Below are 51,377 nucleotides of genomic sequence, written 5' to 3'. Positions count from 1 at the left end.
GGGTGAAAATCATGCCGGAAATTCTACTTTTAAACGATGCTGTTTATTGGGGTAGGGTCAGTTAAAAATTAACTTCCATCTCTTTCACAGCCGTTGATTTCCTTTTGCATGCGGCAACTGGCTGCGAATTCTGCCGGGTTCGGTAGTTTAGTGCGCCGTGAGGCCGACACTCATTGTAGTCACGCCGCCAAGCTGAGATCCTGATCCGGGCCTCTGCCAGCTGGTAAACCAGTGGTCGTTCAAGCACTCATCGCGGAAACGGCCGTTGAAGCTTTCAATGTATGCATTCTGTGTCGGCTTGCCCGCTTCAATCAGCTTGAGTTGAACGCCATTCTGATACGCCCATTGATCCAGTGCCTTGCTGGTGAACTCCGGTCCGTCATCCAGGGATAGAATTTGAATTACTCTGTTTGACCAATCAACGCTTTAACTCCAAGACAAAAGAGCAAGCATCTCTCAACGGCGTATCTCTGATTGATCAGGATGGGCTTTCCCAGCTACTCGCGCGCCATTCCGTGACTTTTGCGAGCGTTGAAGGATTCCTTTTTTCTTCTTGGACTGATGCGGCCTCAGAGACAGCTATGGATTAAAGCGCTTAACATTCCAGCACGGATGCCCCTCCACCGTAGGAGGACATTTTGTGATGCCGGGAGCTCAGGGTTCAAAAATGCGATAGGTAACTCCCGAAATCAACTCATCCTTGATGAAATAAAGAATCTCATGGCGTAGAATCTCTCGCCCTCAATGCCATCTAAAATGGACGGAAAAATACATGGAGATAAAAAATGTGAAGTCGTGAAAGTAAGCAAACGAACTAGCGGTATTTAATGATGCTTGTTGAAAAATTATTAGAAGTATTGATCAGAAACACCGCTCAGTAATTACCTGTTGGCGAAGTTCAGCCGGACATGGAGGATTTGTTTTGCACAGTCGAATATGAATGACCCTAGGCCCGAAGCTGACCTGCGTGTTTAATGGCTTTCGAGGAAAGGGCATGGATGGAACGGATGAGCAAAGTGCAAACAACAGAGCAAATAACCGCGCTGATAATGGTATCACCGGCCGACCGCGAGTTTCTATTATTGTCCTGCGTGCAAATATTTCTTCTTTGGAATAATAGCGTGTCCTAGAAAGACTAAGCATGCCCAAATCTCGATCAACGCAGAACATGTCTTCACGCTCCGGTTCACATGCGGGTCGTGGATTCCGCTACCAGGACGCTGTCTCCGCCTGGTTAGCAATCAAATGCTGGAACAGTGACCTCGACTATGGAGGTGTCGTTCCTGAAGGTAGGGATGACGCGGAATTGCTCGGCATCAATGGCTCAGCATTCGTGCAAATTAAGTCTCGACGCAGCCACTTGGACCCCACACCTCGTCGCGACGTAACGGAATATATCAGGCAGCTCTGGACAAGAGCCGAACCTGTGTCTCCAAGCCAGCTGATCTTGATTCTAGAACGAGAGATCGCGGATGCGGCGATGCCACCTAATATCCTGCATCCGCTGCCAAATATCATATCTATCAAACGACTGGTCGCTGGTGATCGACTTGCGAAAGAGTGGCTTACAAAGACAAGTATTCTGATCGCGCCCTCCCCCTTGGAAAACAGCATTGACCTGCTTGTGGACAAGCTGGGGTGCGCACCTATCGCCGCGAGCGTCTACTTTGCAGCGATTGCAGATCGCATCGGTTGCCTTTCCGACGAGAACGGAACGCGTACCCCAAAAGACTTCTTATCGTTTTCTATATCGGACCTCCACCGGGAGATCGTGAGACTGGCTGAAACGATATCGATTGAGGATCTCCATGCTGCAATCAAGAGAGGATACTGCGAGCCCGTCGATTTTCTAACGCCATTTGATGATCCAAACTTCTATCTTGGTACTGACATCCAACCGGGACACGTAGCTGCGGGTCTGCTTGCCGAACGGCCTGAGGCAACGACGCGCGTACTGGAGGCCCTTGAACAACGCAGAGCGGCCCTCATTACCGGACCTTCCGGTTCCGGGAAGTCGGGACTAATGTGGCAAACTGCGCGGCAAAGCCGTCACACAATTCGGTGGTTCAGGATTAGGGACATCGCCACCGTTGAACATGTTACCGAGTTGCTTCGGCTTGTGTCCACGTTTAGAGCAACTGCACGTATGCCAATTGGATTCATCCTCGATGACGTCGGTCGGGCTCGCAGCAGCCTGTGGGATACCCTGGCTAGCGAGTGCTCAATAAAGGATAACGTTCTCATACTCGGGTCTCTACGCGAAGAAGATATGCTGCTTGTCGCCCGCCGAAGTCTCACCATCGAGATTAGGGAAAAACCGGACGAGTTGCTTGCAAAGCGAATCTGGGCAGAACTAGCTTCCAGCAAGCGAACCAAGTGGACTGGCTGGCGGGAACCGTGGGAATTATCCAGCGGGCTTCTCCTGGAGTACACGCACCTCCTGTCCCAAGGAGAAAGGCTCTCGCTCGTCCTTAGGGAACAAGTTGAGCGCCGTGTACGCGAGAAGCGAGACACCGAACTGGAAATCCTTCGGCTTGCCTCCGTTGCGGGTCGAACAGGGGCGATGCTTGATGTCGGCCTGCTTGGCGGGGTCCTTTCGCGAACTGAGAGCGAGGTTTCCGCAGCTTTATGGCGGCTCATCGACGAGCACCTGGTTTGCATGGTGCCGGCGGAAAATCGTATCTCAAGTCTGCACCAGATTCGGGCGAAAGCACTTGCAGAACTTCTTCACGAAACGCCCCTACCTACTATGGCGCAAACCGTCCGTCGAGCAATGGCCTTAGTTGCAGTAAGCGAAATTGAGGGGTTTGTAGCGCGCACAATCGCAATAAATTCCGACTTCGCCGACGCGATCATCTCCGGAGCCTCCGATATTGCAGCCAGAGATGGAAGCCTGGAACTTGTGGCCGCTATCTTAAGGGGACTGGATATCGGCAGTATCGGCAACACAGTGACACATTGGCTGGAGGCCGTCCAGCCGCTTAATCTCCCCAAAACACAGCTTACGATGGCTGCCACCTTTGCGGTCGGCAAAACCGCGGAATTCATGCCAGAACAATTGGGGACACATTTCAAGGCTGCCTCTCTCCTGCGAGAAGCGGCGCATCGGGAATATCGCTTGACACTTCTTAAGCGCCTCCTGAGACCGCTGCAACGGACGCTTCATCATTCGAGTACCGGAGCTCTAACAGAATTTTTGGCTGCTTGTATCGGAAGTGAATTTCCGGAGAAGCTGATAAAAACGCTAGAGCAGCGCGATGTCGGACTGCTGGAAATGCCACTAGCGAACGCAGTGACGCTCCTTGAAACGGCCGGTTCGCTCGCCCCGAAACTAGCAAGAAGTTGGGTTGAGAGAGTTGGCCAAGATGCGCTTCTGCAACGGCTTCAGTGTGAAATGCCCTGGATATCGACGGTCGTACTGAGACAGGAGCCCGAGGGCCTTGCTGCCTGCGCCGACATTTTCTACATTTCTGATCGGTTACAGCCCGATTTGCATGGTGCCGTGATCGAATTGTGTCGGACTCTGCTGGCCCTTGTCCCAACTGCTCGATTGATCATTTCCACTGCTATGGCACCAGACGGGAAACCTGCTGGACTGGGGGATTATGCCATCGCTCAAAAGCGCATACCGCGTGACAACCTTCTCGCCGACGTGTTGCCCACGCGGAATAAACGTTGGATTGCGGCGATAGCTCAGCAGATCGCGCCAACTGGGGTGAGCCAGTATCTCGGCGAAGCGATCCAACTCCTAAACGGCCTTGTCCCAGTTCTGGAGCAAACGCTGAACAGTATGTTGCGTGGTAAGGCCGATACCAAGCATCTTCAAGCACTGGGCGAGATCTACGATCGCTCTGGTAAACTTGTTCGGCCGCCAGATGCGGCGGTGGTCGAAGGTAGGGCCTCCGGCCTCAGGGTTGCCGACCTGCAAAGCGTTCTTAATTACTGCGCGGCAGATTTTTTACGTGATTTGCTCAATTTGCCAACCCAGGCTGCCGCAGCGTACTCTCGAATAACCGAAGTTCTCGTACGAGCTAATAGTGCAATTTACAATGAACCTTGGGATCTGCTGGGCGACGGTCGGCCACCCTCCCTTTCTCGGCTCCAGGAAATATTGGAACAGGCACGCTTGGTCGTCGGAGCGACCGGAGCCCGCCAAACGAAAGTGCATCTGCTGAACCTTAGGTTGGCGAAGTCCGTGAATCGAAACAGTGCGCTTCGATTGATTTCAGTAGGCGTCCAGCAGGAGATAGATCGAGTCACCCAACAACTGAATGCCGAAATCGAGCGGATCGTAGCGGCGGCTGGCTATCGTGCTCTGGCAGCTTGCCGACCCGAGCAAGCAATCACTGGCCCGTGGCCATACCTGGTGGTTAATGTTGTCGTTCTCCTAAATAATTTGGAGGAATGGTTGCCTACTTTGGAGGAAGTTGCTTTACCCCTTCTAAGAGGCCGCGGGCTTGGGCGAAGGCTTACCATCGTACCGGCTGCTTCCGGAGTACCCTTTCCGGATCAGGCAGTATCAGGCATTGATGTACTCCTACCGCTCCCTCTCACGGATATATCGTGGCTCGGCGAACTAGACCTTATACCCGCGGAAAGCCCGGTGAGCAAAACCTTCGATTCGCTCTCTGCCGCACTGTTTGAGAAATCTGCAATCTCTGCATTTACCTGTGCGACCGACAATCGTCCTCCCGCGGAATGTAAGGCACTTGCCAGCGCCAGTGCGGAGATCGATACAGAGACGGAGCGGCTCGCAGCACTGCTACCCACGGCGGAGTCAGTCATCCTGCGCCAAAAGATTGACTCGTTAAGCAGCGCCGGGCCCGAACTATCGGTCGATTACTGGCGACAGATGCATGGAGACGGCTTTTCTTCATTAGTCATGCAGCTGACGTCTCTCAAAATGACGGTACTGAGTGCTGCACAAGACTGTGCAGACGAGCACTGCATTTCCTTGCCTAATTGATCGCCACTCCGTTTTGTTGGCGCTGAAAGCAGTAATGCGCGTTGCCATCAGTGAACCTATATTTGATAACATCTCTTGCGATTAGTTGAGGGACGTCCCGGCAAAACTGGGATAGTTTGAAACTACAGCCGGCAGCTTCTCAAACCTCAAGCGGAGCTGATTGGTCCTCGAATCAACAATATTCAGAACGTGGTAGAGGAAAGGTAGAAATATGGTAGCAATGAAATAAAAAAGCGGTTAGGAAATTCCCTAACCGCTTTTTTTCTTGGGTCGTGAGCGGCTCGAGCGCTCGACCTACGGACCAAGAGTGCTTACATCGTAAACGATATTTTTGACTTGGCAATTTCCCGGTTTATCCAATCGCAAAGGATTTTGGGGGGTTTAAAGGTGGGTAGAAAAAATAACTGGGCCAAGACCACGTATTTACACCATATCTGGCGGAGCGGTGTCCTTCACATTTCATCTTCATGTGGTTGTATTTAACGGGTTTTTATTTAACCAGCCTCTTAGTTACCACGTTTGTTACCACGCTAGTGGCCTTTATACCCACCTTCATACATTAGTACGCGGTATTGCCGAGTGTCCGCCTCAGTCGACTTCAGGAGCTGGTACTCCATGCCGCTGGCCACCGCGATCTGCTGGGCGAAGTCCTTCTTGGCCTGCACCACGGCGTCCTCGATCTGGTTGTCGGCCTTCACCTCGACGATTACGTACTTCAGGCTACCGTCCGGCTCTTCCCGCTGGAAGATGAAGTCCGGGTAGTAGCTGCGCACGGTGCGCGAATCCGGGTCGATGTACTGGATGAAGAAGTCGGACTGGCCGTGGGTAAGCATGCCGGTGAAGTAAATCTTCTTCACGTGCTGCTCGCGCAGCAGATCCCAGAAAAGCCAGCTTTCCGAACTGGAGTCGAAGCAGTAGGTGTCGAGGTGGAAGCTCTTGGCGCGCTCATCGTCTTTGATCTGTACGTCGTTCATGCGGACGATCTTGTCCTTGGCCGCCGTCACTTCGTAGTAGCCGTTCGGCGGGAGCTTGATGAGATCGACCTCGTGTTCCTCGGTTTGCTGCGACTCGTCCAGATCGTAGAGCTGACGGAACAGGCGCGGGATGATCTCGTCGTAGAGCAGTTCGTTGAACTCGTTGGTCATAGCCACAAGTTCGTCGGTGCCTTCCTTTGTCGCGTCAAGTAGCTCCTCGACGTCGAGCGGGCTAAGATTGAGGTAGCGGGAAACTTCCGCCACCAGTGTCATCGGCGAGAACGCCCACTTTTCGCGGCGCGCTGTCAGGTCGAAGGTGCGGCTGCCCGATGCGCGTGCCGCATCGGCGGGGGTCAATCCTTCCTGTTGCGTCTCGATTAATCGGTACTTTTCGACGAGCGTGTTCCAAGCCTCACGATCGGCGCGCTCGGGCATTAGCTCCTGGCCCGGAACGGGTTGCTTCTCGCGCATCTGGTACTGCTTGCGCACGCGCACCAGCTTGATCTTGACCGGCGGCTCGACCACGCGCACTTCCACGCGCTCCTTGTCGCTACCCGTCTTCTGCAACTCGTCGGCGCTGATGCGGAAGTTCTGTTGCAGCTCGTCGTTCAGGGTGTTCAGGTTGTCATCCGAGAGGAAGACGTGGCCGGTGTGCTGGGCCTCGCCGATCGCGCGCAGGCAGCGCATCGTGGCTTGCAGCACGAATACCTTTGACTTCGGCTCGCGGAACAGGCCCACACCAAACAGCGAGCGGCAGTTCCAGCCCTCGCGACCCTTGTTGACCAGCAGGATGAACTGCTTCTCCGAGCCTTCGGTGTCGAGGCGGTTGAATTCGCGGATGTCGTCGTTGGTGGTCAACTTGTCGTCGCCGACGTTGACCAGGATGCGCGAGGGCGGGATGCCGTGCTTGAGCAGCGCACGCTCGACCGCCGGTTTCAGCTCGCCGGTCAATTCGTCGATGGTGGCGGCAAAAAAGGCCAGCTTGGGCAACAGGCCCTCCGGGCGAAGCTCACCCGATTCCTTCAGAAAACCCTCGACGGCGATATCCACGAACTCGTCGGTACGCGTGTTGGCGTAGCCGTGCAGCACTACCTTCTTGAGGTAGGCCTTTTCGATGGCCTCCTTCAGGCCGTAGGCATACACCACCTCGGGCAGTACCTCGCGTCCGACATAGGGCGTGCCAGTATAGTTGTAGCAGGCCACCACGCGGGTGCCTGCTGCGTTGAGGCTGCCCGCAAGGATGTCGATGGTAGTGCGCAGGCTGGTGTCGGTTTCCTTCGCGCCGATGCCCATGTCCTTGGCCAGCGCCTTGCCGAATGCGTGGTGAGCCTCGTCCACGTAGATGCCTAGCTGCTCTAGGCGGCGCAGCTTTTCGAAGCGCTGGTTGGTGGTCAGTTCGCCTTCCTCTTCCGGCTGGTCGAAGTTGTAGAGGTCGGCTGCGTCGGCATAGACACCGGCGGCCGGGAGCGTTTCGCCGGTCGCGCCGAAAAGTTTGTCAGCGGAAGTCTTTTCCTTGTGCTGGCGCTTGAGGATGATCTTCTGGGTGTTGGAGACGATGATGTTGAAGCGCGAGCGATCCAACGTGTCCAGCGAGGTGCCTGCCTCTTCGAGGTAGTGAAAGCGCAGGTGCGTGGTCAGGAAGTTGACGTACTCCGGCGGAACAACGCGGGTGCGGGTCAGCTCCTTGTAGTTCTGCCGGATCGCGCCTCGGTTGGCTTGGTAGAACTGCCACAGAAAGCGAAAGAAGGCAAAGTCCAGCGACGCGCCAGACGGGCTAGCAGCCTTGCCGCTGGCCTTGGTCGCTGCGCGTTTAGTTGCCATTGGCGACGCTCCCTTCCCACGATTCCGAGAGCAAGTCGGTGATCTTCACACGGATGGTGCCCGCATCGTCTGGCACTTTGTATACGCCCTTGACCAAATCGTCCTTGCCCGGAATGTCCACCAACGCCGGTTGCAATACAGCCCCGTCGTAGTTCCAGTCGATCAGGACGCTTTCGGCCAGCTCCTTCCAGTCCTCGACCGACTCTTTCTGTAGCGAGAGCTTCTGTAGCAGGTTCATCGGGTAGAACTTCTCGATGACCAGCTCACCCTTCTTGATGGACACCTTGGCCTGCGAATCGCGTTTGAACTCGAGATCAGACTTGTCACGCAGGATGTCCACCACTTCCACATCGATCTTGAAGGGCTTAGCAGCCAATACCAGTTGCGCGGCCAAGTCTAGCTCGTGGCCCATGCACACGAGGGAGACCTTCTCGACCGGGCGGTTTGGGTTTTCGTTTTGTCTGCGTTCCCACGCTTTGTAGTCGAAGCCCGCGATCAGCTCATTCAGGTCGGCCCGCGTGGTGATGCGGTTGACGGGCATGATCTTGACCATGCGGCCGTCCTTCTCGCCATCGAACACCGTGCTAAATTCTAGCTTCTGCACTTCCAGCGCCTCGATCAATAGATCTCTGGCCTGAATAGGATTCCGGAACACGTCGTAATGGTTGACGTTGTAGAGCTCGAAACCGGAAAAGATCTTGGCTTCTTCATCAAAAGACTTCTGACGTAACTCGTCAGCTATGCTGGTAAGGCGCTTGCTAGTCGTCTGAATAGCTCCGAGATTAATATCCGCCCCGATAAAGCGGCGCCCCGTTTTCATTGCTGAAGCTTGAGTTGTGCCTGACCCCATAAAGCAATCGAAAACCAGCCCGCTCGGCTCAGTGGCCATGGAGATAATTCGGTCAAGCAATGATTCTGGCTTCTGGGTGGGGTACCCATTTCGTTCCTTAGCCACTGGATTGACTGGATATACATCCAACCAAAGATCTTGAAGCTTTACACCTTCGACTTCATCAAGATACTGCTTGAACTGAATCCTCCCATCCGTTGACTCCGGGAAAATCAATCTTCCCATACGGTCGTACTCTTCCATTTTCTCTCGCGTCCATTTGTAACCATTTGAATGGGGGAAGTAACCCTTGTAGTCATAGTAAAGATTTGGTCTAGGTCCAGGATTCCCAGTTGGGATAGGAATATATTGACGCCCGTTCTCGTCTTTCCGCGCACGCTTAAGATAGTCTGCCTCGTGAGCGTGATATTGCATCTTGAAGTAGTAGTCGCTGGTTTTTGAGTACCAGTAGATAGTGTCATGCAGGGTACCGCAGCGACGTGATGCCAGACCTGTAGCGGTTGAGCGCTTCCAGATGATCTCATTTCGGAAATTGTCTTCGCCAAAGACTTCGCTAAGCAATGCGCGTAGAAGGAAATTCTTTGTGTCATCGCAATGCAAGAAAATGCTGCCTGTGGGAGAAAGCAGTTCTCGAAGCAATGTGACACGTTCATACATGAACTGTAAGTATTCGTCGTTCGTCCAAATATCCGAGTACTGCTTATCCTCAAAGGAGCTGTGTTCAGCAGTTCCCGCTTTCCCCATCAGGGAGATCTTTCGCTTAAAATCAGCCTTTGAGTCAAACGGAGGATCTATGTAGATCAGGTCGATCTTTCCCCTGAAATTTTTTAGCAGGTGGCTCATCACCTGAAGGTTGTCGCCCCAGAAAATCTTGTTGCGCCATCCATCCACCTCCTCCCCGTGAATTTCCTTCAACTGCGCCGGGTAATACTGGGTGGAGGCGAACGGGCGCTTGCCACGCCAGTTCAACATCGGATAGCCTTTGATTGGCTCAAACTCGTATTTTTCGATAGTGGTCGTGCCGCGATCGGGTGTAGCCAATTGCAGACTTTCGTGCAGAGGCGCGGTGGTTTTCGTCATCGTTCGTTCTTCCTGAATTTCCAATTCTTGTTGTCGCAATAGGCGCGCATGTCGCAGTTCTGGCACAGCTTGGCCGGGCGCGCTGAGATCTGGTAGTCCTGCCGTTCGATGCGCGCTATGATGTCGTCGAAGCGAGCTACGGTCTTGCCGATGGCACGGTCATCCTTGCTGAAGGAGACGTAGGGGTTCCCGCCGTCCTCGCCGGTGTAGTATAAATGCATTCGGCTGACTTTCTGGCCGGTGCGCTCCTCGACCAGATGAGCGTACACCTCCAACTGGTGCTGGTACTGCTGGAGGCGGCTGCGATCCTTCTCCATGTCCGGCTTCTTCTCGGACTTGAAGTCGACGATCTCGACCGTGTCGTGCTCGCCCCGAATGAGGTCAACGCTGCCTTTGAGAATGTACTGATCCTTGACCAGCGAAATCTCGACCTCGGCCTCCTTGATGCGATCCCAATTTCCGTTCTCACGCTCGTAGTAGCGCATCACGTGCAGCAACGCAGCCTGCTGCGAGCTGGGCGCGAGGTACACACGCTCCTTCTTGGAAAGCAGGGCGTAGTTGGCCGAAAACCAGCCTTTGATGACATCGAAGCTGATGCTGCCTTCCTCGCCGCGTAGGACAGTCTTGTGAATGTCCTCGATGGTTTGATGCACCAGCGTACCGAACAGCATCGGGCTTTCGCGGACGGGTGCGAACTCCAGCTCCTTGAAGAAGCGGTACTGCTCGGCGCAGTTTTCGAACACGGTGATGTGCGAGGTAAACGAGTATTCGCGCTTGAGGTTGATCTGCTTGACCGCCTCGTAGCTGAGCGCCGCGAGGTTAACGTCGCGCCAGCTTGGCAATTCATAGAACTGGCGCTCGAAGTACTTAGACGGCGATTTCCCCCGCCCCTGCTTTTCTTGCGCGGCCAGCACCAGCAGGTTCTGCGCACGGGAGAAAGCCGTATAGAACAGCCGCCAGAAGTCGAAGTTCTTGATATGGTCAAGCGGCTCGAAGCGTTCCTTCGAGAGGTAGCCGCCATCTTCCAGCAGCACGTCCAGTGCGCTGTATTGCTTACGCGGCACCGCCTCCAGCGAGCCGCAAACGACGACAGGGTATTCTAGGCCCTTAGACTGATGAATGGTGAGGAAAGAGACGCAGCCCTTGGGCGCGTACTCGGAATCGTCCTCATATTCTCCGATACCGCCATCCACCAGGAAGCGCAGAAACTGATTGAATAGGTCACGTAGGTTCTTTTCCAGGTACTCGAGGTTAAGCACGCTAACGAAATGCAGGTACTCGAACTTAGTCAGCAGTTTGGAGAAGGTACCAAGGTTACGTGCAGCGCGGCCCTTATCCACACCTTGCACGGCTTCCTCGGTGAGGAAGCGCGAGAATAGCGGAAACTGAAGAAGTTCGTAGAACAGTCCTGAAAAGGCGTAGTTTTCGTTCTGTACTAGTGTTAGGTGATGTTTCGCCTTGGTTCGTGACCAATCCAGCAGGGGCTTGTTCTCCGGCTTGCGTAGCTCGTCGGTGAAGGGCTTAAAACACTGATGGTCGTAGTAATCCCAGATCGGTAGGGTGACGCCTTCGGCCCACGCCCGCACCTTGGGGAACTGCGGGAATAGGAAGATCAGCGCGCCGATTATCAGGCGGATTTCCTCTCGCTCGAAGAACATGTTCGAGCGCGGCGCGAACACGGGCACGCCCTCGGCTTCGAGGAATCTCGCCAGCGCGACCACCTTGTCGTTCTTGACCGAGCGGAACAGGAAGGCGACCTGGTTCCAGTCCGACAGCTTGCCGGACGCTTTCAGGCCGTCGAGGAACGCCAGGACTTCGACGTGCCAGTTGATGGTTTCGTCCTTGTTGTCGGTGGCGGCCAGCCGCACCGCCGTGGGCACGTCGGGGAAGGCGTCCTCGCGCGGGACGATCTGCTTGGCGAAGCGGAAGACGCGGGTCCCATCGTCCCACGTCTGCTTACGCATCCACTCATTGTAGAAGCGGATGATGTCCGGGTGCGAACGGTAATTGACGGAGAGCGTAACGCGCTTGCACGCGCCCTCGTCGAACAGCGCGGGGAACTCCAGAATGTTGCGAATGGTAGCCCCGCGAAAGCGGTACAAGCCTTGGTCGTCGTCACCAACGACGCACAGATTGCGCTTCTTGCTCGCTAGTAGCAGGAGGATGCGCTCCTGAATGGTGTTGGTATCCTGGTACTCGTCGACCATCAGGTAGCTCAGGTTCTCGCGCAGTTGCGCCAGCACCTCGGGGCGCTTTTCCAACAGTTGCAGCGCCTCGTACTGGATGCCGGAGAAGTCGAGCGAGTTGTTCTCGTGCAGGAGCTCCTGATACTTGGCAAAGCACGCGGCTAACGCGCGAATCTCCACTTCGGGGGCTGACGCCAGCGTGGCGAGGTCGATGGCTTCCTCGCTGACCTTGTTGAGCCACTTGAGCAGGTTCTCAGACTGCGCCCAGCGGCCCGACTGGTCGTCGCCGATGACGAGCTGGGCATCAGGCAGTTCGTGGAAATCCTTAATGCGCTGGTACAGGAAGTATTGCTGGTCAAACTGGTCGAACAGCGTGAAGCTGCGTTTTAGCCGGGTGAACTCGCGGAAGTCCTCCAGGATGCGCAGGCAGATCGAGTGGAAGGTGCCGAGGTACATCTCGTTCAGGTTGAACTTGATACCAAACTCGCTCAGCCGGTTGGAGATGCGGGTGGTCAGCTCGCGCGCGGCCTTGTCAGTGAACGTGACGACGAACAGCGACTCGGGCGCGACGCCCTTATGCGTGATGAGATAGACGATGCGCTCGACCAGCGTGAATGTCTTGCCGGAGCCGGGGCCCGCTATGATCAGCACTGGGCCATCTGACGTCAGAATGGCTTCGAGTTGTTGTGGGTTCGCCTTGGTTTTGAGTGTAGTGTTGGTACCAGTCATTCCTCGTCTCAGTTGCGCTCCTCGTTCGCCGCCTGCTCGATACGAGACAATTCATGCATCCCACGTGCGCTTATCTGCCTTTAGATAACGTCACAACCTCATCAATCTTGAGATACATTGGTCTGCTCATTCACCTGACTCGCCTTTTTGGTCTCGGCGTTCGGTTGGTTTGGAGGTATAGATTGTCATACAATGTTGTGTTTGAGCAAACATAGTATCGGCAGCGACCCCTTGCGCCCCGAGCTGCAGCTCGTGAGGGACCCAAATCATAGAACAGGGAGGAGAAGGGGTGGCATCAAACTACGAGACGATATGTGAGGAGAACCAGCAGCGGTACGGGACTGACATCGGCCGTATCGGCCCGATGCTGCTAGCCGACCGTTACGACGATCGAACGCACTTCATCTTCGAGCTGCTTCAGAACGCGGAAGACGCGCTTAGTCGACGCGGTTCCTGGGACGGGTTCCGGCGGGTCACGTTCGATCTGACATCGAGTAGTTTGGCGCTGTCCCACTTCGGCAGGCCCTTCGATGAGGCCGACGTCCGCGGGGTTTGCGGCATCGCCGAGAGCACTAAGGACAAGTTTTCGATTGGCCGATTCGGCATTGGCTTCAAATCTGTCTACACGTTTACCGACCGCCCCGAGATTCACTCCGGCGAAGAGGATTTTGCAGTCGAGAACTACGTGCTGCCGAAGCGCGCAGAGCGCCGCCAGCGCGCGCCAGACGAAACGGTGATCATCTTGCCGCTTAAGTCGGAGGATGAAACGGCGCAGCAGGAGATTGCTGAGGGGTTCAAGCGGTTGGGGCCAAGCGCCTTGCTATTCTTGCGGCACATTGACGAGATCAACTGGAGCGTTGATGGAGGCGCGGCGGGCGTCTACCTGCGCAGCAGCCCGGACCTACTCGGCCCCCGGGTTCAGCGAATCACCGTAATTGGCCAGGAAAGCGGCGGGGAAGAAGAAGTTGACCAGAACTGGTCGGTTTTCTACCGCGACGTGTTCTCCGCCGATCAAGAAAAGGTCGGTCGCGTTGAGCTTGCCTTCTCGCTCCAGCCCATCAAAGACGCTCCGGGCCGTTGGTCGGTGCAGCCGGTGGCTGCATCGCCTTTGGTCGTGTTCTTCCCGACGGTGGTGTCGACCAACCTTGGTTTCCTAGTGCAAGGACCATACCGCACGACGCCCAGCCGAGACAACATTCCGCGCGGCGATCCGTGGAACCAGTATCTGGTCAAGGAGACGGCCAGCCTGTTGGTGGAAGCGATGCGATGGCTCCGGGACAATGGGATGTTGAACACGTCGGCGTTGCGATGCCTACCCCTCGACCGCGAGAAGTTTCCAGAGGGCTCGATGTTCGCGCCGCTCTTCGATGCCGTTTGCCAAGCGTTCATCGAGGAAGAACTCCTTCCTCGGTTCGACGGCGGATACATTGCCGCCTCCCATTCGAGACTGGCCAGAACACAAGAGCTGCGCGAGCTGTTCAGCTCGGAGCAGGTGGCTCAGTTGTTCGGCGTCGGGAAAGCTGCTTGGTTGACCAGCGACATCACGCCGGACCGCACCCCAGAAATCCGGCAGTACGTCATGCACGAGCTTGGTGTGACAGAGGTGACGCCAGAAGTCATCATCCCTCGGCTGACCCAAGCGTTCCTGGAGATCCAGCCGGACCACTGGATCGTGCGTTTGTATGAATTCCTCGGCGGCCAGCCTGCGCTGAAGCGCCGTCTGGACCCGGTTCCCTTGGTCAGGCTCAAGGACGGTCGCCACGTTCGCGCTCAGGCTAACGGCGAGCCGCAGGTTTTTCTTCCGAGCAACATCGAGACTGGATTCCTGACTGTGCGACGCTCAGTCTGCACCACCCACGAGGCCCGGATGTTCCTAACTTCGCTGGGCATCACGGAATCCGACCCGGTCGACGACGTAATCTTGAACGTCTTGCAGAAGTACCGGGGTGACTCGGTCGACGTCGATGACGACCAATATGCCGAAGACGTCGATCGCATCCTCGCTGCATTCACCACGGACTCCAAGACACAGCGGGAAAAGCTGCTGGCAGCTCTGCGCGAGACGACCGTCGTGAAGGTCGTCGACGCGGGGGACGGTACTGGCTATGTTTACATACCAGGAAATGTCTACATAGCAACAGATCGTCTGAAGCAGCTTTTTGCCGGCGTGCCAGACGTGATGATCGTCGACGACGCCTACGACTGCCTTCGAGGCGAAGACGTTCGAGATCTGCTCGTGGCTTGTGGCGCAAGCCGGTATCTAGACACTGAACCGATCCAGACAACGCTGAGTTCGCAAGATCGAGCACGAATCAGAAGAGAAGCAGGGTTGGAACGAGCAAGCTGGCAGAGCGAGCCAGAAGATTTCACCCTCCGTGGTTTGACACAGCTCCTTGCGCACATGCCCTCGCTATCCCTCGATGAGGCTGAGGCACGAGCTAGGCTGCTCTGGGACTCACTAGTTGACCTTGAGACGCGCGGGACCGGTGCCTTCTATGGGACCTACAGATGGGGCTATTCCCACGAGTCAAAGGCGGCCCGATTTGATGCAGCCTTCGTTCAACAGCTCAATGAGACGGTATGGATCCCAGATGCGAATGGTGAGCTTCGACCTCCTCGACTAGTGGTTTTCGACAGTCTGGGATGGAAGGCAAACTCCTTCCTGCTCACTAAGATCGAGTTCAAACCGCCGATCATCGACCAGCTCGCGAAAGAGGCAGGAATCGACCCGGCCGCGCTCGATCTGCTGCGAAAGCTTCGCATCACCAGCGTCGCCGACTTAACGTCGCTACTCGGCATCGCCGATCTGCCGCCCGAGATGGAAGACGAACCGGAGGTGGAGCCAGAACCTGATACACCGACCGACGACAACGTCTACGAGGGCGCGAAGGATTTGTACGGCGACGACATGCCGGACATTCCACGCAGGACGCTTGATTCGGACAGCGGCAACAACGTGACTGGAGGCGGTACAGGATGTGGCGGAGAAGACCGTAACGGCTCCGAAGGTGGGCCAGGCGGCAACAAAGGCACCGGAAGCTCACAACGCAGCTCTGGCGGGCCTAGCCACCGTGGTGGGAAGGAAGGCGGGACCAGTGGCGGCAGCCAAGGCAAGAGAACTCCCGCCCAAGCTGGAGGGCGCCCCTTCATCTCCTACTTAGGTACCCATCCAGACAACGAGGAGCCTGATCCGGATGGTCTTGATCAGGCAACGCGGATGAAAATTGAGGAGCTCGCTATTGCACAAATCATCAAGCTCGAACCGTCTCTGCATCGGACCCCGCATGGCAATCCGGGGTATGACTTGTATGAGAAGGATAGCGCCGGCAAAACTATCCGCTGGGTCGAAGTCAAGTCAATGACCAACACGCTTGCCGATCGTCCCGTGGGTCTTTCTCGCGCCCAATTCGATTGTGCCCATGAGCACGGAGCTGCTTATTGGCTGTACGTTGTCGAGCATGCAATCAACCCGGGACAAGCTAGAATCCTTCGAATCCAAGACCCTGTCGGGCATGCTCACACATTTACGTTTGACCGTGGCTGGACCGATATCGCTCAAATGGCACCGCCACCTTTGCGTGAAGGGGGGTAATGAATGAGTAACGTACGGCTGTTACCTCCCTTTTGCTCGACTACATCATCACTGTCGCTTCCGCATCCTACTGAAACATCTTGCTGTATCGTCTGTCAGTGGTCCTACCTTCCGTGTAAACGAAGTTCCACTCATCATCACCAAATTTTCTATAACCACTACAGAGTTAGTGGCTCCCCATAGATTACCTCCTCGCGAGTGGCTTCGCTTGCTACACAAAACGGTTGTTTTTCGGAAAGCCATAAAAACGGATGGGCTTGGCCCAATCCTGTTTAAAATCGACGCCCGGACGAAAGAGGCGTGCGAGAAAACCTTTCCAGAAAAAGTGTTATGCCCGCAACGCGACACGCCGGGGCTAAGGGCTGCGCTGTAACACATGCGCGAGGGGGATATCCTGGTGAACAGGAAGCTGGAACTTAATGCTGGATCCAATGAAGCAATTAATTGGGCGCTCTAGGATTTCGAGAATCAAGAGATCATATTGAATTGCTGCAGAAAATTTACATCAACCTCGGTAAGCGGAAAACCTGTCGTTTCTGGCGAGCTTGAACGGAGGTTAAAAATGAATAAAAATAATTTTTGCATTGCTCGTTTCACTATGCGGCAAAGGGAGGCCTTAAGCAATATCACGCGGTACTGCTGCTGTCAACCGAATTATGATTGGTGCCAATTATAAGATCAGCTGTTGGGTTTTCTTACACTTGACGGGAAAAGGAGAAGGGACGCGTTCATCATTGTCATGTTAGTACCTAATTTTTAAGAAACTTCTTACGCAAGGTACATCTTTTGCTTATTTTTTTGCATGGCTATGATGGTAAGAGGTAGCGTTCAAAGCGAAAGGGGGAACTGGCAGCACTGACTGGTGACAAGACACTTGCCGAACTAGCGCGATGGTTTGAAGCTCACCGCAACCAGATTACCGAGCCGAATACACACTGAAAAATACCAATTTGTGGCGGATTCAACAAGGGAGGTAATTATGGCAAACGTAACTACTCCAGACGATCTGGAAGACTATATCCCAATGCTGCGCAAATTGGATGTAGCGCGGCAGCGAAGCGCGCAGTTGAGGGATACTGGGATCGAATTCTTAATGGAACACCTGCAACCGGCTGAAGAAAGCGATCAGCCACCGGTTTTTGGGACCTGGCGGCATGAGTATTCTCTTGTTGTAAGGGCACTTCTCACCCGTCATGATCAGCCGTTCAGCAAACAGGAGGATGAGGAAAAGCGACTGAAGCTCATCAAAAGCGTGATAGACCAGTTGCAGAAGGACGAGAAGGGGACTTTAACGTTAGAAAAACTTGCGGAACACGAGTTATCGGTACTGGTTGCGGCGAGTGTTTTACGGGCCTTGGTTGCGCAGCCTGGCGTTGCTTTTTCCAAAACGGCGATGCTATGCTATTACTGGATCATCCGCGAGCTATATAGCGCAGATCGTACTGATTGGAACATCGGCGGCGCACGCGCCGCGCCCGGCAGTCTAGTGACCGCGTTCACTACTGGCGAGTGCGTACGTGCGCTCTTAAGTTTTGCCGACGCCCTGCGTAATACCGGCAATCTAATAGCAGAGGCAGGCGATTACATGGAGCGAACAACGCAGCTTGATGAGCTTAATAACAAATATTTCAATGATCATACCCCAGAGGCATTGAAAGAATGGGTGAAAGCGGAGAAAGAACAGTTATGCCTTGCGTATTTTATTAAATCCAGACAGCTATGCCGCTATCTGGTACTTACGCTTTGTCCTGATCGATCCAAAGAAACCTTGTCAACTGAAGAATATCGTCAACAATTTAAGCAGGAGTTGAACGATCAATTAAAAGAAACCACGGAAAACTTCGCCCAGGTGCTCCACGATATTGTTGCCTACCGTAAAAAAGAATATGGAAATGAAATAAGTCCAACATCCAAAGATGCCCTAGAGATATGTAAAAACACCCTCTCGATATGTGAAGAAAGGCTTTATGGCTCTGCGGAATCCAGCTCCCCTTCGTCGATCTCACTCAAGAGAAAGGCGGACGTAACCCGCTCAGCCTCCGCCCATCTAATTGCATTTCAGGCCGTGCAAGATGCAAGAAAGAGGGCCTTGGAGAAATTTCACTCGGTCGAGCAGTGTACGGCCCCAGAGGTTAAGGCATTCGCGAACGCATGCAAGGACATTAAGCAAGGATTCGACGAATCAGCGCGCCAAGTTGAGAAGCTGTTAATTCCATCGAGGATTTACCTCTCTTCCATACTCGATCGGGAGCTAGCGCTGGCATCCCTGGGCGAGAGCTGGGATTGGCAGCCCTCCGAACTTGCCTGCGCTGCGGCCTCCTATGGAAAATTGACCAAGGCGTGGGGAAAAGATGCCCGTTTTGACAGGGCGGTAAGTGACATCTCAAAAATGATTTCGAACCGTGGACAACTTGCCAATCTGCGTCATTTTCACCAAGGGCCCGATGGCCCGCGCCAAATGATGAGTAATGCCGCCGCTCTTCATGCCATAGCCCAACTATTGCACCACGCGTGCGACAGCAAAATCGACACTAGTCTGATCGATAACATGTTGCGCTTTTTTGAGGATACAAGCGCCAAGAAGGGTTGGGACTGGGAATACTCCCAGCCTCCGTTACAGGCTAACCTGAAGGCTACCGCACGGGCCATCATGGCATTGGCCAAAATCAACGAAATGCTCGACAAACGCATCAACCATATCATCCTCAAACATTTCTCGGTCAAGGAAAAAAACATAGGTTTAAGTGAAAACTTGACGCTGGACTCGCTGTTCTACCCGGATTATGGTCTACGCCTAGCTCCTGATGCCGATACTCTGAAAACCATGATCCCACAACGCCCCCCATGTATCGAGGAAAAGGATTGGCCGAAAAATGGAATCCAGCGGCTGGATTCCATAGCGATAACCTTGCAGCGGATGTGCGCCCATGTGTCGGGTGTGTCTTTACCCAAGCGAGAGCCGCTATGCTCTCTCGTCCTGCATGGTCCGGCCGGTACTGGCAAGACGACCTTAGTCGAGGCACTAGCGGTTAGCTGCGACGTGAAGCTCGTAGAAGTTACGCCCAGCGACCTTGTGAAGTATGGCGAGCAGGATATCGAGCAGAGGGCGCGGGCCGTGTTCGAAGCGTTGTCGATGCTGACCCGTACCGTGATTCTGTTCGATGAGTTCGATCCTGTTCTGAAACGGCGGAAGGTGGATCCCGAAAAGCAGCTGGATGTGTTTTCGTTTCTGACACCCGGGATGCTCCCCAAGCTGAAGAATTTGCATAACTGGACCGAAAAACGCTCTGTCGCGTATGTGCTAGTCACCAATCTCATCGGTACCCTCGACGAAGCGGCAGTGCGGAAAGGACGATTTGATGAACGGCTGGGTATCTACCCGCCAGATTTATTGTCCAGAACGGGGCGGTTTTTGGATCAAATCTATCCGGACTTTCAAAAAAGGTTGCCTTGGGTTGGCATCATTGAAATCATTAAGAAAACAGAAGGCAAGGGCATGACGACCCTAGGAAAACCGGGATGGTTCACTATCCCTGATTCTGAAAAAAAACGAGAGGAACTGAAAAAAAAACCGGGTACGCCATTCCATTTCCTACATTTAAAACAGGAGAATCCCGACGCAACCATAGGGGAACTCAGAGCAAAAGCAATACTTGAATGGCCGGAACCTGATGACGAGCTTAAAGGCATTCTCGGCGAAGGCCCGTCGGCTGTAAGGGAATGGTTGGAATGGACGTGGATTAATTTATGGGATGAACTACTTTCCGAGAATGCGAACGATGAAAACCTTCGCGACCTATTGAACGATCGGGATTCCTTAAACAAATTGCTGAAACATAAATTTGCTCAAAGGCTCAGCCTCAGCGACTAGAAAGCACAACAATTGCTCCGGGACACACTGCTGCACGTCAATAAGAAGACGCTGGCGTAGCCAATTGTTCCTCTTCGAGGGTTTTGCGCCGAGCCAAGACGTGCCCTGGTTGAAACAGGAATCCAGAAGAGAAAATACTGATCCGACCTAGAAATTCAGGACCACACTGAAAGTGAGTTTTTTGGCAAACTTGACCTTGAAAAGCCGTGTTTGCCATGAAGAATAAGCCATGTTCAATAAAACAGATCGGAGCGGGCATTTAAGCAGGCGGAGTGGGGATGCCGGTAGCGGACCTGATCTGGAAGGTGGGGATTTCGGAACAGACGTTCTACCGCTGAAAGAAGCAGGACGCGTACTGTCAAAAAAACTATGAAGCCTTTATGGATTACCTGCGAAACGGCTGGGAACCACCACAGCACTGCCTGGGCGGGCTCGTGCACCTCCCGAACTTGGCGTGTTGGTACCGCTGGCTTGGGAAGAACTGCCGGGGCTGACGAGTGCAGACCGCTGTAGGCCTTCAACATTCATGACCGGTTGGATAAAGGAAATGAGCGGTGGTCAGACTATGAAGCGGTGCGTGGGCATAGGCGCGTCCAAGACGCTGGCGAAGCTTGCCAATCATATTGCCAAGAAACAACCCGGGTTCAATGGGGTCTGCGACCTGGCGGCCATGCCGCTGGCAGAGACCGATGCATTGCTCTCTGGCAAAGAGGTCGGGGAAGTATGGGGTGTGGGCCGGCGCATAGGGTCGCAGTTGCACGGGGCGGGATCAGCACGGTCAAGGCCTTGCGCGATACGCCACCATGCTGGCTGCGCTCAAGATTCGGCGTGGTGATGGAGCGCACCGGCAACGAGTTGCGCGGGCTGTCATGCCTGCGCTGGAAGAAGTCGCCCCGCCCCGAAAACAGATCATTGCTTCCCGCTCATTCGGCCAGCCGGTCGGGGCCTTGCCACAACTGAGCGAGTCCGTCGCAGGCCACGCAAGCAGCGCTGCCGAAAAACTGCGCCGCCAGAACGGGGTGTGCAGCGCCATCCAGGTATTCTTTCAGACCAACCGCTTCCGGGAGCAGGGTCCCCGGTACAGCAACAGCATCGTTGTGCCCTTGCCCAACGAGAGTTCGGATACCCGCCTGCTGGTGCGCGCCGCCTTGTTTGGACTCAAGAGAATCTACCGCGCAGGCTACGCCTATAATAAGGCTGGGGTGATGCTCATCGATATCGGTGAGATACGGACAATGCAGGGCTCGTTGCTTGCCCAATATGGAACCGGCAATCGCTCCGATGGATTGATGAAAGCGATTGATGCCTTGAACCTGCGCTATGGCCGCAATACGGTATCGGTATTTTCCTCAGCCGCTCCAAAGCCCTGGGTGCGGCGGGAAAACATGTCGCCCTGCTACACGACAAGATGGAGCGATGTGCCCGTAGCTTATGCACACTAGTGCCTGTTCCTGTCACGACTAAGCAAGTGGGTTTATTTTGGCAGCGAACCTAATGGTGATAGGGGAACCATGAAAAAAAATGATCCGCCGCATGATCTTCGGCACGAGGAGATGTTGGATTTCTCCCGTCAAAACATGCTCAATTCACTTCAACTATTTTTCTCCCATACAAAATACTCGCTCACCCTGCTAACTACAATTCTGGCTGCCTCGCTGGCCATTGCCGCATTCTCGTTCGACAAGCTTCAGGGAGCGCCAGAAGCATCGAGGCTCGCGCTGGTCCTGGCAGCAATATTTCTTATACTCATGGGACCGGTATCATACATCACCTATCGACTTGTAGGCCGCTACTACCGACTGTATGTTTCCTTTTACGTCTATGCCGCGCGATTGCATGAGACGTACTCTTCTGCCATCGAGCACCCCTGGTTTGCCGACATACAGGATAAGCTTGGCGGCCCTGAGCATCAGCAGAAAAATCTTTTTAATAAAGAAGCAGTGTCACAGTTTATGGAGAATGAAATTACAAATGGAGGCCGCAATAGCTGGTATTTTTATCGCTGGCTAATTTTTATCCTCGGTGCATTCGGCACTATTGCAGGAAGCTTCATTTTAGGTTGGCTTCTTATCCGTCAATAGCCATTTACTACCCGGCCGCTACAGATAGGAGACACCGATGGTTTGATCCTTCTGGAACAACCTGGCCTACTCCCTCAGCGGAAAATGGAAAGCAGCCCACCTGCTCCAATAAGGGCGGGCGACAGAGATCAATTAAATTAAACCGATTTGGGTCCTGTTTCTTTTTAATGTCACCTGTTGGGGCTTCTCGTCCCTCTCGTTCTACTCCATCATGTGCTGCCGCGCCCGTTCCTGACCTCGCAAAACACTCCGTATTTCCCGCATTTGCTTCCGCCATCCACCTTTATATCCACGCTTGGCAGACTCGGCCTTACCTTCAGGAGTTTTCGGTCCGGTGGATTTTTCCCATGGTTTCCACTTCCTGATTAACTCGGCCCGTAAGCGCCGGTGTTCCGGTGTCCGTTCGTAGCTCATTGTCTTCCACTGATAGTTGGATTTGCCCGTTTTCGATTTCTCGCGTGTGCGAAGGTGAACCAACCCCATTATTGATCTGTTGTGGTCCAGTTGTTACGTTCGCTTGCTTGGCATAAACGATCGGAGGATTCTTTATCGTTGACAACGTTTCTAGTGTTGCCCTGCACTGATTCTGTGCTCGGAGCGCCATTCGCATGAAACCTTCAAATTGCGGAAGCTGTGCGGCTAAAAAAGCTTTTTCTGTCAGCCGCGCAAACAGACTTTGCAGCGCCGTAGCCTGATTCATCAGCATCGCCTCTGCTTGCGCCAGGTCCCCCCGATTCACCGCCTTTGCCTGGTGGCGCAACGTTTCCATCAAGGTGGGAACATCAATGCCTTTATCTACGCCTGAGTTTTGCTCGACACCGTTAATTACCCGGTACGCAGCAAGCTCTGGAGAGGTTGTGAACCTTGCGTACTTGCGCCCCCTTTCCTCCCCGGTTTTTCCATCTTCGCACTCCACTGCCTTTCGGGGATATCCCTCATAATTGGGAGGTGCGGCTGATTTTTTCCGTCTGCTTGCCATTACTTAGCCTCTCCTAGGTTAATCTGCACCATATCCAGCCAATGTTCTAGAAATCACCCCGGGTTTATCGTCCTTACCGACCGCATCGCCGGAAGCGGTACCAGTGCTAGGTTTGATCGCGGACGATATTGCAGTCGATAGGTGTTTATCCTCGCATTTATCGTCCTTCACGGACGATACATTTGAATTACCATCAGCGGGCAAATTCCCACCGATAGGTGGGTTGGACGGAGCGGACGATGCAGACGATGATTTCGCCTTATATTCCAGCGTCACTTGTTTGTCACCCTTTCGGCCCTTCTTGTGCCTGGTGACGCTGATACCCGCCTCCTCCAGCGTTGCCTGAAGCACATTCATTTGACGCGTAAGGTTATTTGCTTGGCGAGGCCACTTCTCAGGCCGGGGCCCGGGGGTAGCCCCATTGAGCAAGTTAAGCAATTCGCTCGCGGTACCTGTCCAGCGAACCTGTTTTTTAACGAAATTGAGAATGGCGGTTGCGACCGGATCAGCTTGCAGTACCTCTTCGGTCTGGCGCGAAGCGTGTTTCATAATGATGCTGAGCATTTTCTTGGAACCGATCCCCGCATATTCGGCATACGCACAAGCAATACGCGTAAAATCGGCCATCCGCGCCATCCTGCTAAGTTTGATGGTGGGGAGATGCCGTAACGTCCCTGCGATCGCGTCCAGCAGCGCTCCAAACAGCAGTGGCAAATCCGCATTGAACCTGGTCCAGAACGTGGTTTCGTCCATGCGCTTGTTGGCTGGAATACGCTCCAGCTCAATCAGGAGCAATCGATCGAGCAGATCGGGAGCATGAGTTGGGATGTTGATGCCTGTGATAATGATGGGCCGTTTGAAGGACAGGATCACGTCCGAATTGTCGGAATACAATTCGCGCTTGGTAAACGCTCCACCTGTAACCCCACGACAGAGCATATCTGCTGCCCATGTCTGAATGCTGGTCAGGTTATCAAAGCACGGCACGCCGTGATGATCGAGAATTTGTGCGAGGTCTGCGGGCGATTTCCCCAGATCAACCGACCCTGTCAGGCTTGGATCAACAAGGGCTTTGATGCATCGCGCCGTTGTCGTTTTGCTCGCGCCCTGCGGACCGTGGAAGGTGATGGCAGGCCGGGGCACGTTTGGGAATGCACAGGCGACCAACCATGCCTCCATCATGTACTGATCGTCTTTTGACCTGATTCTGAGGTGCTGGTGTATGTCCGATAGCTTCCTTCCGCCAACGGGATCAGGCAGCGCGTGTTGATGTGGGTATCGACGAAACATGATAGCCGGCTTATCCACTATTTCCCATCCGGCAGCACTTACCTTTATCGCCCGCCAGCGTTTGTCCGCGAGGTCGATGTATATCTCGCCATCACGCATGGCGAAGCGGTTGGATAATTCCAGCTGAGGGTTGTCATATGCCGCCATTGCCTCAAGAACGGACAGTGCCGTTGATAAGGCTTCATTGTTTGCCGCTCGCTTCGTTGTTTTGTAGAAAGTGCCCGCAAGCCAGCGGCGGAACTCCTTCCGGCGAAGCCCCAAGGTAAGCCTCACCTGGTTGTCGGTCACAACCGCATACCCGTCACCGCGTTCGTCATGGAAAAACTCGCAGTGCCTCACCGCGAGCTCAATCAGCGCATTTGCAGTTGATTTATCCTCCTTGCCATCTTTTTTAGTTTGGCTGTCTGCATTGTTCTTACCACTCGCGCCGTGCTCATAACGCGGAATCAGTGTGGCAACCTGATTGTTCTGCCACTTCAAGGTGTCATTTAGCATCGCTAATCCCTCCAGCAGCCAATGCCTCGTGTATGCGGGTGACGGCCAGCATCAGACGATTGTGATCGGTATCGGAGAGGGGGCCTGCTAGCCGCGTCGTGGCTGCCACTGCGACTACAAGCGCCTCGAATGCAATGCAGCGTAGTATGTCAGCAGCAGCAAAGGGTCGTCGTTCCGGTCTTCCCTTGCCACCCTGGATCTCACCTGCTGGAAAAAGATCAGTTAGCTGCAATCCAACAGAACTGACGATCTCGTGAGCAGCACAACCGGCAAAGCAATGCAGCAAAACGCGTCCATCATCAAGTTCACGCAGAGCCAGTGAAGGGTTGCGATCATCGTGTGCCGGGCATGCGGCCAGCCAGCGGCCCGACCCGGTACGTTTGACTTTATTGAGCAATGACAGCAAATGATGAATACTCACGATTGCGCCCCACCTGCCATTTTGCGGCTTTGCTCGATACAACGTGCCTGCCATTCCGCTATTGATTGTTCTGTCCATGCTACAGATCGAGCACCGATGGAAATGGGGGCGGGAAATTCTCCACGACGAATCGCTTCGTATATCCAGCTGCGAGAGCGACCTGAAAGGGCTATTACCTTGGGAAGTCGAAGAAAGTAACGCAGTTGTTCAGCCATGATTTGTCCTAACGAACAAGCCCGGTGCTCCGCATGTTACTGGCCTTGTCCGTACAGTTGAGGAATGCAGCGGAGCATTCCCGCAACTTTTTACATGCCGTGAAGTTGCCGTATGGTTAGTAACGGCAAGAGATCAAGGATAGGTGCGGGTCGGGCTGAATTGCCGTGTTGCAGCTACGGCAATTAGCTACGGCAATTTACGGCAACTGAATGAGGGATTATTCGTCAGACTGAAAAAAAGCGGTGGCTGCCTCGTCACAGCCGGGGAATCTCCTTAGGGCGGCTGCAGCGGCGTCCGAGCTTAGCCCCTCGTGACCCTTTTCATGCCGATCCAACAGCCATGCAGCAATTTGATCAGGCCGCCACGACGACCCTCCAGGCCCCTTCCTACCTTCACCGACGCGGCATCCTGCCAAACCGTTGCGGTTTGCTTCGCGCATCTTATCCTTCCACCATTCGGTGTTTTCGTCTGGATCACATTTGACTTTGAAGTACTGGATTATCTTGCGAGCAATGGCAGGTTGGCAGGAATTGGTCGGAACGCGATGTTGCGCGTTATTGTCCACAGGGTTACAAGGGTTTAACTGGCGTTGTTTTACAAATTTTTCAAATTCTATAAGTACTTCCCTACGAACAACCAAGGTGCTGTCCTTTGGCAATCGTCTTGCCGGATAAAAGCTATCTTCCTCAGACAGCGCTTTCATCGTTTGAAGAATCTGCTTTCTCTCTTTTTTGTGCGAATCCAGTAATTTCTCGGCCTCTTCCTCGGGAATATCAGCAGCAGCTATTTGTTGCTTCAATTCCCTGTGTTCTTGATCCCAAACGGACGAATATTCTTTGACACTGAATTGTTCCTGTAGTTGACATAGCCCGCCGTCAGGTCCTTCAACCACCGCGCCTTCGATCGCCGCTAAATTGAGATTGGGGCCGCCGGTCAGCTGTTGATATCGCTCCTCGACATCAATCATTTCACCACCAATCATCGGCAAATCCCACAGTCCGATAATAGTTTTAACCTTTCCAACAAATTTGACATAACGCTCATCATCCAGCTTCAGATTTCTAATCTTGAAGAACGGTTGCCCCTCCGCTTCTTCAGGCACATCGGCAAGGAATCTGGCGGCTGTAGGGGGTAGCATCTGCCATTTCAACTCACTCGGTAACACCCCGGCTGTTATAGACGCTTCAATTTGGGAATGAGGGAATTGAATAATTTCACCGCGTTTTACTGTCGCGAAATTTGGAAACCGAACCGATAACTTTAAATGGCCGTCGAGGGCAAATCTCAGTATATCCGCCGTTCTCACAGTGGCACCTATAACAGAGGAAAGATGGTTCGCTGCCTGCTCAAGCGGCAGCCATTCATTCAATGAAAAAATTGGCGAAGGTTTCATATCTTCCATGTCCCCCATCATAATAACGTGGCAACTTCAGATAGGATTTTAGACTGGTAAAAATAGGATGTCACCATATTTTCATAAAGTAAGTGCTTGTATACGAAAACGTATTACGTTTTTTAATACGTTTTCGTATAATGCATTTAAATCCAGTCCAGACTAGCAGAAGGATGTTGTTTATATAGAAAGGTAGAGCCAGGGGTAGGATCGCGGAAAGCCGATTTCGCCAAGAAGCTGGGCTAATACTATCGTTGACACTAGCCGTAATGCCCGGCGCGATCTCTGAATAAAGCGTCCCCAAGATAAAGAGTGGAAGCTTGCGGATGAATGCCGGGAAGCCGAGGAGGGGGCGGCAACAGAAGCTTTTTCACGAACTGGACGACGAGTTTGGAAAGTCGCCAACCGAGCGGCCACAGCAATAAACTTGCGCCCTCAGGTGCGGTACGCGCGGCGCTATATCCCGCTGCTTGTTGATCAGCGACTGAATCGGTTCGGCGAGAAGAAGCATGACAGCTATGATTGCGTGCTTCTGTATTTCAGCCGTACCAGCATTCGGCAATCGAAAGCATTCGGACGGACGCCGGTACGAAAGCTAGCTGGAGTGTCTCGCCGGTACGAGGTTGAAAGAAGTCACGATGGATACGTTCTCACCATCGGGCATCGCATCCGAGGGATTCAACGGAGATGAGCACATGCCCGAAATGGCAAAGAATAGGAAAGAACTGGTTTTCAGTGGGTTTGCTAATCTAACCGAAATTGGATCGCTACGCCGACGATATCAAATTGCAATGCGCAGAGGCGACAATGGCGGGGAGCTGGAAAGCTCTGGAGCCTTACGACAGGAGGGTTCCCGTACTATGACGTGTCCTTTGCTCCTGAGAGCCGATCTCACGACTCACTCTCAATAGAAACGAAATGTGCCAATTATGCAAGATGGCGGTGCAGCGGAATTACGTTGCCCCCCGCTTCCACTGACTCCAAATACTCCGCCCAGTACTGCATCATGCGCTTGCGCTCGGGCAAGTATTCCGCCCTGTTATAAGCACCTCTAATCTCATTTCGTTCGCAGTGCGCAAGCTGTCGCTCGATGACATCTCGGTTGAAGCCGGCTTCATTGAGAATGGTAGAGGCCACTGCGCGGAAACCGTGTCCGGTCATCTTGCCTTTGTATCCCAGACGGTAAAGGGCGAACAGCATCGTATTATTACTGATGGGCTTGTCTCGGTTACGACCAGGAAACACCAAGCGGCTGCTACCAGATATGTTCTTTAGTTCGGTGAGAATGAAAACCGCCTGCTTTGATAATGGCACAACATGCTCCGCTTTCATCTTCATGCGCCCGGCGGGGATAATCCACAAGGCGTTGTTTAGATCAAACTCTGCCCAATCCGCACCTATCAGTTCGTTGGTACGAACAAAAGTTTGTGCCAGCAGTTGCAGGGCAAGGCGTGTTTGTTTATCGCCGGTTTCGTCATACTTCGCTATCGCGCGTAACAGTTCCGGCAGTTCCTCTTGCCGAACGGCCGCTTGGTGTTTTTTCTTGTGCGGTGTTAGTGCACCTCGGAGGTCGGTGGATAAATCGCGCCTACAGCGGCCAGTCGCAATGCCATAGCGGAATACCTGCCCACAAACCTGTAACACACGGTGAGCAAGGTCGTATGCGCCACGCTCTTCTATCTTTTGGAGGGCTTGGAGCAGTTCGGGCGCTTCAATCTGGTCAATGGGACGCTTACCGAGGATTGGGAAGATATTGTTTTCCAGGCGACGTTTTACATCGCTGGCGTGGTGGGGCACCCATGTGTGCAGTTGCTTGCCGTACCACTCTCGGGCAACAGCTTCAAATGAGTTTTCAGCGGCAAGCTTTTTCCGGAGATTCGCGGCTTTACGCTCGGCGGAGGGATCAAGGTCATCTTGCAGTTGCTTGCGTACTTCGTCGCGCTTTTTCCGCGCATCGCTCAGGCTAGCTCTTGGATAAACTCCAAGGGAAAGGGACTTTTCCTTGCCGGCCTGCCAGTAGCGCATCCGCCAATACTTGCGGCCATCCAAGTAAACCCACAAATAAAGACCATCACCATCTGAGAGCTTGCGGACGCTCGCTCCATTGCTATTGGCGTTCTTGCATTCCGCAGCGGATAGTAGATTCGTAGGCATCGTGGTAACTTTTCACCGTGGTAAATTTGCTACCACGTAAATTACCACGGTTTAAGGCTGGACTCAACAGGACGTTACGATACTACTCAGGATGATAAACAAGGAATTCTATTTGTTTTTGCTAGATTTACTGGATGTCACCGGACGGAGCAGGAAGTTGAATTGGCGGAAGCGGTGAGATTCGAACTCACGGAAGGGTTACCCCTTCGCTAGTTTTCAAGACTAGTGCCTTAAACCGCTCGGCCACGCTTCCGTATCAGTCGGATTTTAGCATAACCCCAATTTTATTCGCTGCCGAGACGAGCGGTTGCGAATAAGTTACAAGCCAGTTATCGCTGGGGAATAGATTGAGTTTATAAGAACTTATTTGTGATGCTGCAATATTTAAAACTGGGCCAGGGAGCGATTGTGTGGTAGAAGCGACGAGTCAGGCCGCTTTGGATGCAGCCATAATTAAGCAAGAACAAGAGACCATGAGGCTGTTTTATTGCAAGAATTGAGGTCAAGACCCTCATGCCGCTACTTTAACAGCCAGCTTGGATGCTTAAACTTGTGGCAAGAGGGCGAGATGACGGTTCTTGCTTACTTCGTATATTGCAGCTTCCTGCCGTGGCGATCCGTCACGATTGCTGCACGACCCTGTGTGATTAGACTGTCGAACTTGGCGAGCAGCTTCTCCAGTGGCGCCGTGGCACGCCGGCTCCTCATTCGCTGGGCTGTAAGCGAAGTTGCCGAAGCGCTGATGGCAATAGACTCCATAAAGCTTCGGTAAAGTAAATTGTCGGGCGCGCTTCCTTGAAACGACCACGCCAGCTTTCCAGTGCCGCCCATCTGCACCAGATCGTAGAACCAGTATGCGCACGCGTTATGTCCCGTTGCTTCGTCTCGGGCGCAAAGATGGGTAGTGGCCTCAGCCCATTGGCTGGTATTATCGAGCTTGAAGCTGAGATGGAAATCGTACTTGAAACCGTATGTCTGCGCCAGGTTGAAGACGCGCATTGTCCCTCCATAGGTGTTTCGCACTCCAAGCGCGCCACTCGCCGCGTCTTCGAGCAGCTTGACTTGAACTGTTACTTTCGTTCCGGCCGTTTGCGTGGTCGCAAAGGTCCCGAAAATTGTTGTGGTGGGAGTCGGCATGGTGAACGATCCTGGTGGATAGGACAAACAAATGCCATTTTGCTAAAGTGGAGTGTATGTAGTCAAGCTTTGGCACCCAAACAACCTACTTTTGACAAAACTTAGTCGAATTCAGGTTAGAGGGAGTCATGCGAATGTAAGCAATTATTCGCTCACCCGGCAATATGTTGTACGGGTTCTTACTCAAATGTTGGTTACCATGAGCCGATCGAAGAATTGTCGTGTAATCGTTAGGTCAGACTCGATTGATTCTTCCGCACACGATCGACAAGTTTGCCAATCGAGTCTGAATCTAGTGAAACTCGGGGAGCTTAAAGGCTCTCCGGTCTTCGGATGACTGACATCGGCCCTGCCTTTGGCAGATTTTCAGTTTCCCATCAGGAAAACTACCAGAAAGCTGAAAATGAGAGTCCAAAGTATTACTCTCAGTATAACCAGCCCGGGCCTGAAGCCGCCCCCGGGTTGCTTTTTCTCGTCGTCAGTCATTTCTCACCTCCTGCCAAGGTTAGTGCTGCTAATACGGTTCTGCGTAATTCGATGGTGGATACTGCCTCCGCCAACTAATATCCAAATATGTAGTTCCGATGACGCTTGTTCTTTCCTCTATCTTCCAGCCCCGCAGTTCTTGCCGGATTAATTAAGCGGGTTGATTTTAGCAAGCAGCGCAGCAGTCGCGGTTACCGAGTCGCTAACGCGGCCTGCCAAAAACCTGTGTCCAGAAGATAATGGTGTCGCTTTTCGGGTTAGCTGCGTAAGCAGCGCCCATTTCAGTAAAACTCCCGTTCATGATGTTAGCGCAATGGCCGCTGCTTGATAACCAGCCGTTGACCACCTGCTCGGGCTCGGCCTTGCCCGCAGCCACGTTCTCCCCAATGCTTCGCCACACATAGCCTTCATCGCTCGCGCGCGTTGCCACCGTGCTGCCATCGCTGCCCGTATGTCCGAAACGGTCGTGTTCAGCCATGTCACGGCTGTGTGCCAGAGCGGCGGCTCCCAGTTTTGCGCTCCAATGCAGGGGCGAAGCCGCTTTATAGTACGTATTGCCGCAAGCCCGCGCCTTGGCACGTGCGGTATTCACCAAGTTCAATACCTGCCGTCCCGCTTGCTGCCAATCCCCGAGATCGGGGCTTATTAGCGGCTGCGCAAAAACAATTTGCCATTCCCGGTCCTGCTGCGACACACCGCCTACCGAGTAACGTCGACTCAGCAACACGCGACAGTTGAGTTGGGCAGCGAAGCGCATTGCCTCGGCCGCGTCCGACGGACCGGACAACGTTATTGCTTCGGCACCCGCTGCCAGAAAGCCTACTGCACGCATTGCCTCCTTCAATTGCCGAGCGGATCCCACCTGCAACCGGGCAAGGCTCATGCTGGGAGCCAGCGGTGGCAGAGGTTCTTCCTGGGCACCTTCGCAACGTGGAGGATCAGCCCGGTACGCATTTATCAGGTTGAGCAGTTCTCGGCTCGACTCAGCCTGTACAGTGAGGGGCAGCAACGCGCAAGCAAATACGATGATAGAAAGAACATAATTTGCCTTCATACGAGGGAACTCCACCTTTAGTGTTCTCCTCACGAGGTCGGCTACAAGTGTTTCACAGCTTCAATGGAAACTCTGATGCGGATGGTACGTGCTTCTATGCTGTTGAATCATCAAGAGCAGTTGCTTGATTGGCCTGGAAATAAAATGGCCCGGTAGCAATACGCTGCCGGGCCATCAGTCGCTGTTCAGCCTCAACTCATCACCAAGGCCCCCAAGCCAGCGACAAGCACAAGAATATATGTACTCCAAAACACTAAAAAGTCGTTCATGGCGCACCTCCTTGCAGGTTACGGCATTATTCTCATCCTTTCTTTTTGTTTATTCTGTGCGAAATACCGCATAAGAATGCAATGGGGTCTTTGTTGTTCCCCACTTAATCATCTGGCTCTCATATTCGTGCGCTTTGGACTTATCAATAGTTCGATGAGCAATGAAAATGCATGGTAGAGAACAGCCATGACTTTAGATTCTGCTGCCCCTGGCACTCGGCTATTCCCGTCCTTCAGTCAAATCAGGCTTAAGTTCAGCCCCCCAATTGACGCTCCCATTGTACTAACAAGAAAAAAAGATGATCATAGCTACCCGTTACGCGAAAAGAGAATAAGGAGAAAGCCATGGCAAATGTTGGTTACCATGAACCTATCGAAGAATTGTCGGACCAAACGCGGGATATGCACAAAGCAATCGTTTCTCTAATGGAAGAGCTGGAGGCGATTGACTGGTACAACCAGCGTGTGGATGCGTGCAAAGACGAGGAACTCAAGGCAATCCTCGCGCACAATCGAGATGAGGAGAAAGAGCATGCGGCCATGGTAATGGAATGGATCCGGCGCAGGGACCCCGTGTTTTCTGCTGAAATGAAGGATTATTTGTTTACTGACAAACCCCTCACGCACGATACCGCTGACAGGCCGACCAAGCAGGACGTATAAGTAATATTTCTGCCTTTATGCTGAATTACCAGAGCACGTCGTTTCACGATGCGCTTTATCTTCGTGCTCTGCTGGGCTTGAAGCGGGCGCCGGAATTTGAAGCATGGCTGGAGAGAATGCAGATCACCAACCCGCAAGGGCAATTGCGCGAGATAACATCCGGACATGGCGTTCTCAGGGCAATTGACGATTTGACCGGGAACGTATGATCATGAACGAAATAGTCAGAATCAACCCCTGGCAGGAGTTGCGGCGATTGCCCCGGCGCGCATTGCCGCGGCTGCGCGGGCAATAGCCTGCTCACGGATGAGTTGTTACGCCCGCGCCTGGCCCCTGCCCAGGCGCGGGACGCGGTACATCTGCCGCTGGATGTGTCCGTGCTGGAGGAAAGCCTCCAATCGATGAACTGGCCCACGCTACGGGTACACAGCCGAAAAAATTTCTGTTAATTCAAAATGCGATGACTCTCAGCTGCGCCGGCGACGTGCGACAGCACTTATAAGACCCAGACCAGCAAGTAGCAAAGCATAAGCTTCTGGCTCGGGTACGGGCGTCATCGTCATGTTCACAGCCCCGTCAGACACGAATGTCAAGCCAGTTACAAAGGCCTGCGTATTATCCGGATCCAATCCGGCCTCGACGTCAATACCGCGGACGCCAAACTGGCTGATACCACCCGTGCCGAAATCGAATACGTGTCCGCCATCGGCATGCCCAAGATCGACGTCATACGCAGCGGTAGCATCGTTGAAGGCGAAGATATCATACCCATCTGCGTCGCCAGCCAAGATTGGAAATAGGGCACTCTGAATATTCGGCCCAGAATTCACGATAAAGTCGTAGCCAGTTACGATGGCTGGATCAATAAAGATCGTTTGGTTAAGCTGGATGTTGAAATTAAAATGCCAGCCGTCCGCCTGGACGACATCAGGTAATAGCGGGGCATCTGGCGATGATCCATCAGATGTCTTCCCATTCCGAATTGCCATGGTCCAAAGGCCCGGAGTAGCTTCACTAACGTTACTAGTGTTGGCAAGTTGGAGGATAGAGGAACTTAAAGAGCCCGGCAGCGTAAAGAAATCGGTGTTATTGCCTGCGTCATATCCCGCTTGTGCCGGCATACCTCCCATGCCGCCCGAGCCGCCGCTTTCATCGCCAGTCGTCCATTGCAATTGCCGGTAACGGAACTCGATGTCGAAATTGCCTGCACCGGTGTCCGGACGATTGAGCAACGTCATCTGAAAGTCGTTGACTTTATCGTTATGCAGATTGTAATAACCAACGTTATTCCAGGTCGCAATCAAAGTATTCGCGTCTGGGGACGCCGTATACACTGCCCCGCCTGTCCGCGTATCCACGTCTGCCCAAAACGGTGCAATCATCGGCTGACCGGAAATCGGAAATGGCTCCGGCGTAAAAACGTCAAGAGGACCTCCAAAAGTAATATTGCCGTTATTATTTGCCCAGAATGTGCTGTAATTGCTTCCAAAAAAGTTTAAAGAAAATGGTAAGTTGAGTTGACTTGATGAGCCATCATCATTGGGCAACTGTGAAAGCTCTCCGTAATCTGCCGGGCCACCAAAGCCAGTTCGCAAATCTATAGCATGTGCCGCATTGAGCGTAACCGTTCCCGCTAAAAGCATCGAGCTTAATAACCATGAAGTTTTCATTACCTTACTCCTTGACAGTATTGAAGTTATTTTGCTTTACTTGGGGTGATGACAGAAACGGATAAAAATAGAGCAAGAATTATGCAACGTGTTTTATAAAAACCTAACCTACTGATTACAAAATTTATTTATTGTTCCATGAATACGCCTGTTAGTCGAAGTGTCAGGTATTTCGACATTGCTGCGGATTTAGTAAGGGCTTGGTACGAGGAGGCGCAGAACTTATGCGCGCTGCGGTAATAGGGAAATAAAACGCTGACAAAAGTACTAGTTCTACAGGAAGAGTTTTATATATTTCTATTTATTCAAGTGATGCTTTTCAACCATTGCCGGCGTGCTTCGCGGGCATTGGCAAAAACTTTTTCAAGCGCTTCTGCGTCTTCGCGCACAAGCATTTCACGCACGTCTGCAAGTTCGCGCTGAAAGGCATCGATTTGTCTGGATAGCGCTTCGCGGTTGGCAAGGCATATGTCGCGCCACATTTCGGGGGAGCTTCCGGCAATGCGGGTAAAATCGCGGAAACCCGTGCCGGCGAAGCGCAATGGACCGTTTGGGAGCGGTAGATTGTCCGGGGGCAGCAGATCTTCCGGACGATGCTCCGTAGAGATGTGGTTCATTAGCGTGAATGCGAGCACATGGGGAAGGTGGCTAACCGAGGCAAGGACTTTGTCGTGCTGGGGGGCGCCCATCAAGGAGACACGTGCGCCACAAGCTTGCCATAATTCCGTCACTCGCTTTTTCGCCTCGGAGCTGGTTTCTTCAAGTGGAGTCAGCACAACATTCTTGCCACGGAACAGATCAGCGTTCGCCGCACCTGCCCCGCTTTGTTCGGCGCCTGCAACGGGATGTCCCGGGACAAAATTTTCCAGATGTTCAGCCAAATGAGTGCGAGCGGCGGCAATTACGTCTCGCTTCGTACTCCCGGCGTCTGTCACGATCGTGCCAGGTTCGAGGTGGGGCGATATCTGTGCCATGATCTCGCCGGTCTGCCCGACCGGTATGGCGAGGAACACGATGTCCGCGTCCTTCAAAGCGGAAGGAAGGTCGCCAGCGATCTCGTCGATCACCCCCAGCTTAAGGGCGCGATGCATGTTTTGCCGGCTGCGTCCCACGCCAGCGATATGTTTGGCCAAGTGCGCCTTGCGCAGCGCAAGCGCGAATGAGCCGCCAATCAAGCCGACACCGACAATCACCAGTTTGTTGATCACGATGTTCGCCACCTTCGCATCTTTAGGCAAGTTCATGCCGCGATTGATATCCCAGGTTACATGGCTCAATTACAGATTTCGTCCAATTACTTCCGCAATTCCGCGCAGTGATCCCATCAGGTCCTGGAATTCCTGCGGATTCAGCGCCTGGTCCGCGTCGCACCAAGCCTCACACGGATTGGGATGCGTTTCCACCAACAGGCCATCGGCGCCCGCGGCGATGGCCGCGCGGGCCAGCGCGGGAACCATCCAGGCCTTCCCCCCGGCATGGGAAGGATCGACGATAACAGGTAGATGAGTTTCTTTTTTCAGGACGGGAATGCAAGTGACATCCATCACATTGCGGTAGGCTGTTTCAAAGGTGCGTATGCCGCGTTCGCAAAAAATGATATTGTGGTTGCCGCCGGCCGCAATGTATTCCGCTGCCATCAGCCATTCGGAAACGGTGGCCGACATGCCGCGCTTGAGTATCACCGGCTTATTGATACGCCCCACCTCTTTCAGAAGTTCAAAGTTCTGCATGCTGCGCGTGCCTATCTGAATTACATCCACGTCGTACCTGAGGAAAGTATCGAGCATGCGCGCATCCATCAACTCAGTGACGATGCGCAGCTTGTATTTGTCCGCGGCCTTGCGGAACATCTTCAGGCCTTCTTCACCATTGCCTTGAAACGTATAAGGGCTGGTGCGAGGCTTGAAAGCTCCCCCCCGCATCAGCTTGCAGCCTGCCGCACCGACATGTTGCGCCGCGGAGTCCATCTGCTCCTGGGTTTCCACCGAACACGGGCCGCCGATCACCTGCACCTGAGTTCCGCCAACCGGTATGCCACCTACATCTATTATCGAGTCCTGCCTGTGCGATTCGCGCGATACAATCTTGTACTGCTTGACAATATGCATGGAATATTCGACCCCGCTCAGGGAATCGAACATTTCCGGGTCAAGTTTGCGTTCGTCGCCAATGGCGCCGATCACCGTGCGTTCAGTACCTCGGGAGATATTCGCATCGAGACCGAAACTTTGAATTTTGCTTGTTACGGCGCCGATTTGATCTTCCGTGGCGCCACGGTTCATAACGATGATCAAACGGATTCTCCCCGTACCATTTCGGCGCGCATTGCAGGGACTATCCTCGGGATATCCCGCGCTGCATCAAGCGCTATCTCAAGCGATTTCAGGAATTTCTGATTTTCAGATTCGAGCCCGACAGTGACCCTGAGGTGCTCCGGCATTTCATAAATGCCGATCGGCCGCACGATGACGCCCTGTTCAAGCAGGCTTTCATTGACCGCTTTAACATCGCCAGGCACGCGGAAACTCAGAAAATTACCGTAAGATGGAATGTACTCGATGCCGAGTTGCCGCAGTCCGGTAGTGATCTGGAGCATTCCTGCCTGGTTGAGCGCATAAGAGCGTTTTACAAATTCCTCATCCTTCAGCGCAGCCACAGCGCCGGCAAGGCCGATGCTGTTTACGTTGAACGGCTGGCGCACGCGGTTCATCAAACCGCTAACGTCCGGGTGCGCAAGACCAAAGCCGACACGCACGCCGGCCATACCGTATGCCTTGGAAAAAGTGCGGGTGATCAGCAGATTAGGAAAACGCTTCAGCCATGCGATGCTGTCAGCCTTGACAGCAGTGGGCAAATATTCGTTATATGCTTCATCCAGCACTACCAGTACATCTGGCGAGACCCTTTCCAGAAAACGCAATACGTCTTGGGCAGCCAGCAAGGTGCCGGTGGGGTTGTTGGGGTTTGCGATAAATACCATGCGAGTCTCGGGCATGACCGCGTGCAACATCGCATCGAGATCATGGCCGTAATTTATGGCACGAATCGCAATACCGCTTGCGCCCACTGCCTGCGTTACCAGCGGGTAAACCGCGAAAGCGTGTTGCGAAAAAACCGCGGACGCGCCCGGTTTCAGGAAAACGCGGGCAGCAAGCTCCAGCACATCATTGGAGCCGTTGCCCAGCACGATCTGATCGCTGCTTACGCCATAACGTTGCGACAGCGCCGCTTTCAGCTCGAAGCCGCTTCCATCCGGATAAAGCGCCACCTGATCCAGCGCCCTGCTCATCGCCTCAAGCGCCAGTGGGCTGGGGCCCAGCGGGTTTTCGTTGGATGCAAGCTTGATGATGGCGCGTTCATCCATATTCATCTCGCGCGCCAGTTCAGAGATGGGTTTACCGGGTCGATAAGGACTGATGGCGCGGATGTATTCGGGAGCAAGATCGCAAAGATTCATAAGGCCAAACCCATTAAATTGCAAAGACATAGAAAGAAAGCTTAAAAAGGTGAAATAAGACTACCGGTTCGCTCTTCCCGAAAACGCGGTAGTTCAATCATGGTCATCCCGCTGGATACGACCCAAGCACTTTCAGGAACGCTGCTTTCTCTCGCAGTTCCTGTAGCGCTTTCGCGATTTTTGTATCTTGCTGATGACCCTCGATATCCACGAAAAACACGTATTCCCATAAACCGGCACGGGAAGGACGGGACTCCAGCCGGCTCATGCTCACGCCGTGGTCCGCCAGCGGAGCCAGTAATTCATGGATGGCGCCAGGGCGGTTTTTAACCGACATGACCAGCGACGTCTTGTCCTTGCCGGAAGGCGCGACTTCCTGTAAGCCGATAACCAGAAAACGAGTGGTGTTGTTGGGGTCGTCCTCGATATTCTCTGCGCAAACAGTAAGCCTGAATACCTCTCCGGCCTTCTTGCCTGCTACCGCTGCGGCGTCTTCGTCCTCGGCAGCCAGCCTGGCGGCATCCGCGTTGCTGGCGGCGTTGATGCGCGCAGCCCCTTTCAGGTGCGGCAGATTGGCGTTAAGCCACTCGTGGCATTGGGAGAATGACTGGGGATGGGAATAGATTTTCTTGATGCGTGTGAGATCGGAATGCCTTGCGAGCAGAAGCTGATGTATGGGCAATGCTACTTCGCCGCACACTTTTAATGTGGTTTGCAGCAGCAGGTCCAGCGTTCTGCCGACGGCGCCCTCCGTGGAATTCTCCACCGGTACAACGCCATAGCCGGCCTTGCCCGACTCCACTTTGCGAAATACATCATCTATCGAGCTGCATGCGAGCGTTGTCACGACACCGCCGAAGCGCTTTAGCGCCGCTTCTTCTGAAAAGGTCCCTTGCGGACCAAGGTATGCTACTGTCAAAGGCTCTTCCATGGATCGACACAGGGACATGATTTCGGTGAATAGGCGCACGATATGTTCATTTGCCAGCGGCCCCGGATTCAGTTCGCGCAGCCTGGCCAACACCTGGGCCTCGCGCTCGGGGCGATATGCTGCCATGCCGTTTTTGATCTGCCCGATCTCACGGGCAAGAGCAGCGCGCGCGCTCATCAATCTGAGCAACTCGCTGTCAATCACGTCTATTTTGTCGCGCAGCTGTTTGAGTTGACCGGTCATCGAGAATGAGTTTCTATAGTGGCTTCGGCTGATCAGCCAGTATCGGCACATAGCGCACCATCAATACGCCGTCGATCGCCGCAATCTCGTCTATTGTTTTTTGTGGTACCGGGCTATCCACATCAACGAGTGTGTAGGCCATCTCGCCACGGGATTTGTTACCCATATTGTGGATATTGAGACCTGCTTTGGCCATGCTGGTGGAAATCTGCCCCAGCATGTTGGGAACGTTGGAATTGGCTACCGCCAGCCGGTACGGGGATCCGTGCTCCATTGTTATGTTGGGGAAATTTACCGCGTTGATGATGTTGCCATTTTCCAGATAATCTATAATCTGGTTCACCACCATCACCGCGCAGTTCTCTTCCGCTTCCAGGGTGGAGGCACCCAGGTGCGGCAGTGTAATCACGGCTGCATGATGCTGCAATAACTTGCTTGGAAAGTCACAAACATAATATTTTATTTTGCCGGTCTCGATTCCCTCGATTACCGCCTTTTCGTCGACTATGCCATCGCGGGAGAAATTGAGCAGAATGGTGCCATTTCTCATATTTTGCGCGAGTTCGCTGTTAATCAGGCGCCGCGTGGAATCCACGAGCGGCACGTGTAACGTTACAAACTCGCTATTTCGCAATAAATCTTCGACGCTCTCCGCTCGTTTGACTTCAGAGGACAGGTTCCAGGCGGCGTCGACCGTTATGTTCGGGTCGTAACCCATCACCTTCATGCCGAGGCGGATAGCTGCGTCCGCTACCAGCCGTCCGACCGAGCCCAGGCCTATGATGCCCAAGGTCCGCCCCGGCAATTCAATTCCTGCGAATTGCTTTTTGCTGTCTTCCGCCAGCTTGTGCAAGGTAGCGTCGTCGCCCTGCAAACCCTCGGTGAAGCGAATTGCGGGGACCAGGTTGCGTGATGCCATCAACAGGCCGGCCAGTACCAGTTCCTTTACCGCGTTTGCATTGGCACCCGGCGCGTTGAAGACCGGCACACCACGTAGATTCATGTCTTTTACGGGGACATTATTGGTGCCGGCTCCGGCCCGGCCTATGGCTTTTACGCTGGATGGGATATCCATTTGCAGCATATTGTGCGAGCGAACCAGGATGGCGTCGGGTTCTGTAATGTCATTGCCGACCACGTAGTGATTGGGGTCAAAAAGCTTCAAGCCCAGCGGAGAAATCTGGTTGAGCGTAAGTATGCGGAAAATTTTATGTGCGCGTTCAGGCATGATGGCTCGCAAATTCTTTCATGAATTCCACCAGAACTTTTACCCCCTCCAGCGGCATGGCGTTGTAAATCGATGCTCGCATTCCGCCGACTGAACGATGCCCCTTCAACTGGATTAGCCCGCGAGTCCGGGCCTGTTTCAAAAATTCGTCATCGAGCGCGGCATTTTTTAAAGTGAACGGCACGTTCATGCGCGAGCGATCGGGCTTTGCGACAGGACAGTGATAAAAATCGGTAGCGTCCAGCAATTCATACAACAAATTGGCCTTGGTGATATTCGTTTCCTCCATCGCCTTCAATCCGCCCCTTTTTTTCAACCACTCGAGCACAAGGCCACAAATATACATGGGGTAGGTTGGGGGGGTGTTGTACATGGAGTCATTATCGGCGTGGATCTTGTAGTCAAACATGGTCGGGGTGCCTGCGATGGTATGTCCCAACAAGTCGTCCCGCACAATCACAATGCACAATCCCGCCGGGCCCACGTTTTTCTGCGCCCCTGCATAAATCAGCCCGAACCGGGACACATCCAGCGGGCGCGACATGAAAGTGGAGGATATATCGGCGACCAGCGGCATATCAGTCTTCCCGTTCAGCAAGTCCGGAACCCAGTTGAACTCGACTCCCCCTATCGTTTCGTTGGGTGTGTAATGCAAGTAAGCGGCATCCGGATCGAGATTCCACGTTTCCTGCGGCGGAACGTAAGTGAAGTTCGCGTCCTCGGATGAAGCCGCGACATTGACGGTGCAATATTTCTTTGCTTCCTGGATGGCTTTTTTGGACCATTGCCCGGTGTTGATATAGTTGGCGCTTTTCTTGCCGCGCAGCAGATTCATCGGCACCATTGCAAACTGGGCGGAAGCGCCGCCTGATAGAAAGAGAACCTTGTAATTTTGCGGAATGCCTGCCAGTTCACGTAAATCCGCCTCGGCCTTTGCCGCAATGGACATGAATTCCTTGCCGCGATGGCTCATTTCCATCACCGACATGCCGCTTCCATGCCAGTCGAGCATTTCATCGCGCGCCTGTTGTAGAACTTCCTCAGGCAATACCGCCGGGCCTGCGCTAAAGTTATATATCCGTTCCATTAAAACTCCTTCGTCTCTACGGAGCACCCTGAAAAGCAAAATGGCTGGCATTCATTCCGTGGTTTTTCCAGCTTGCTGCATCCTGCAAGGCACAATGCCGTAAAAGAGCTTTTTATGCTTCTTATCTATGCTCATCCAGGGTGGCCCGCATTTTGGTTCGCGACTTTTCAGAAATGAGCTTACCTGCAACTCCAGATTTTTAGAAGTCCCAACATGATTCTTATTCCTCGTCGGCCTCCACCACTCGTTCCAGTCCCGCGAGCTTCTCGCCCTCGTCCGGATTGATCAGGGTAACCCCCTGGGTTGCGCGGCTCATCTCGCGGACTTCCTTGACGCGAGTGCGGATCAGGACGCCTCCAGTAGTAATAAGCATGATTTCGTCATCCTCCCTGACCAGCTTCGCCGCCACAACCTTGCCGTTCCGCTGGCTGGTCTTGATTGCAATCATGCCTTGACTGCCACGGCCGTGGCGGGTGTATTCGCTTATCGGCGTACGCTTGCCATAGCCGTTTTCCGTTGCGGTGAGGACCGCCAGTTCCTCGCTCTCGGCCACCAGCAGGGAAATAACCTTCTGGCCCTTGCCCAGCGTCATCCCGCGTACCCCGCGCGCACCTCGTCCCATCGGGCGCACGTCGTTCTCATCGAAACGCACGGCTTTTCCGGCATCCGAGAAAAGCATCACATCATGCTTGCCTTCAGTGAGTGCTACGCCGATCAGATAATCGTCCTCGTCCAGGCCTACGGCAATAATGCCGCTGGCCCGCGGGCGTGAAAATTCCGAGAGGGGGGTTTTTTTTACGGTTCCGAAGGAAGTTGCCATGAATACGTAGCGATTTTCCTCGAATGCTTTTACAGGAAGAATGGCATTGATCTTTTCACCCTGCTCCAGTTGCACCAGGTTGACGACCGGCTTGCCCCGCGAGGAGCGGCCTCCCTGGGGCACGGCATAAACTTTGATCCAGTAAACCCGGCCGCGGCTGGAAAAGCACAGGATATAGTCATGCGTATTGGCGATGAACAGGTTATCGATGAAGTCATCGTCCTTGGTGCCGGTTGCCTGCTTTCCACGACCACCCCGCTTTTGTGCCCGGTAGTCATCGAGAGGCTGCGACTTGATGTAGCCGCTGTGCGATAGCGTCACAACCAGATCTTCGGACGCAATCAGATCCTCCATACTCAAATCCTGAGTATTAACGACGATTTCGCTGCGGCGTTTATCACCGAACTGTTGCTTGATAGCAGCCAGTTCTTCGGTCATCACGGCCGTGATACGCTCCGGCTTGGATAGAATGTCGATAAGATCGGCGATCTTATCCATTATTTCCTTGTACTCGCCTACGATCTTGTCCTGCTCCAGCCCAGTCAGCCGTTGCAGACGCAATTCAAGAATTGCTTGCGCCTGGGCATCCGAGAGGCGATATCCCTCCCCGGACAAACCGAATTCCGGCGCCAGGCCATCGGGGCGGAACGCCGTTGCATCAACCGAGGCGCGGGCCAGCATTTCCTCGACCAACCGGGAATGCCAGACCCTCGACATCAGCGCGCTTTTCGCTGCCGGCGGATTTGGCGCCGCCTTGATCAGGGCAATCACTTCATCCACGTTGGACAGCGCCACTGCAAGGCCTTCAAGCAGATGACCTCGCTCACGCGCTTTTTTCAGTTCAAATACCGTGCGGCGCGTTATCACTTCACGGCGGTGACGCAAGAACGCGTCCAGCATCTGCTTCAAATTCAGCAGGCGTGGCTGCCCATCCAGCAGGGCCACCATATTCATGCCAAAGGTGTCCTGCATTTGTGTTTCTTTGTACAGATTGTTAAGCACCACCTCGGGCACTTCGCCGCGCCGGAGTTCGATGACTACCCGCATGCCGGATTTGTCCGATTCGTCGCGCAAATCGGAGATGCCCTCGATTTTCTTGTCGCGTACCAGTTCACCGATACGGATCAGCAGATTGGCCTTGTTCACCTGGTAAGGGAGTTCGTCGATAATGATGCTCTGACGGCCGCCACCCTTTTCCATATCCTCAAAGTGGGTGCGGGCGCGCATTACCACCCGGCCCCGGCCCGTGCGATACCCTTCCTTCACCCCGGCAACCCCGTAGATAATGCCGGCGGTCGGAAAATCGGGGGCGGGAATGATATCGATCAATTCTTCAATGCTGGTTTCCGGATTCTTCAGCAAGGCGAGGCACGCATCCACCACTTCATTCAAATTATGGGGCGGAATATTGGTTGCCATGCCGACCGCGATGCCCGAAGAGCCGTTGATAAGCAGATTGGGAATCTTCGTGGGCAGAATCAGCGGCTCTCTTTCCGAACCATCATAGTTCGGGCCGAAATCCACTGTTTCCTTGTCGAGATCCGCCAACAGCTCATGCGCAATGCGCGACATCCGGATTTCGGTATAACGCATTGCCGCCGCATTATCGCCATCTACCGAACCGAAGTTCCCCTGGCCGTCCACCAACATATAACGCAGCGAAAAATTTTGCGCCATGCGCACGATGGTGTCATATACAGCGGTATCACCATGGGGATGATATTTACCGATTACGTCGCCGACAATGCGCGCAGATTTTTTATAGGGACGATTCCAGTCGTTGGACAGTTCGTGCATGGCGAACAGCGCCCGCCGGTGTACGGGCTTCAAGCCGTCCCGCACGTCCGGCAACGCCCGGCCCACAATTACGCTCATGGCGTAGTCGAGATAGGAGCGGCGCATCTCCTCTTCGAGGCTGATGGGCAGAGTTTCTTTCGCGAATTGATCCATTACCAACTTTTACAGTAGGGACAAGGGGTTATGATAGGTATTCTGTCCCGGAGACCCGCTCGGGCAGCAATACGTAAAGCCACCGATTTTAGCATGCCAATCGTATTGAAGTCACCCTCACATTCGAGCATTCATGCCGTATGCAACAACATGTTTGACAAGAATGGATATATAAATAGATAATCGATACGCGGATATGCAATAATGTGTAATGTGCCATTGACAAACAAAATGGCGACGTTTGTTATTTGCATGACTAAAGGGATGGATTTGATTTTGAATTGAAGTTTTTCTGAAAAAGGGGCAATAGCATGAAAAATTCAGTAACGAAAAAACTCTTGCTTGGAGCGGTTGTGTTGCCTGTGCTGTTTTCAGGGGCTGCCATTGCTCAGGAAAGACCCGAAGCATATGCAAGCGACGGCCGTGGCGAGGTCGCCAGAGATTCCTCCGGTGACTGTTGGCGCACAGGCTACTGGACACCAGCCATGGCAACATACGAATGCGATCCTGAACTGATGCCGAAACCTGACAAAACAGTTGAAGCGCCCGCCGAACCTGCTCCTGCTCCTGCTCCTGTACCTGCTTACACCGAACCCGAAAAAGTATCGCTCTCTGCCGATCAATTATTCGATTTCGACAAGGCCGTCCTGAAATCGGAAGGTAAACAAGCCCTGGATGACATCGTATCCAAGCTCGGCGGCATCAAATACGATACCATCGTTGCCATTGGCTACGCTGACCGCATCGGCTCCGATAATTACAACAAGAAACTTTCCATGCGCCGTGCTGAAGCTGTCAAAGCCTACTTGGTCAAGGAAAAAGGCATACCCGCAGACAAGGTCTTTACCGATGGTAAAGGCGAAGCCAATCCTGTAACCGGCGATACATGCAAAGGCAACAAGAAAACCAAAGCGCTGATCGCGTGCCTGCAACCGGATCGCCGCGTTGAAGTTGAAGTAGCCGGCACGAAAGAAACAGTACAGTAAAATCTTCTGAACACAAAAATTCAAACCCTGCCGCGTGCAGGGTTTTTTTTTGCTAAGCTTTCGGGTAAATGATTCATCCTGAGAAAATCGATACCTTGCTGGAGGCACGCTGGATAATTCCGGTGGAGCCCGCCGGAGCGGTATTGCGCAATCATGCCATCGCTATTGACCAAGGCACGATTCGTGCAGTTATGCCGGGTGCGGAAGCTCATGCCCAATTCGCACCGGACGAGCATATTGTTCTTGGCAACCATGCGCTGATACCGGGCCTGGTCAATCTGCACGCGCATGCAGCAATGTCGCTGATGCGTGGAATTGCGGACGATCTGCCGTTGATGGAGTGGCTCGGCAATCATATCTGGCCGGCGGAAGCCAGGCATGTCGATTCCAATTTTGTCTTCGATGGGACCCGGCTGGCATGCGCCGAGATGCTGCGAGGCGGGATCACCTGCTTTAACGATATGTATCTCTTTCCGGAGGCGACTGTTGGTGCGGCTGTAGACGCAGGCATGCGTGCCAGTATCGGGATGATAGCGATCGACCTTCCTACCGCTTACGCCAGCGATGCAGATGATTATCTGGCAAAAGGCCTGGCTCTTCGCGACGAGTATGGCCGGCACCCGCTGCTATCCTTCTGCTTCGCGCCGCATGCGCCTTATACGGTGAGCGACAGGATATTCGGCAGTATTCTTACCTATGCGGAGCAGCTTGATCTGCCCATTCACATTCACCTGCACGAAACCACTGATGAAATCAGGAACAGCCTGAAAAGTCATGGCGTGCGTCCGATAGAACGCTTGCACAAGCTCGGCCTGCTCGGTCCCAATCTGATCGCCGTGCACATGGTTCATCTGAACGGCGAGGAGATCGAATTGATGGCGCAGCTCGGCTGTACCGTGGCGAATTGTCCTTCTTCCAATCTTAAGCTTGCAAATGGATTGGCGCCTGTAGCGGCGCTGACAAGTGCTGGAGTTAACGTCGGCCTTGGAACCGACGGCGCTGCCAGCAATAATCGCCTCGATATGTTCGAGGAAATGCGTTTTACCGCGCTGCTTGCAAAAGCCCAAAGCGGCAGAGCCAATATATTGCCGGCGTGGCAGGTATTGCAAATGGCCACACTCAACGGGGCAAACGCCTTGGGGATTGGGACGCTTACCGGTTCACTGGTGGCTGGCAAGGCAGCAGATATCACAGCGGTGGATTTTTCCAGCCTGGAGCTTGCCCCCTGCTATGATCCTGTTTCGCACCTCGTCTATGCAGCGGGACGCGAACATGTGAGTCATGTGTGGGTAAATGGTAAGATGTTGCTAAACGATGGGGAATTGACTACGCTGGATGAACAGGAAATATTGCTCAGAGCAGAATTCTGGCGGGAACGGATGGCGACCGAGTCTAAAAATTATTGAGAAGAAAATGGAAAGCGATAGCATAAATGTTGACCCGCTGGAGCTGGATAAATTCAGCCAGCTTGCCCACCGCTGGTGGGACCCCAACAGTGAATTCAAACCGCTGCATGAAATCAACCCGTTGCGGCTGAATTACATTGACCGGCTCACCCACCTTGCCGGTAAAACCGTGCTCGATGTCGGCTGCGGCGGGGGCATCCTGTCAGAAAGCATGGCAGAGCGCGGTGCCGCTGTCACCGGCATCGATCTGGGCGATAAAGCGCTGAAAGTGGCCAAACTGCACCTGCTGGAAAGTGGCAAGCAGGTGAATTACCGCAAGGTAGCGGTGGAAGAGCTCGCCAGGGAGCAGCCGCATCATTACGATGTGGTGACCTGCATGGAAATGCTGGAACACGTGCCCAGCCCGGCGAGCACCGTGAAGGCTTGCGCCCAGCTTGCCAAGCCCGGCGGTTGGGTTTTCTTCTCGACTATCAACCGCAACCCGAAATCATATCTGTTCGCGGTTATCGGGGCGGAATACGTGCTGAATCTGCTGCCGCGGGGCACGCACGACTACGCGAAATTCATCAAGCCATCGGAACTAGCCCGCATGGCACGTGACGCGGGACTCGATGTGGAAGAGATCATAGGAATGACATACAACCCCATAACGAAAGTGTATGCGCTGGGGTCGGATTCGAATGTTAACTACATAATGGCGTTTCGTGCCTGAAATCGTGAAGTGGTTAAATCCATAAAACCTTGATAATCCCGCTCCCGTCCGTCCTTCCCGATTCGAAAATCTTTTTCGCACCGCTCCGCCCTCTACGCACGCAATAACTCATCCATGATTAAAGCCGTTCTCTTCGATCTTGACGGCACCCTCGCCAATACCGCACCCGACCTGGGCCATGCACTTAACCGGCAACGCATCGCTCGCGGTCTCTCAACCTTGCCGATGGAACTCATTCGTAACGAGGCCTCGGCCGGTGCACGCGGATTGCTGGGCCTTGGGTTCAATATCAAACCGGGGGATGCGGATTATGACGCGATGCGTACCGAGTTCCTCGATTTTTATGCTGAACAGTTGTGCCGGGAAACACGTTTGTTTCCGGGTGTAGCGGAACTGCTTGACCAACTTGATGTTCGGGGGCTTCCCTGGGGAATCGTGACCAATAAACCGGCACGCTTCACAATACCGTTGTTGCAGGAGCTGGGCTTGACCAACCGGACTGCATGCGTCGTCAGTGGTGGCGATACCACTTATTCCAAGCCTCATCCGGAGCCGCTGCTGGCCGCGAGCAGCGCGCTGGATGTTGCGCCTGCGGGGTGCATCTACCTTGGTGACGACCTGCGCGATGTCCAGGCCAGCCTGGCCGCCGGTATGGAACCGGTTATCGCCAAATACGGCTATCTCGGGAATGTGGGTCCGCCGGAGTCCTGGGGTGCGAGATATCTCATTGATCAGCCACAGGAACTGCTGGGCTATCTTTAGTTATGCCCTGGTTTCTGTTATAGTGAATCACGGGTTGCGTCTCTTTGGGGCGTCGTTGAACTCTTCCGGTTCAATATCCTCTAACGGATGTAATACAGAAAAACCGAATGCCGGGGGCGACCTGGCTTCGACGTGGGTTGCAAAGCAGAGCAGGGCATACCGAGGACCAGTTACCTCGTAAATACATCTGGAAACCAATAGTCGCAAACGACGAAAGCTACGCTCTAGCCGCTTAATCCGGCTGGACTCCGCACCGATGGGCCTCAACGTCGGGTCTGGCAACAGACAGCGGAGCCATTAACGAGGATCGCGCTCGGTAGGGTCACTTTACAGAGCGCTAAAAAATAGGTGACTCGCCTGTCATCAGTCCGCCGGTTGACGTATGCCAGGTTAAACTAAAGAGCATGGCTAAGTATGTAGAACTGCCTGTAGAGGACTTGCGGACGCGGGTTCGATTCCCGCCGCCTCCACCAATGAAGTGTCCTAAGTAGTCCAAAGAAATCCAGAAAACCCGCATGAATAAAGGCTTGCGGGTTTTTTGTTGTCCAAACACATCCAAACTCGACTATTGCAATCCGACGGTAACTGACGGTAAACTTGACGGTAACAGACTTACCGTCAAATGGAGTTACCGTCATGGCACTTACTGACACCGCAATCCGTAATGCCAAACCGGCTCAAAAACCTATCAAGCTAACGGACGAGCGCGGGCTTTACCTGCTGCTCAAGCCGAATGGTTCACGCTGGTGGCGGTTTGATTACCGCTACGGCGGCAAACGCAAAACTCTTTCCATGGGCGTTTATCCCGATGTGAGCTTAAAGGATGCTCGTAACCGGCGTGATGAAGCGCGCAAACTGCTGGCTTTCGACGCCGATCCGGGCGAAAACCGTAAAGCGGTCAAAGCCGCCAAATCGGAACAGGGGGCGAACAGTTTCGAAGTTATTACGCGGGAGTGGTATACAAAATATTCCGGCACCTGGAATGCCAGTCATGGCGAGCGTATCATCCGCCGGTTTGAGCGCGACCTATTTCCCTGGATCGGCAGTAAACCCATTGCAGAGATTGCCGCGCCTGAACTGCTGGCAACAGTACGGCGCATCGAAAGCAGGGGAGCAGTAGAAACCGCGCATAGGGCATTGGGTAATTGTGGGCAAGTATTTCGCTACGCAATCGCAACCGGACGCGCCACGAGAGATATTTCTGCCGATCTGAGGGGTGCACTTCCCCCGGTGAAAGGTGAACACTTTGCAGCCATTACCGAACCCAAGCAGGTAGCGTCATTATTGCGGGCAATGGATGACTATACAGGCTCGCATGTTGTGCGGTGCGCATTGCGCCTTGCCCCGCTGGTGTTCGTTCGTCCTGGAGAGCTTCGCACGGCTGAATGGAAGGATATTGACATTGATGGGGCGGAATGGCGTTATACCGTCACCAAGACTAATACGCCGCACATTGTTCCGCTTGCACGGCAAGCGGTGGAAATACTCACTGAACTGCAAGCCCTCACTGGGAGCGGACGCTTCGTGTTTCCCGGCGCACGCACCAATGGCCGACCTATGAGCGATAATGCAATCCTTGCCGCTATGCGGCGCATGGGCATCGACAAGGAAGAGATGAGCGGTCACGGCTTCCGCGCCATGGCGCGCACTATCCTTGATGAAGTGCTGGGTTTTCGGCCCGATTTTATCGAACACCAATTAGCCCATGCGGTGAAAGACCCCAATGGGCGCGCTTATAATCGCACGGCCCACTTGCCCGAACGCCGCAAGATGATGCAACAGTGGGCTGATTACCTGGACAAACTGAAAGCCGGTGCGGAAATTGTCCCCCTGCATGGCGTGGCGTAAAGATGTGTCCGGAAGATAACGCTGACGATTTTCATCCAGCCGAACAAGACCCGTGGGCACTTCGCAAACCGGATTGGAATACCTGGAAATCAGTTAAACAGGCAAGGCTCTGGCAAGCTGTTGCCTTGGCTTGCGATCTCGATCCGGCCAACTTCCAGCTTTTCGATAATCCGCAACTCGCAAGGCTGTTCAAGGAACCACCTCGTCAATTCGATGATTTGCTTGTCATGGCTAAGGGCAGCATTGGAGCTAACGGCATTCTAAAATTGATTTCCCGAAGCGATGAAGGGCTGGAAGAAAGCGAAGTCAAGCTTTCAAACTTCGCCACCTGGCTTAAAAGCATACAGCATAAACTCCCCGCACAATTCCCCTGGCTGTCCGAACCCATCACCCTGAGCAACATGGATTGGCCATGGGGGAGACACGAAACGGATTTACTGCGAAAGCTCGCTGCTGCCGCACAGCGTTTCTGGAGTAACTACGACCCCGCCGACCCGACCACCGCGCCTACTAATCAGCAAGTCATCGACTGGCTAAAGGGGCAAGGTGTGTCTGAACGTACTGCTGAAATCATGGCGACTATCCTTCGCGCAGACGGCTTGCCAACCGGCCCGCGCAAGTAATACACCGCGCCCTCTCTGCGTCAATACTGGCGCGACATTCCACGTAATCCGCATCCAGTTCCCGCGCCTCTCCGCGCGTATTAGCGCACCCTCTCATGCTATTAAATTGCCAACCTTGTTCAACAACTTCTAAAAAGGTTCAAACATGGTTCAAGCAATCCTACGGCTTCCTGCTGTTAGAGCTGAGTCTGGTGCTTCGCGCTCAACGATCTATTTACGCATCCAGCAAGGGCTTTGGCCCAAGCCTGTCAGATTAGGTCCACGCTCTGTAGGCTGGCCCGCTAGCGAAGTTGCCGCTATCAATATTGCCCGCATTGCAGGGATGACTGATGATGAAATTCGCAACCTGGTAGTCAAGCTGGAAGCGGCTCGCAAAACCGCTGCCAATGCGCTCTAAGGGGATGACAATGCAAAACACCGTTACAGCGCAAGTCACTCCGCTCGCATCCCGGCAAAACTCAGCGAATGCACCCGTAACTTTATGCCGCTATGGTGGCGGGCGCTTCGAACTCTCGGAAACGGGTGTTTACTTCCTCGGCAAGGACAAAGACGGCAATGAGCAAACGCCCCAATGGGTTTGCGCACCTTTACACGTTATTGCCAAGACGCGGGACGAGAAGAGCGGGGAATGGGGGCGACTGCTGGAATGGCAGGATGACGATGGTCACACCCATCAATGGGCAATGCCGCTTGAACTGCTGGAAAGTGATGGGTTAGACGTGAGGCGTGAGCTTGCACGGCTTGGCCTGCAAATTTCCCCAAGTCCATCGGCACGCGGCCTGTTGGCTACATACATCAAGGTACAGCCGATAGATGCTAGAGCGCGTTGTGTAGATCGTTTGGGCTGGCATGGTAATACTTTTGTTACTCCTAACGGCTCGATTGGGGAAGCTGAAGAGCTTGTCGTGTTTCAAAATTCGCATGCCACTGAACCCGCTTATTCTGAG

35 protein-coding genes, 1 tRNA gene, 1 other RNA gene and 3 pseudogenes (1 of these 40 only partly in view) are annotated in these 51,377 nt (G+C 53.6%); 19 read left to right on the top strand and 21 right to left on the bottom strand.

Annotation, left to right across the window (positions count from 1 at the left end):
• Positions 1 to 61: 61 nt before the first annotated feature.
• Positions 62 to 279 (bottom strand): annotated as a pseudogene (locus BMZ14_RS12010) (integrase core domain-containing protein).
• 889 nt (positions 280 to 1,168) lie between these two features.
• Here BMZ14_RS12010 and BMZ14_RS12005 point away from each other — a divergent pair.
• On the top strand, positions 1,169 to 4,966 hold the full coding sequence (locus BMZ14_RS12005; protein WP_074797879.1) for a hypothetical protein: 3,798 nt from the start codon (positions 1,169 to 1,171) through the stop codon (positions 4,964 to 4,966).
• Positions 4,967 to 5,496: 530 nt separating this feature from the next.
• Here the strand turns inward: BMZ14_RS12005 and BMZ14_RS12000 are convergent.
• From BMZ14_RS12000 to BMZ14_RS11990, 3 genes are read right to left on the bottom strand one after another with little or no spacing between them, the layout of a single operon-like run.
• Positions 5,497 to 7,761 (bottom strand): TnsA endonuclease N-terminal domain-containing protein, encoded by a 2,265-nt coding sequence (locus BMZ14_RS12000; protein ID WP_074797876.1) that lies wholly within the window; start codon positions 7,759 to 7,761, stop codon positions 5,497 to 5,499.
• A complete protein-coding gene (locus BMZ14_RS11995) occupies positions 7,751 to 9,691 on the bottom strand; it encodes a site-specific DNA-methyltransferase (RefSeq protein ID WP_083396776.1) in 1,941 nt (646 codons plus the stop codon). Before BMZ14_RS11995 ends, BMZ14_RS12000 begins: the two co-directional genes overlap by 11 nt.
• On the bottom strand, positions 9,688 to 12,606 hold the full coding sequence (locus BMZ14_RS11990) for an ATP-dependent helicase (RefSeq protein ID WP_074797873.1): 2,919 nt from the start codon (positions 12,604 to 12,606) through the stop codon (positions 9,688 to 9,690). Before BMZ14_RS11990 ends, BMZ14_RS11995 begins: the two co-directional genes overlap by 4 nt.
• A 289-nt stretch (positions 12,607 to 12,895) precedes the next feature.
• Here BMZ14_RS11990 and BMZ14_RS11985 point away from each other — a divergent pair, with 289 nt between their 5' ends.
• The 6 genes and pseudogenes from BMZ14_RS11985 (at position 12,896) to BMZ14_RS11965 (ending at position 22,150) form a co-directional block, all read left to right on the top strand.
• Complete coding sequence (locus BMZ14_RS11985; protein ID WP_074797870.1) at positions 12,896 to 16,198, top strand: sacsin N-terminal ATP-binding-like domain-containing protein; 3,303 nt, start codon at positions 12,896 to 12,898, stop codon at positions 16,196 to 16,198.
• Positions 16,199 to 17,177: 979 nt separating this feature from the next.
• Positions 17,178 to 20,069 carry an ATP-binding protein gene (locus BMZ14_RS11980; RefSeq protein WP_074797868.1) on the top strand — a complete coding sequence of 964 codons (2,892 nt, stop codon included), beginning with the start codon at positions 17,178 to 17,180 and terminating at the stop codon, positions 20,067 to 20,069.
• Between the two features lie 215 nt (positions 20,070 to 20,284).
• Positions 20,285 to 20,404 (top strand): annotated as a pseudogene (locus BMZ14_RS15305) (IS3-like element ISBcen22 family transposase); the annotation flags it as partial.
• Positions 20,405 to 20,595: 191 nt separating this feature from the next.
• On the top strand, positions 20,596 to 20,904 hold the full coding sequence (locus BMZ14_RS11975) for a hypothetical protein (protein ID WP_177186977.1): 309 nt from the start codon (positions 20,596 to 20,598) through the stop codon (positions 20,902 to 20,904).
• On the top strand, positions 20,873 to 21,511 hold the full coding sequence (locus BMZ14_RS11970; protein WP_074797863.1) for a DinB/UmuC family translesion DNA polymerase: 639 nt from the start codon (positions 20,873 to 20,875) through the stop codon (positions 21,509 to 21,511). Before BMZ14_RS11975 ends, BMZ14_RS11970 begins: the two co-directional genes overlap by 32 nt.
• A gap of 69 nt (positions 21,512 to 21,580) precedes the next feature.
• Positions 21,581 to 22,150: a hypothetical protein gene (locus BMZ14_RS11965; RefSeq protein ID WP_074797861.1), complete on the top strand. Its 570-nt coding sequence runs from the start codon at positions 21,581 to 21,583 to the stop codon at positions 22,148 to 22,150.
• Between the two features lie 316 nt (positions 22,151 to 22,466).
• Here the strand turns inward: BMZ14_RS11965 and BMZ14_RS14670 are convergent, their stop codons facing one another.
• From BMZ14_RS14670 to BMZ14_RS11920, 9 genes are all read right to left on the bottom strand, one after another.
• On the bottom strand, positions 22,467 to 23,129 hold the full coding sequence (locus BMZ14_RS14670) for a hypothetical protein (protein WP_083396775.1): 663 nt from the start codon (positions 23,127 to 23,129) through the stop codon (positions 22,467 to 22,469).
• Between the two features lie 18 nt (positions 23,130 to 23,147).
• Positions 23,148 to 24,914, bottom strand: a complete 1,767-nt coding sequence (locus tag BMZ14_RS11955) for a hypothetical protein (protein ID WP_074797857.1) — start codon at positions 24,912 to 24,914, stop codon at positions 23,148 to 23,150.
• Positions 24,904 to 25,413: a DNA primase gene (locus BMZ14_RS11950; RefSeq protein ID WP_256208604.1), complete on the bottom strand. Its 510-nt coding sequence runs from the start codon at positions 25,411 to 25,413 to the stop codon at positions 24,904 to 24,906. The genes BMZ14_RS11955 and BMZ14_RS11950 overlap by 11 nt, the downstream gene beginning before the upstream one ends.
• Entirely contained in the window at positions 25,332 to 25,550 is a 219-nt protein-coding gene (locus tag BMZ14_RS11945) for a helix-turn-helix transcriptional regulator (protein ID WP_074797853.1), read from the bottom strand. Before BMZ14_RS11945 ends, BMZ14_RS11950 begins: the two co-directional genes overlap by 82 nt.
• 218 nt (positions 25,551 to 25,768) lie before the next feature.
• Entirely contained in the window at positions 25,769 to 26,953 is a 1,185-nt protein-coding gene (locus BMZ14_RS11940) for a hypothetical protein (protein WP_143071982.1), read from the bottom strand.
• Between the two features lie 918 nt (positions 26,954 to 27,871).
• A complete protein-coding gene (locus BMZ14_RS11935; protein WP_074797848.1) occupies positions 27,872 to 29,098 on the bottom strand; it encodes a tyrosine-type recombinase/integrase in 1,227 nt (408 codons plus the stop codon).
• A 163-nt stretch (positions 29,099 to 29,261) separates the two neighbouring features.
• Positions 29,262 to 29,351, bottom strand: a tRNA-Ser gene (locus tag BMZ14_RS11930).
• Positions 29,352 to 29,680: 329 nt separating this feature from the next.
• Positions 29,681 to 30,235, bottom strand: coding sequence for a hypothetical protein (locus tag BMZ14_RS11925; RefSeq protein ID WP_074797846.1), 555 nt, complete (start codon positions 30,233 to 30,235; stop codon positions 29,681 to 29,683).
• A gap of 688 nt (positions 30,236 to 30,923) precedes the next feature.
• Positions 30,924 to 31,775, bottom strand: coding sequence for a CAP domain-containing protein (locus BMZ14_RS11920; protein WP_074797844.1), 852 nt, complete (start codon positions 31,773 to 31,775; stop codon positions 30,924 to 30,926).
• Positions 31,776 to 32,389: 614 nt separating this feature from the next.
• Between BMZ14_RS11920 and BMZ14_RS11915 the strand changes: the two genes are divergently transcribed.
• From BMZ14_RS11915 to BMZ14_RS15650, 3 genes and pseudogenes are all read left to right on the top strand, one after another.
• Positions 32,390 to 32,707 carry an encapsulin-associated ferritin-like protein gene (locus tag BMZ14_RS11915; RefSeq protein WP_074797841.1) on the top strand — a complete coding sequence of 106 codons (318 nt, stop codon included), beginning with the start codon at positions 32,390 to 32,392 and terminating at the stop codon, positions 32,705 to 32,707.
• A 17-nt stretch (positions 32,708 to 32,724) separates the two neighbouring features.
• The gene (eutB, locus tag BMZ14_RS11910; protein ID WP_218145031.1) at positions 32,725 to 32,916 is read left to right on the top strand and encodes an ethanolamine ammonia-lyase subunit EutB; all 192 of its coding nucleotides are present in this window, start codon (positions 32,725 to 32,727) and stop codon (positions 32,914 to 32,916) included.
• An 81-nt stretch (positions 32,917 to 32,997) separates the two neighbouring features.
• Positions 32,998 to 33,156 (top strand): annotated as a pseudogene (locus tag BMZ14_RS15650) (ethanolamine ammonia-lyase light chain EutC); the annotation flags it as partial.
• 18 nt (positions 33,157 to 33,174) lie between these two features.
• Here the strand turns inward: BMZ14_RS15650 and BMZ14_RS11905 are convergent.
• From BMZ14_RS11905 to gyrA, 8 genes are all read right to left on the bottom strand, one after another.
• On the bottom strand, positions 33,175 to 34,377 hold the full coding sequence (locus BMZ14_RS11905) for a nidogen-like domain-containing protein (RefSeq protein ID WP_074797837.1): 1,203 nt from the start codon (positions 34,375 to 34,377) through the stop codon (positions 33,175 to 33,177).
• Positions 34,378 to 34,682: 305 nt separating this feature from the next.
• Complete coding sequence (locus BMZ14_RS11900; RefSeq protein ID WP_177186979.1) at positions 34,683 to 35,621, bottom strand: prephenate dehydrogenase; 939 nt, start codon at positions 35,619 to 35,621, stop codon at positions 34,683 to 34,685.
• A 33-nt stretch (positions 35,622 to 35,654) separates the two neighbouring features.
• Positions 35,655 to 36,671 (bottom strand): 3-deoxy-7-phosphoheptulonate synthase, encoded by a 1,017-nt coding sequence (gene aroF, locus BMZ14_RS11895; protein ID WP_074797835.1) that lies wholly within the window; start codon positions 36,669 to 36,671, stop codon positions 35,655 to 35,657.
• Entirely contained in the window at positions 36,668 to 37,834 is a 1,167-nt protein-coding gene (gene hisC, locus BMZ14_RS11890; protein ID WP_083396774.1) for a histidinol-phosphate transaminase, read from the bottom strand. The genes aroF and hisC overlap by 4 nt, the downstream gene beginning before the upstream one ends.
• Before the next feature lie 103 nt (positions 37,835 to 37,937).
• Positions 37,938 to 39,008: a prephenate dehydratase gene (pheA, locus tag BMZ14_RS11885; protein ID WP_074797832.1), complete on the bottom strand. Its 1,071-nt coding sequence runs from the start codon at positions 39,006 to 39,008 to the stop codon at positions 37,938 to 37,940.
• 13 nt (positions 39,009 to 39,021) lie between these two features.
• Entirely contained in the window at positions 39,022 to 40,236 is a 1,215-nt protein-coding gene (locus tag BMZ14_RS11880; RefSeq protein ID WP_074797829.1) for a phosphoglycerate dehydrogenase, read from the bottom strand.
• A complete protein-coding gene (gene serC, locus BMZ14_RS11875; RefSeq protein ID WP_074797921.1) occupies positions 40,229 to 41,323 on the bottom strand; it encodes a 3-phosphoserine/phosphohydroxythreonine transaminase in 1,095 nt (364 codons plus the stop codon). Before serC ends, BMZ14_RS11880 begins: the two co-directional genes overlap by 8 nt.
• Before the next feature lie 220 nt (positions 41,324 to 41,543).
• Positions 41,544 to 44,093, bottom strand: coding sequence for a DNA gyrase subunit A (gyrA, locus tag BMZ14_RS11870; RefSeq protein WP_074797826.1), 2,550 nt, complete (start codon positions 44,091 to 44,093; stop codon positions 41,544 to 41,546).
• A gap of 311 nt (positions 44,094 to 44,404) precedes the next feature.
• On the opposite strand from gyrA, the gene BMZ14_RS11865 reads away from it, so the two are divergent.
• The 9 genes from BMZ14_RS11865 to BMZ14_RS11825 form a co-directional block, all read left to right on the top strand.
• Positions 44,405 to 45,079, top strand: coding sequence for an OmpA family protein (locus BMZ14_RS11865; RefSeq protein ID WP_074797823.1), 675 nt, complete (start codon positions 44,405 to 44,407; stop codon positions 45,077 to 45,079).
• A gap of 68 nt (positions 45,080 to 45,147) precedes the next feature.
• On the top strand, positions 45,148 to 46,485 hold the full coding sequence (locus BMZ14_RS11860; protein ID WP_074797820.1) for a TRZ/ATZ family hydrolase: 1,338 nt from the start codon (positions 45,148 to 45,150) through the stop codon (positions 46,483 to 46,485).
• Between the two features lie 7 nt (positions 46,486 to 46,492).
• A complete protein-coding gene (gene ubiG, locus BMZ14_RS11855) occupies positions 46,493 to 47,197 on the top strand; it encodes a bifunctional 2-polyprenyl-6-hydroxyphenol methylase/3-demethylubiquinol 3-O-methyltransferase UbiG (protein ID WP_074797818.1) in 705 nt (234 codons plus the stop codon).
• Between the two features lie 114 nt (positions 47,198 to 47,311).
• On the top strand, positions 47,312 to 47,959 hold the full coding sequence (locus BMZ14_RS11850; protein ID WP_074797814.1) for an HAD-IA family hydrolase: 648 nt from the start codon (positions 47,312 to 47,314) through the stop codon (positions 47,957 to 47,959).
• 112 nt (positions 47,960 to 48,071) lie between these two features.
• Positions 48,072 to 48,432: a transfer-messenger RNA gene (ssrA, locus tag BMZ14_RS11845) on the top strand.
• Between the two features lie 163 nt (positions 48,433 to 48,595).
• A complete protein-coding gene (locus BMZ14_RS11840) occupies positions 48,596 to 49,807 on the top strand; it encodes a tyrosine-type recombinase/integrase (RefSeq protein WP_074797811.1) in 1,212 nt (403 codons plus the stop codon).
• A gap of 2 nt (positions 49,808 to 49,809) precedes the next feature.
• Complete coding sequence (locus BMZ14_RS14665; protein WP_083396773.1) at positions 49,810 to 50,430, top strand: hypothetical protein; 621 nt, start codon at positions 49,810 to 49,812, stop codon at positions 50,428 to 50,430.
• Positions 50,431 to 50,575: 145 nt separating this feature from the next.
• Positions 50,576 to 50,827, top strand: a complete 252-nt coding sequence (locus BMZ14_RS11830; protein ID WP_074797809.1) for a helix-turn-helix transcriptional regulator — start codon at positions 50,576 to 50,578, stop codon at positions 50,825 to 50,827.
• A 10-nt stretch (positions 50,828 to 50,837) separates the two neighbouring features.
• A protein-coding gene (locus BMZ14_RS11825) for a DUF927 domain-containing protein (RefSeq protein ID WP_074797916.1) crosses the window boundary here: on the top strand, positions 50,838 to 51,377 show its 5' end (the start). It continues 1,227 nt past the right edge of the window; the window shows 540 of its 1,767 coding nt (coding positions 1–540); the start codon lies at positions 50,838 to 50,840; its stop codon lies off the right edge, out of view.

Origin of the sequence: Nitrosospira briensis (genome assembly GCF_900115125.1) — a bacterium.
GTDB lineage: Bacteria > Pseudomonadota > Gammaproteobacteria > Burkholderiales > Nitrosomonadaceae > Nitrosospira > Nitrosospira briensis_A.
The sequence above is the reverse complement of the archived record's forward strand: the minus strand, read 5'-3'. Positions and strand labels throughout refer to the sequence as shown.

Bases quoted from the DNA above. Each gene is read 5' to 3' on its own strand.
- BMZ14_RS12005 (WP_074797879.1), top strand. From the start codon at position 1,169: ATGTCTTCACGCTCCGGTTCACATGCGGGTCGTGGATTCCGCTACCAG.
- BMZ14_RS12000 (WP_074797876.1), bottom strand. From the start codon at position 7,761: ATGGCAACTAAACGCGCAGCGACCAAGGCCAGCGGCAAGGCTGCTAGC.
- BMZ14_RS11995 (WP_083396776.1), bottom strand. From the start codon at position 9,691: ATGACGAAAACCACCGCGCCTCTGCACGAAAGTCTGCAATTGGCTACA.
- BMZ14_RS11990 (WP_074797873.1), bottom strand. From the start codon at position 12,606: ATGACTGGTACCAACACTACACTCAAAACCAAGGCGAACCCACAACAA.
- BMZ14_RS11980 (WP_074797868.1), top strand. From the start codon at position 17,178: ATGGCAAACGTAACTACTCCAGACGATCTGGAAGACTATATCCCAATG.
- BMZ14_RS11975 (WP_177186977.1), top strand. From the start codon at position 20,596: ATGACCGGTTGGATAAAGGAAATGAGCGGTGGTCAGACTATGAAGCGG.
- BMZ14_RS11970 (WP_074797863.1), top strand. From the start codon at position 20,873: ATGCTGGCTGCGCTCAAGATTCGGCGTGGTGATGGAGCGCACCGGCAA.
- BMZ14_RS11965 (WP_074797861.1), top strand. From the start codon at position 21,581: ATGAAAAAAAATGATCCGCCGCATGATCTTCGGCACGAGGAGATGTTG.
- BMZ14_RS14670 (WP_083396775.1), bottom strand. From the start codon at position 23,129: ATGGCAAGCAGACGGAAAAAATCAGCCGCACCTCCCAATTATGAGGGA.
- BMZ14_RS11955 (WP_074797857.1), bottom strand. From the start codon at position 24,914: ATGCTAAATGACACCTTGAAGTGGCAGAACAATCAGGTTGCCACACTG.
- BMZ14_RS11950 (WP_256208604.1), bottom strand. From the start codon at position 25,413: ATGGACAGAACAATCAATAGCGGAATGGCAGGCACGTTGTATCGAGCA.
- BMZ14_RS11945 (WP_074797853.1), bottom strand. From the start codon at position 25,550: ATGGCTGAACAACTGCGTTACTTTCTTCGACTTCCCAAGGTAATAGCC.
- BMZ14_RS11940 (WP_143071982.1), bottom strand. From the start codon at position 26,953: ATGGAAGATATGAAACCTTCGCCAATTTTTTCATTGAATGAATGGCTG.
- BMZ14_RS11935 (WP_074797848.1), bottom strand. From the start codon at position 29,098: ATGCCTACGAATCTACTATCCGCTGCGGAATGCAAGAACGCCAATAGC.
- BMZ14_RS11925 (WP_074797846.1), bottom strand. From the start codon at position 30,235: ATGCCGACTCCCACCACAACAATTTTCGGGACCTTTGCGACCACGCAA.
- BMZ14_RS11920 (WP_074797844.1), bottom strand. From the start codon at position 31,775: ATGAAGGCAAATTATGTTCTTTCTATCATCGTATTTGCTTGCGCGTTG.
- BMZ14_RS11915 (WP_074797841.1), top strand. From the start codon at position 32,390: ATGGCAAATGTTGGTTACCATGAACCTATCGAAGAATTGTCGGACCAA.
- eutB (WP_218145031.1), top strand. From the start codon at position 32,725: ATGCTGAATTACCAGAGCACGTCGTTTCACGATGCGCTTTATCTTCGT.
- BMZ14_RS11905 (WP_074797837.1), bottom strand. From the start codon at position 34,377: ATGAAAACTTCATGGTTATTAAGCTCGATGCTTTTAGCGGGAACGGTT.
- BMZ14_RS11900 (WP_177186979.1), bottom strand. From the start codon at position 35,621: ATGAACTTGCCTAAAGATGCGAAGGTGGCGAACATCGTGATCAACAAA.
- hisC (WP_083396774.1), bottom strand. From the start codon at position 37,834: ATGAATCTTTGCGATCTTGCTCCCGAATACATCCGCGCCATCAGTCCT.
- pheA (WP_074797832.1), bottom strand. From the start codon at position 39,008: ATGACCGGTCAACTCAAACAGCTGCGCGACAAAATAGACGTGATTGAC.
- BMZ14_RS11880 (WP_074797829.1), bottom strand. From the start codon at position 40,236: ATGCCTGAACGCGCACATAAAATTTTCCGCATACTTACGCTCAACCAG.
- serC (WP_074797921.1), bottom strand. From the start codon at position 41,323: ATGGAACGGATATATAACTTTAGCGCAGGCCCGGCGGTATTGCCTGAG.
- gyrA (WP_074797826.1), bottom strand. From the start codon at position 44,093: ATGGATCAATTCGCGAAAGAAACTCTGCCCATCAGCCTCGAAGAGGAG.
- BMZ14_RS11865 (WP_074797823.1), top strand. From the start codon at position 44,405: ATGAAAAATTCAGTAACGAAAAAACTCTTGCTTGGAGCGGTTGTGTTG.
- BMZ14_RS11860 (WP_074797820.1), top strand. From the start codon at position 45,148: ATGATTCATCCTGAGAAAATCGATACCTTGCTGGAGGCACGCTGGATA.
- ubiG (WP_074797818.1), top strand. From the start codon at position 46,493: ATGGAAAGCGATAGCATAAATGTTGACCCGCTGGAGCTGGATAAATTC.
- BMZ14_RS11850 (WP_074797814.1), top strand. From the start codon at position 47,312: ATGATTAAAGCCGTTCTCTTCGATCTTGACGGCACCCTCGCCAATACC.
- BMZ14_RS11840 (WP_074797811.1), top strand. From the start codon at position 48,596: ATGGCACTTACTGACACCGCAATCCGTAATGCCAAACCGGCTCAAAAA.
- BMZ14_RS14665 (WP_083396773.1), top strand. From the start codon at position 49,810: ATGTGTCCGGAAGATAACGCTGACGATTTTCATCCAGCCGAACAAGAC.
- BMZ14_RS11830 (WP_074797809.1), top strand. From the start codon at position 50,576: ATGGTTCAAGCAATCCTACGGCTTCCTGCTGTTAGAGCTGAGTCTGGT.